Genomic DNA, 56,953 nt, shown 5'->3' with positions numbered 1-56,953 from the left:
ATCGCTGCGGTCAGCAAGCCGGCGATGGCTGCGAGCGGCGTGATCGCGACGCCGTCGATGAGGTCCGCGCCGACGGTCTCGGAGATGCTCCCGCCCTGCATGAGTGCGCCCGCAGCCGCGAGTAGGCCAATGACGAACGCCGCCCGCATCGTCGAGATCGCGTTAGCCCCGATCGCCGGCGCGAACGGCGGCGAGTTACTGTTCGCCCCCAGCACCCATGCCATAAATAGACAGGTGAGGATCGCGATCCCCACTAGTATGGCGAACATCACTGCGACCATTCTGTTCGCGACGGTTAGACGAGGCGACGCAAAAGGGTTCCTCCGGTTCGGAGAACGAGACTCGATCGACGCCGGCTACGCAGGGAGGCTGTCGTACGTCGTCTCGAGATAGTCGAACAGGCCGTCGACGAGGTTCGGATCGTACGTCCAGAAGCCGTAATACCGACCTCGGTTGCGCTCGCGCGCGACCAGCGCGCACTTCTGGTGGTCGCGACCCCCGCCGTCGAATGCGACGAACCAGAACCGTTGAATCTCACCGTCGTCAACAGCGGGTACATCGTCGTCGGCAACGACGGTCACGTCGTCGATCGCATCGATCCACTCGTCGTCGACGAACACCGCGACGGTCAACTCCCCGCGAGCGCCGAGAGCTTCGTAGACCTCGCGCTGTGCGGTCAGCGCCGCCGCTCGCTGGAAACCGGCGTATAGCCGGCCGTCGCCGACGCGCCAGGCCCGGTCTTCGATCTCTCTCGACGCTGCGAGCATCTGGCGGCGATCGTAGGAGGCGAACAACGTATTCTCGAGGAAGTCGAACAGCGTTCTCGGGTCGATGTCGCGGTCGTCGATCGTCCACGGCGGGTGGACGTCGGGCGAGAGAACAGCCTCGAACTGGTCGAGACCGAGGGCACCCTGGAAGGTGTCGTCGGCGTCGCGGATGGTGACAAATCCGCCTTCGAACGCTGCCGTTGGCCGGTGGGCGACGGTCACGTTCTTCGTGGTGAACTGTTCGTCGAGTTCGGCCACAACGTCCGTGTCGGACGTATATATCTCGAGGTGCTTTTCTCGCTCCCCGACGCGGTTCAGCGCGTCCTGAAAGCTGGCGACCGTCATCGTTCGATCCCGAGTGCGGCCCGGATGGTGTCTGGAACCTCGGCGTTCCGGACAGCCCGCTGGTCGGTATCGAACTCGAGGAGTCCGTGATCCTCGAATCGCGGCAGTACCGAGTGAAACAGCCGAATGTACGCGTCCTCGTAGTCGGCTTCGTCGCTGATTTTCTCCTCGTCGACGGCGGCCCGGCCGGCGAGTACCGTCGCGAGTTCGTCGACGGTCGCGTCCGGATGGTCGGAGAGATGTGCCAGCGTAACTCGTCTCTCCCGCGTTGCGAGCAACTGGAAGAGGTCGTCGGCCGATCGCTCTGCCAGGGTGTCCGACAGCGCGGAGAGCTGTTCGAGATCGTCTTCCATGATACCTGAAAGTACGATCGGGTCCCGTATAATCTGTCTGCGGGATTGTACCGACTGTTGTTATTGCCGGTAGCTCACGCTTCGTGACCGGTGGGTTCCGTGACGGGCACGGGTGGTCCACAACGGTCTCGAAGATCCCGGCGACCGCTACCGATTGCCCCAGCGACCGCTAACGATATAGGCCGATCGACCCAATCGACCCGCATGAAGATCGAATACGACGAAGAAACGTGTATCGGTATGTTCCAGTGCGTCGCCGAGTGGAGCGAGTTCGAGAAGGACAAATCGAAGGGAAAGGCGGTTCTCAACGACAGCGAGGAGGTCGAAGACGGCGTCTTCGTCCGCGAGATTCCCGAAGACGCCGAACTCGACGCGAAGTTCGCCGCCCGAACCTGCCCGGTCGACGCCATTACGGTCTACGACGACGACGGGGAACAAGTCATTCCCTGATCGCGATCGGGGTGGGGAGCGGTTCCTACGCGATCTTGTCGTACTGGTCCGAGAGCTTCTCGGCGGCCTCGCCAAGCTGGTTGCGCTCGAACTCGGTTACGTCCCACTCGACGATTTCCTCGACGCCGCTCGAGCCGAGCTTCACGGGTACGCCGAACGCGGTATCTTCCTGTCCGAACTCGCCATCGAGTTTGACGCTCGCGGGCAGCACTTCGCCGGTGTCCCGGAGAATTGCCTCGACCATGTGGCCGACTCCGGTCGCCGGGCCCCACTCCGTCGCGCCCTTCTTTTCGATGACGTTCATCGCGGAGGTCTGCAGTTCCTCGAGGAGTTCCTCCTTCTCGTCGTCGGAGAACGCGAGGTCTCGCCCGTTCACGCGAACCTTCGAGAAGACGGGGACCTGTGCGTCGCCGTGCTCGCCGAGGATCGTCGCCTCGACGTTCCGGACGGGGGCGTCAAAGCGCTGGGAAATCACGTATCGGAAGCGAGCGGAGTCGAGTCGCCCGCCGAAGCCGATTACCTTCTCCCGTGCCCGATCGCCGGTCTCGTAGAGGTGGCGGTTGAGCAGGTCGACCGGGTTCGACGTGGTGACGGTGATGAAGTCGTCGTTGTACTCCGCGAGCGAGGAGCCGATGTCCTCCATGATCGGGGCGTTGTCGCCCGCGAGGTCGATCCGGGTCTGGCCGGGCTGGCGCGGGATGCCCGCCGTGATGACGACGACGTCCGACCCCTCCGTGTCGGCGTAGTCGCCCTGCCGAACCGTCGTGTTCGAGTCGTAGGCTGCGCCGTGGTTGGCGTCGGCGGCTTGCCCGATCGTCGTCTCTTCCTGGTCCGGAATGTCGACGAAGACCAGTTCGTCCGCGATATCCCGAAGCGCGATGTTGTAGCCCGCAGCGGCTCCGACCGTTCCAGCCGCGCCGACTACGCTAACTTTCGTCATACCACGTGAATCTGTACCGTGCCGGGCGTTAAATCCGTCGGATTCGCCACGCTCGCCTGAATCTGACGACATATAATACGTCGATCGTCGAAACACTCCGCCCGATCGACGGGTCGGGCTGGCGGGTCGATCGATGATTCTGATTCGACTCTACACCCGTCGGAGCGACCGAATCGATAATACGGATTCGTACCTCTCACCGAGGTATGACCTACCGCGTTAGCGTCATCGGCAGCGGATCGAACGAACACGGCGCGATCGACGTCGCGACTGCTCTCGGCCGCGAACTCGGAACCCGCGGTTACACGGTCGTCTGTGGTGGCCGCGGCGGGACGATGCAGGCCGTCTGTCGCGGTGCCAAACGCGAAGGCGGGACGACGATCGGCATCCTCCCCGGCGAGGATCCCGACGCAGCCAACGAGTACGTCGACACTGCGATCGCGACCGGTCTCGGCCACGCGCGCAACGCGCTCGTTCCGATGAACGGCGACGCGGTCATTGCCCTGGCCGGTGGCCACGGAACGCTCACGGAGGTCGGGTTTGCGGGGATCTACGATCGACCGATCGTCGGCCTCGGTACGCACGACGTCCCCGGCGTGGAGGCGGTCGAAACGCCCGAATCCGCGGTCGACGCCGTCGAAAACGCCCTCGACCGTCGAGAGTGACGGAACGGACGGCGGCGTCGATCGGTAGCGATCGCCCCCTACGGTCGCGGCGTACTGTGCACTTCGCAGCTTTTTCGACGGTCCGGCGTCTCTAGGCTGATATGAGCGACTTCGACAAGGAAGCCGAGCGCGAGAAACTTCGCGAGAAGTACGAGCGCGACAAGGCCGAACGGAAGGCCACCCAGCGGATGAGCGACCTCCTGCTCAAGGGTGCAACCATGACCAACACCCACTGTGGCACCTGTGGCGACCCGCTGTTCCAGCAGGACGGGACGACGTTCTGTCCGAGCTGTCACGGCAACCCCGACGCCGTCGAGGGGACGGACCTGGCGGCTCAGCCGGCCGAGGAATCCGCGGATACCGGGGCCGAGACCGAGTCCGAAACCGGAACTGAGACTGAAACCGAGCCCGGGAACGAAATCGAGTCCGAAACACGAACTGGGGACGAAATCGAGACCGGAACTCCGACGGTCGACGACGGTGCGGTCGAGTCGGTGGCAAGTGAACCGGCGTCGGATCGAACTGAGCCCTCGGCTCGCCCCGCCGCCGATCGACGTGATCGATCGAACCGGGACGGTGAGACGGTCCCTTCGACTCGCCGATCCCGATCGACGAACGGTTCGGCATCGACGAACGCCTCGACTTCGACGACCAGATCGCCACAGGGAGACCTCGAGACGGCACACGACTCGCTCGTCGCCGCCCTCGAGAAGTTCGCAGCCGAAGCGGCCGAAACCGACGACCCGCGGTACGCCAAAGAATGCCTCGAAGCCGCTCGTGAGGCGAGCGAGACGCTCGACGTCCTTCGGTAGCGTTCTCCCCGAAGGGCTTCTCGCCACACCGTTACGTACGGGCTATCGTACGTCGGTACCGGGCGATTGCGAACTATCTTGTGGCTCCGCCAAACAGGTACAGCAATTCGTCTCATACGGATTCGTGTCCGTAGTTACCGACGATCGGCGAACCGTCTGGCCGATCGTCGGTAATTGATGACACGAATCCGTATCAGTGGTTCGTCAATCGTGGACTTGTGAATCTCAGGTCCTCAAATATAACTGTCTGCTGTCAACTAGCGTTCTTGGTGCGTGCGAGATACAACGCGCAAATCGTTCATGGAGAGACCTTCACCGGTTGGGAATACTAAATGGTCGGTGATGCTCTCTGCGAACAAGAGGGGCAGATGCATCCGTCTGTGGCTTTAGGCAGACGGGTGCTGAGTTGACTTCTGATCGATAAACGTGAGCTCGGTCGTTTCGGGGCGCCCCTTCACGCCTGCCTCTGCCAATCGCTCACGCATCTCCTCGGATGCGAAGAACGCACGGGGGTCTTTGTCGTCTGCCCATTCGAAAAGGACGACGACCTCATCTGGATTGTCCACATCTTGATAGACCTGATATCCCTGTTGTCCGTGGTCAGTCCGGAAGGACTCAAACCGGTCGAACGCCGATTTCCACGCGTCAAAGTCCTCCACAGAGGCTTTTCCAAGCAGGTACGTCATTTCCTACACCAACTATAATGAAGGATACGCGGACACATAAAGATAGCACGAACTACGGTAGAACAGGCTCGCCAGAATAGATTTATCCTCTAAGTCTTGCACACCGTTACTATCAGCACACCGTTACTATCAGCACACCGTTGATATCAGCACACTGCCATATATGCCATTGTACGGATGGGGATATTTACAAATCGAGAGTCGAAGCACCACTCAGTCCAAAAACCGCGTCTGTATGTCCTCGGTCGGCATCATACACTGATCCTTCTTGCCGAACAGGCGGTAGCGGTTGGCCGCGACCACGTCGTATCCCCAGTCTCGAAGCCGACGCGGGAGGTACTCGAACGGACGCGCGAGGGTGTAGATGCCGCCCAGAAGCGTCCCGATTCGGATCACCGCCGAGGACTTCACGTAGACGTCGTCGCCCTCGATCAGGACGATCGAGTCGAGGTCGTGATCGTCGAGGCCGTGGTCGGCCAGCAGCGCCTCGCCGACGTCGGACTGCAGCGACGCGAAGCGGAACCGGCCCTCCGGATCGCGGGGAACGAGAAACTGCACGAATCCGGTACAGAGGTTACAGACGCCGTCGAAGAGCACGATCGGGGCTTCGTCTGGAATATCCGCGGCCATCTAACGGGTGGTCGTTGGCGGCGACGATAATTCAGGGTTCCGGCCGTCCCGATCTTCCGGGGCGCTATCCGGTGTACTCGCTGCCGATGATCTCGCGGATGCGCTCCGCGGTCACCTGCCCGACGCCGTCGGCGTCCTGCAGTTCGTCTTCGGTCGCGATCATCACCGCTTCGACGGTGCCAAACTCCGCGAGCAGCGATCGCGCGGTGACGGGACCGATCTCGGCGATCGAGGAGACGACGTATTCCTGTTGTTCCGCGAGCGTTTTCGATTGCTTCTCGCCGTGGACCGACACCTCCCGGTCGGCGGTCTCCTGTTCGCGGCCCGCGATCACCGCGAGCAGTTCGGTGGTGTCCGCCTCGCTCTCGGTGCGGAGGACGCTCGCGCCGAAATCGACCGCGAGACTCGACAGCGCCCCTCTGACCGCGTTCGGGTGAATGTCTCGCTGTTCGTAGAGGCCGTCGCCTTCGACGACCACGATCGGTCGCGAGTAGTGGCGCGCCATCGCGCCGACTTGCTCGAACAGCGATCGATCGCCGCCGACCAGCGAGTCGACGAAGTCCGCGACCGACTTTCGCTCGACGACGACGCGATCCGAGCAGACGTAGTCGCCAACGTCGAGCGTCTCGAGGGTTACCTCGATCTCCTCCCGGCGCGAGAGGTCGCGGGCGATGTTCGCGTCCATCTCGCGCTGGTCGGCGACGATCGCGATCGCGTCGCCCTCGGCGTGGGGGGCGTGCGTCTCGATGCCCTCGTCCGTGGTATCGGACTCGTCTGCTGGCGGTTCACTGTCGACGCCTTCGCCCGTGGCGTCGGATTCGTCGCCGTCGTCTCTCGATTCCGAGTCACCGTCAGCGAATTCTTGCAGTCCCGGTCGATTCGAAACCCCCTTGTTTCCGCTGGAAGTCCCGCTTCCGTCGTGCGGTTTTGCGTCGTTCCCGTTCACTTTCGCTTCGGTATCGAAGGCGGCGAGAGATTGCTGGGCGGCGTCGAGTTCGTCCGCGATCTCGTCGGCGACGCCTTTCAACTCGCGGAGTTCGTTCTCCATCTCCTTTTCGCGTCGCCGGGAGATCCAGAAGTAGGCCTCGTCGCGGGTGTCCTCCGCCATCAACACGACGACGCGCCCCTCCGTCTGGCGGCCCGTCCGGCCCTTGCGCTGGATGGAGCGGATCGCGGTCGGGACGGGTTCGTAAAAGAGCACGAGATCGACCTCCGGCACGTCAAGGCCTTCCTCTGCGACCGAGGTCGAGACGAGCACCTCGAACTCGCCCGATCGGAACTCGTCTAAGACCTCCTGTTGTTGGGTCTGGGTCATCCCGTCGGAGCCGTCGCGATCGCCCTGGCCGACGAACCGCTTCGCCTCGAAGCTCTCGGAGAGGAAGTCCGTCAGCGCTTCGGCCGTGTCGCGCGATTCGGTGAAGATGATGACGCGCTCGCCGCCGTCGAGACCCAGCGTCTCGGCGAGCAGCATTCTGGTCTTTCGGTACTTCGGGTGGAGTTGATCGAAGCGCTCGGATTTGCGCATCGCGTCGCGAACGCGGGGGTCGGAAACCATCCGCTGGCTCGCTTTGGACGCGCCCGAGGAGCGGGCCTGGTTGCGCTGGCGATCGAAGTACCGGCGCAGGGCTTCAACGCTCTGGGTCTCGACCAACGTGACGGCCTGGCGGAGCTTCATCACCTCCGCGTGGACGGACATTCCTTTGAACCCCTCCGACTGGTCGTTGTTGATCAGTTGCTGGAGTTCCGCCCGCATCTTGTTCAGGTCCGTCTGTGACTGGTCGGGCTGGGTCGAGTTCGCCACGCCGAGTTCTTTGAGTTTCTCGAGGCGGCTTGTGATAACCTCGTTCAGCGCGTCCCGAATCTCGAGGACTTCCTCGGGCAGGTCGATCCGCTCCCACTCGACCTCGGTGTCGTGGGTGAACTCCGCCACGTCAGCGTCCTCTTCGGTCATCACTTCGACCTCCTGTAACCCGAGGTTCTCACAGACTTCGAGAATCGCCTCCTCGTCGCCGCCGGGAGAGGCCGACATCCCAGTCACAAGCGGGTCGCTGGCGTCGGCGTGGTAGCGCTCGGCGATGTAGTTGTAGGCGTAGTCGCCCGTCGCGCGGTGGCACTCGTCGAACGTGATGTGGGTGACGTCGGCAAGTGAGAGTCGGCTCCCGACGAGGTCGTTCTCGATCACCTGCGGGGTCGCCATCACGATCGTCGCCCCCTCCCACAGTTCGGCTCGATCGTCGGGGCTGACGTCGCCGGTAAAGACGACGATTTCCTCGTCCGGCACCCGGAGGGCCTCCCGGTAAAACTCCGCGTGTTGCTGGACGAGGGGTTTCGTCGGCGCGAGCATCAGCGATTTCCCGCCGACCTCGTCGAGTCGCCGGGCCGTCACGAGCAGGCTCACGGTCGTCTTCCCGAGTCCAGTGGGCAGACAGACGAGCGTGTGGTGGTTCGCGGCCGTTCCGGCCAACTGGAGCTGATAGAGCCGTCGCTCGAGGAAGTTGGGTTCCAACAGCGGATGCTCGATCGAGGGCTGGCTCCCGTCCTCGTCCGTCGTCGCCATTGGCACGGGGTTCGAGAGCGCGCCGAATAAGCGTTCTCGTACCGCGGTGAAAGTGAAACCGATCGTCGATCGAGCCGGTTCGCTCGCGTCGACTCCGATCGCTCGGCGCGGTTCCGTTCGTTCAGCGTAGCTACTACACGGCAGCATCGCCGCTATAGCCGCGGGGAAACGATCTTGTATACGCACCTGTATACGACTAGTTATGAGCAAGAGTATACGAGTGGATGAAGACACCCACGCGGCGCTCGCGGCGCTGAAAGGCGACGACGAGACGTTCGACGAACTGCTGTCGCGTCTCCTCAGGGAACGACGCGAGACGGTTCGAGAAGGTGCCGGAGTCTGGGAGGGGACCGACGCAGCAGCGAAAGCCCGAGCGAAGCGGGCGGAGATGAAACGGGGCGTCGGGGAACAGTGACCGTCTACGACAGTAGCGTTCTGATCGACTACCTCGATGGCGTGGACGCGTCGATCGCCTATGTCGACGATCACCTCGACGAACGCGCGGTTGCGCCGCCGCTGGTACTGTTCGAAATCTATCAGGGCGAAGTGTTCAAGTCCGGGCCCACGAATTTAGCCGCCGTCGACGAGGCACTCGAGTGGCTGACCATCGTCGACGAGACGGCGGGTGGTGCGCGCGCCGCAGCCGAACTGCAGGACGAACTCCGGAAACGCGGGTCGCCACTCGCTGCTCGCGACGCGTTCATCGCGGGCACCGCACTGGAACTCGGTGATCGACTCGTCGTCTCCGATTCGGATTTCGATGTCCCGGGCGTCACCGATGCTCTCAATATCGACTTTTGCGACTGACGGGAGAGCGAACGCACCGAGACACTCGCGGCGACCGTCTCGTGTCCACTCTCGGCCCAAATTCCGTAGTCCGCTGGCACCAATTCTTTTCCCGTCCGGGGCGTACGACAGCCTATGACTGGCGTTTTCGATCGCTCCACGTGGCACCTGCCCGACCTCGACGAACTCGCCCGAGCCGCCGCGTTCGTCCTCGGAATCAACCTGCTCGGGGCGCTCCCCGCGTTCGTCTCCTCGCCCGACACACCCTGGTTTCGCAGCCTCGAGAAGCCGTGGTTCTACCCGCCGGAGATCGCGTTCCCGATCGTCTGGACGCTGCTGTTTACGCTCCTCGGTCTCGCGCTGTGGCTCGTCTGGCGCAGCGACGCGACGGGTCGTCGCCTCGCGATCGGGTTGTTCGCCCTCCAGATGGCGTTCAACGTCGCGTGGACGCCCGCGTTCTTCGGGCTTGGCGAACTCGGCCTCGGTCTCGGCATCATCGTCGTCCTCTGGGGGCTGATCGTGGCGACGATCGGGGCGTTTCGCCGGGTCGATCGACGCGCCGCGGCGCTGCTCGTCCCGTATCTCCTCTGGGTGACGTTCGCGGCGCTGCTCAATTTCGAACTCTGGCGGCTGAACGCCTGACCGTCCGGTCGCGCCGCGCTACTGGCCGATTTCTCTGCGGCGAACAGGTCAAAAGAATAATGTGTTGTTGGCGAGACGCCGGCGTATGGCCGCAATTGCTCTCCGCGGCGTGACCAAGCGCTACGAGCGCGCCGGCCTCCTCCGCGGCCGGTCGGTCACCGCCCTCCACGACCTCGACCTCACCGTTCGCTCCGGCGAGATATTCGGCTTTCTGGGCCCGAACGGGGCCGGAAAGTCGACGACGATCGACATCCTCCTGAACTACGCCACCCCGACCGACGGCTCGGTTCGCGTCCTCGACCGCGACGTCGCGGCCGAAAGCACCGCCGTTCGCGAACGCGTCGGCATCCTTCCGGACGGCTACGGCCCGATCGGTGAGCGGACGGCCCGGGAACACGTCCAATTCGCAATCGACGCGAAAGACGCCGACGACGACCCGGACGCCCTCCTCGAGCGAGTCGGTCTCGGCGGCGTCGGAGACTATCCCGCCGCACAGTACTCGAAGGGAATGGCCCAGCGGCTCATGCTCGCGACGGCGCTCGTCGGTGATCCCGAGTTGCTCGTGCTCGACGAACCGTCGACCGGACTCGATCCCAATGGTGCCCGCGAGATGCGCCGGATCGTCCGCGAAGAGAACGATCGCGGCGCGACGGTCTTCTTCTCGAGTCACATCATGGAACAGGTCGAGGCGGTCTGCGATCGGGTCGGCATCCTCGACGGCGGGGAACTCGTCGCGGTCGACACGATCGACGCCCTGCGCGAGTCCACCGGCGGATCGGCGACCGTGACGATCGAACTCGCGGCTGCTCCCGGTGACGCGCTCGCGGACGTTCGATCGATCGACGGGGTCTCGGGCGTGAAGACGGACGGGACGACCGTCATCGTCACCTGTACCGACGCCGCGAAAGCGCCGACGATCGCGGCGTTTCACAGCTCCGGCGTCGGGGTGACGAACGTGACCACGAGCGAGACCTCGCTCGAGGAACTGTTCGAGACCTACACCCGAGGTGTCGCCCAGTGAGCCTCCCCGCCGGCCTCGCGCTGTTCGTCCGCGAGGACGTGCGCGATACCGTTCGCGAGCGCCAGTTCCACCTGCTGGTCGGCATCTACATCCTCCTCTCGGTGCTCGTCACCTACGCCGCCGGCCGATCGGCCGCGGCCTCTGGCAGCGAGGTCGCCCTCGTCTCGCCGCTCGTGGCGCTGTTCGGGATGCTGACGCCACTGCTCGCGCTCGGCTTTTTTGCCGCCGCGATCGTCGAAAAGCGAACGAGCGGCGCGCTCAAAGTCACCCTCGGATTGCCATTCGATCGCGACGCGATCGTTCTCGGGACGTTTCTGAGTCGAAGCGTCGTCATCTGTACCGCGGTGGTCGCGTCGTTGCTCGTCGCGATTCCGGTCGCGCTGGTCCTCGGCGTCTCGGTCGATCCCGTCAGAGTCGTCGGCGTCGCCGCGTTGCTCGCGCTTCTCGGCGTGACGTTTACCGCCCTCGCGACCGCACTCTCGGCGGTCGTCCGAACCTCAACGCGGGCGACGGCCGCCGCGTTCGGGGTGTTCATCGGGTTCTACTTCGATCTCTGGTCGTCGCTCCCCCGGACCGCCCTCTACGTCCGTCACGGCTTTTCGTTCCCCGAACGCTCCCCGGAATGGGTCGCAGTCGTCGCGGCGCTGAACCCGATCGCCGCCTACACGTACGTGCTCTCCGGACTGTTTCCCGACCTCAGCAGCGGGACGTTCATCAGTCCGCCGCCGGAGACGGCGTTCTATCAGGAACCGGCGTTCGCACTCCTCGTGCTCGCAGGCTGGATCGTCGCCGCGATCGGGTTCGGCAGCTGGCGGTTCCGGACGACGGACCTGTAGTCAGGGTGGCTGGCTCTGGGTAGCCCGGTCAGGAAATTCCATCCCGGAACGGCACGGTCCCTGCGGTCAGCCGATCCTCCGGACTTCGGACGGTCTCCGCCGGATCTGCGTTCGCCGGTTACCGTTTGAGCGCGCCGATCGCGACGCTTCCGACGCCGTATTTCTGGCACGCGCCCTGTGCCTGGTCGGACGTAAACTCGTAGGCGTCGTTCTCGCGAACGGTCTCGAGTTCGAAGCCGGCGGCTTCGATCGCCCCCGTGTAATCGTCGACCTGCTCTGCGCCGCCGATGCAGGCGGCCCAGAGGTCGGCGTCGGCCTTGATGCCCGCCGAAAGCTGGCGCTCGCTGACGATGTCCGAAATCGCCAGCCGGCCATCGGGTCGGAGCACCCGGCTCGCCTCCTCGAAGACGCGTTCTTTCTCCGGCGAGAGGTTGATAACGCCGTTCGAGATGACGACGTCGAACGAGTCGTCCCCGAACGGCACCTCCTCGATATACCCCCGTTCGAAGGAGACGGTCTCGAAACCCGCCTCGTCGCGGAGCGATCGGGCCTTTTCGAGTTGCTCGGTGGTCATATCGAGTCCGGTTACGCTCCCCGCCTCGCCCACGTGGAGGGCGGCGACGAAGGCGTCCATGCCGGACCCGCTCCCGAGATCGAGGACGTCCTCGCCTCCCTCGAATCCGGCGAGGTCGACGTGATAGCCGACGCCCGCAAAGGAGTCGACGGCCGCCGCCGGGACCCGATCGAGATCCGCCGGCGCGTAGCCGAGTCGTTCGGCCAGTTCGCGTCCCGTCTCGAAGTGGAATTCGTCGTGCGGTGCGGTCGCAACGTCTTCGTAAACCGATTTCACCTCTCGCTCCAGTTTGTCGGTGTCGAGTTGGCTTGACATGCGTGGTCACCTCGTTCGTGCCCGGTTCAGCTCCTGTGACTCCGACGGTGCTGCCGGACACAGCTGTGGCATTCCAGCGACCAACGCTACGAGAATGGGGTGTAGATACCTATCTGCTGATACCTCGTCAGCAGGTGCCGTCCGTGCAGGTGGTGGGAGGATGGTCAGGGGATGAAACGACGCCAGCGGGTGACTGTATCCGCTATACGGGCCCGAACTCGATCGCGAGCCACGCTAACGTCGCGGCGTAAATCGGGATTGTCAGGTTGTCGTCGACGATGAACTCGCCCACGCGGAGTGTCACGCCGTCAGCGATCGTCGCGCCGAGCGCAGCGGCGACCACGGCGAGGGGGTGGTCGGAGAGAAACGGCGCGGCGAGGATGGTGCTCACGACGAACATCGTGACCAGCACGGTCGGACCTTTGACGCGTTTTAGACCGTCGTCCGAGACGTACCCGCTGATCGGGTCACCGATCGAAAGCATCAACATCGCGGGGAGCGCGATCGTCGGTCCGAACAGGAGCACGACGATCGTCATGCTGACCATGTAGTAGCCGTAGCCGGCGAACTGGTCCTGCTCGTACTCTCGGGTCAGTTTGTCGTAGATCGACCACTCCAGGCCCACGCGCAACCGGAGGAACTCGAGACCGATCGTCCCGACCGCAAAGAGAAGCATGAGAACGCGAAACCGATCCCAGGTAAGGCCGAGACCGAGCGCACCGGCGAGAAGATAGAGTGCGACCAGACCGGAACCGCTCGCGTGGACCAGTCGTCGTTTTAGTTCGTCGGCCATCACCGAAAGGCTCGAAAGACGATGCCTTGAGTCCGTCGGTTACGTTCGACTGTCAACTCGACTGACCGATCGACCACCGGATCGCGCGCGTGTCGGATCGCCCTATTGTGCGTCGACTGTATTTCCCGGTTTCCGGATCGTTCACCCCTGTTCCGCGGTCGATCGTCACTCCTCGAGCGGTTCGACGATAATGCTCCCGTAGCTCGACACGGTGACCTGACAGCCTTCGTAGACGAAGCTCACCTCGATTGGAGTGGATCGATTCGACACCACGAGGGCGGCCAGGGACTCGGGATCGATGGTCTCGAAAAGCGGCGGCAGTGTGAGCGGATCGCCGTTCGTGGCGGTCGCGACGGTCTCGACGACCGCGACGGCGACCGTAGTCGGATCCGCGTCGAATCGTCCATGAAACGTCTTCGTGGTTGGGTCGTACCCGACGCTATCCTCACCGACGGACCGATTCAGAGTGGATTCCGAGTTGACGTTTTCGTTCATTGCTCTTTCGTACGAGTACGGGTGTCCTAAGGGGGGACGCTGACCAGTCAGCGTGCGTCCGCGGCGGACTTTTCGAAGAGGTAGTTGAAGATAGTTTGTTGTGCTTTCCGAAGGTGCTGGTTGAACGTCTGTCGGGTGACGCCGAACCGATCGGCCAGTTCGTCGCCGTTGCTGGTCCGGGGCGTATCGAAGTAGCCGCCGAAGTACGCGGTGTCGAGTGCGGCGAGCTGTCGCTCGGTGAGTGCGTTGGCGACGACGTCGTACAGCAGGTGTGGCGAGTAGACGAGGTCTTCTGCGACCAGTTCGACGCCGGGGTGGAACTCCCGGATTCCGTCGGCGGCCAGTCGCGGGTCGACATCGCCAGGTAACTCGCCAAGGAACCGAACTTCGTCGGACGTGATCCGGACCTCGCGCGGACGGCCGCCGAGGGCGGGGAACACGTACGAAACCGTCTCCGACTCTGCGTGGGCTTCGACCCGATTGTAGCCGTCGATCGAACTGAGCAACCGGACATCGAGAAAGTGGGGAACCTCCTCGACGGCAGTGACGAAATCGGCAGCGGCGAGGTCCGTGGTACCCATGTACTGGACGATCGTCTCGTCGGGCAACGGAACCACGGAATCGATTTCGATCAGTGTCTCGCCGCTGTCGACTCGAAGCGAAGGGGGGACCGCCGACTGGTTCGCGCGAAACTCGAGACGGCGGACGTGGTCGCTGGTCAGTCGTTCCTCGCGCCGTTTCAGCGGCGTCACGTCCTCGAAGGAGACGACGGCGTACTCGACGGCCCCGTCGTCGTCGACGATCGGTGCGGTGTTACTCGACAGCCACCGTTCGGACCCGTCGGGCAGTTCGATCCAGTGTTCGAAGCCGTACTCGGACTCGCCGGTCTCGAAGACGCGCGTGACCGGATGCTCTTCGGCAGGAACCGACGTTCCGTCGTCGTAATAGATGTTCCAATCGGACAAATTACAGCGCCCGTCGACGTCCTGATCCGTGATTTCGAGAGTATCTCTTGCCCGCCGATTTGCAAACGCGACATCCCCTGTCGCGTTCACCACGACGGTGTTGACCGGATTCACGTCGACGACGCGCTGGGCGAAACCCTCGGCTGGCGACCGGTACCCCCCGTCCGATCGATCGGGTGACCCGTCGCTGTCGTACTGTTCGTCTGTCGGTCTCGTCACGGGCCCACCGTCCGTTGTCGCCTGCAGCGGCTTTTTTGGTTCACACTGGGGCGATCCATTCGGTCGCCGTTTCGGCCGCGATCGAATCGACCGATCGAGCTGCCGATCGATCGGTTCGCGATGCGACGAACCGGCGCTCCAGAGACCCCTTCGCGTCCCATGCCCGCAGTACGACGCGAGCGAATAAGTGTGTTTTACCCTCCGCGACGCTCGGACTGTGACTCGCACGCACCTCTCTCGACCGAACGATCGACCTCCGTGGACCGATCGGCCGCCACGATCACGCTCGATCCCCGATTCCGCCGGTCACTCGCCGCCGCCGTCGCTCGTCGTCGATCGGCGCAACTCGGCCGGAAAGATGCGTTCCGGGAGGTAGGCGGAGACGACCCAGTTCGGCGCGTTGACGGCCTCGCTCACCTTCAGGTCGACGGCCGCCGAACAGAGGATGTACGCCTCGCTCCGGGACAATCCGCGCTCTCCGTGCAGGTGGTCGATCATCTGCCCGATCGCGGCTTTGGCCGCCATCCGCATATCGTCCGCGATACCGGTCGTCCCGTACATCGGCTCGTCCTCGCCGGTCGGAGTAAACGGTCCCGCGGTCTCGAACTGCGGGGACTCGATCGGTCGGTCCGTTCGAAAATCGAACCGGCATGTCACCGTCATGGGCGCTTCGATCCCGCTGCCACAGACCTCGCCGTCCCCCTGGGCGGCGTGACAGTCGCCGATACTGAACAGCGCGTCCTCGACCGCGACGGGCAGCGAGACCGTCGCGCCCGCAGTGAGGTGCTTGACGTCCATATTCCCGCCGACCGATCGCGGCGGAAACGTGCTGTATGCGCCACTCTCGGCCGGCGCGACGCCGATTACGCCCGGAAACGGATCGATGGGAACCTCGATTCCGCGCTCGAACCGACACGCGCCGTCCTCGATGTCCCAGACGTACAGGTCCGGGTCGGGGAACGCCTCCGGTAGGAGACCCGCCTCCATCTCGCCCGGAAGGACGAGCGTGTATCCCCACCCTTCGTGCTCGAACTCGAGCAGTTCGACCTCGAGCACGTCACCCGGCCGAGCGCCCGCGACCGCGATCGGTCCAGTCAGCGGGTGAACCGGGTCGACGTCCAGCGTGGCGACATCCCTAACCGTCGAGTCGGGACCGAGCTGGCCGTTCGTCGCGTCCCTGCACGCAAACTGGACGACGTCGCCGGGCTCGATCGTACACACCGGCTCGATCGCATTGTCCCACGCGCTGTGGACGGTCTCATCGCTGGCAGCAAGCCGGTAATCCACGGTATCGCTCTCGATCGGCATTTGCGGATGTCTGTACGGCGGCGAGAAATAAAACGGAGACCCCAGTTTCGCGTCCGGTGTCAGAGCGTCCTCGGGTGGTCGAACAGGTGATCTCCGTCCCGTCGAATCGCTTCACTCGCGGCGGATTGTGATGCGTGTGGGCACGCACCTTTTTGTCGGCGGAGAAACAATCGCAGTGACGTGTTCGATCGCGACTCGGAGCGCACCTCGTACGTCCCGACTGCGGAGACGATCACCGGACTCGCCGCGGACGCTCGATCGAATCCGATCGCGGCCGTCGTGGCGGCGGGTATCGCGGTCGCGATCGGCTATCAGGCCGCCGTCGTCGCCGCGACGCACTCGGTGTGGGTCGGCGTCGCCGTGCTCGTGACGGGCGTCGTCGCGTATCGCTTCGCTCGGGTCTACTCGACGGTCCAGAACGACGCGATCGCCGCCGAACTCGCGAGTCGCGAGCGAGATTCGATCGAGCCGTCCCGTTCGCAGGCCGGCAAACGCGAGTAGCGGTCTGGAACCCGGAGGCCGAAGCCGCCACAGACGTAGTCGCGTCCAGACGACCGGTCTAGAGGCCGACGTTCACCGCGTAGGGCCACGGTGCGCTCGCGAGGACGAGAAACGCGAGCGCCCCGGCGGCACCGTAGACGTTTTTCAGGAAGTGCGTCATCTCGTCCTGGGCGTCCGCCTCGTCGACCGCCCAGAAGTCGTGCATCGTCACGCCGGAGACGAGCAAGAAGACGGCCAGCGCACCGGCACCGATCGCCGGAAAGACCCCGAGCACGATCGATAGCCCGCCGAAGACGAGCAGACCGCCGCTCGCGAGCACCGAAGCACGCGGCGCGGGGAGCCCCTTGAATTCGGCGTAGCCGGCCATCGAGTCCGTGTTGGTAAAGTGATTCAGCCCGGTGAACGCGAGCACCCCGCCGAAGAGGACGCGAGCGAGCAAGAACGCGACGTCGGCACCTGCGGACTCGAACATCAGCGATCGCCCTCCGCGGCGCGATCGGTTCGCGAATCGATCCGTATCATTTTGATAGCTGGTTGCATTTCGTTAGTTCGTACGAACTCGGCGCTATATGTACGTTAGCGAACACTGGTGATACTGAGTAACACCGGTGTCACTGAAAATCCGTGACCGATAGCGAGATTTACCGCCGGTATTCGGTTCGAATTAATAGACAAAAAACGTATGTTTTCCGGAGTGATGACGTGAACGCGACCGGCGTTGGCCCAATTTCACTCAGGGGTGGCTGACGCCGTCTCCCAATCGGAGCGGGGACCACGACGCCGCACGAATCGCGTCGGGGGCTATAGCTCCTCGAACGCGATCTTGCCGGCGCGCAGTGCCGACAACGTCTCCGCCAACTCGTCGATCGCCAGCCGTTTCTGCTCCGTCGAGTCGCGCTCCCGGACGGTGACCGCCTCGTCGTCTACACTCTCGTAGTCGATCGTCACACAGAACGGCGTGCCCACCTCGTCTTGGCGGCGGTAGCGCCGTCCGATGTTGCCCGAATCGTCGTAGGTCACCGACAGGCCGGCGTCTCGCAGTTCCGCCGCGATCGCCTCCGACTCGGCTTCGAGTTCGTCGTCGCTCTGCAGCGGGAAGACGCCGACGAACGTCGGCGCGACCTCGGGGTCGAGTTGGAGGTAAGTGCGCTCCTCGCCGTCGACCTCGTCCTCGCGGTAGGCGTGGTGGAGGACGGTGTAGACGAGTCGATCGACGCCGAAGGAGGGTTCGACGACGTGCGGGACGACGTGCTCGCCGGCTTCGGTCTGCTCCTCGACGGCGAAGCCGGTCTTCTCGACGGGAATCTCGTGGGAGTCGCCGTCGAGGTCGATCTCGACGCTATCACCCTCGAACGCGGATCGATCTCGACCCGCGAGCGCTTCGAGTTCCGAGACGACCGCTTGCGCGTCGCCGCCGAATTCGGGACCGAGGTAGCTCATGTCGGGATCGACCGTCGCGCGTTCGACCGTCTTCGGTTCGTCGTACTGTCTGAAGACGGTGAACCGATCGCCGGAGTGTTCGGCGTGTTTCGAGAGGTCGTAGTCGCCTCTGTAGGCGAAGCCGGCCATCTCGATCCAGTTGCCGTCCACTTCGCTCTCGGCGTCCCAGCAGTCCGCGGCGTAGTGGGCGCGCTCGCCCGCGAGGTGCTGGCGAAAGCGGAACCGGTCCATGTCGACGCCGACGGCCTCGTACCACGGCTTCGCGACGCCGAGGAAGTAGGCGACCCACTCGTCCCCGATGATGCCCTCGGAAACGGCCGCGCCGATCGTCGTCTCGATTTCCTCGCCGTCGTCGGCGTTCTGCTCGCTGGCCGGGTAGAGCGACACCGTCACGTCTTCGACCGCTTCGAGGTCCGGTTCGTTCGCCTCGGGGTCGACGAAGTACTCGAGTTCGGCCTGCGTGAACTCGCGGGTCCGGATGATCGATCGTCGCGGGCTGATCTCGTTGCGGTAGGCGCGACCGATCTGAGTGACGCCGAACGGAAGCGTGTTGCGGGCGTACTCTTTGAGACGTGGGAACTCGACGAAGATGCCCTGGGCGGTCTCGGGACGGAGGTAGCCGGGCTGGGCGTCTCCGGGACCGATGTTCGTCGCGAACATGAGGTTGAAGTCCTCGACGGCGACGCCGGCCAGGCCGGCACCGCACTCCGGACAGACGAGTTCGTACTCCGCGATGACCTCCTCGACCTCGTGAATCGGAAGGCTCTCTGCGTCCTCGTATTCGGTGTTGTCCTCGACGAGGTGGTCCGCGCGGCTGCTCGTCCCGCAGTCGGGGCACTCGATCAGCATGTCGTCGAAGCCGTCGAGGTGGCCCGACGCCTCGAAGACGGGTTCGGGCATGATCGTCGGGGCGTCGATCTCCATGTTCCCCTCCGCGAGCGCGAACCGATCGCGCCAGGCGTCCTCGACGTTCTGCTTGAGAGCCGCCCCTTGCGGACCGAACGTGTAGAAGCCGCCGACGCCGCCGTACGCGCCCGATGACTGGAAGAAGTAGCCGCGGCGCTTTGCCAGTTCGACCAGCTTTTCGCTGGTGGCGTTCGTCGTCTTTTGGTCGCCCGTCGGATCCGCTCTGTTCGCGTCACTCATACAGCGCCTCCAGCAGGTCGACGTCCCGAACGATGCCGGCGAGCTGTTCGCCCGTGACCATCGGGAGCTGTTCGATGTCGTTGCTGATCATCCGCTGGGCAGCCTCCTGGACGGACGTCGTTCCCGAGACCGTCACCACGTCGTCGCTCATGAACTCGCTGACCGGTCCGGCCGGAATCTCGATGTCTCGGGTCGGCAGGTAGCGGCTCCCGACGCCTTTGATCCCCTCCCAGGACCACTCGGAGTCTTGATCCGGGAAGTTGTCCCCGGTTTCTTCCTCGCCCTCGACGATGCGGGCAACCTCGATGATATCTACTTCCGTGAGAACGCCGCTCATCTTCCCGTCGTCGTCCAGCGCGACGGTGTAGGGGACGTTCGCGTAGTACAGTTCGCGCTCGGCGACCGGCAGCGGCGCGCCCTCGTGGGTCGTGTTCACGTCCGCGCTGGCGTAGGCGTCGACGGTGCCGTCGGTCTCCTGGTCGCCTCTCGCGATCGCGTGGATCACGTCCGTGACCGTGACGATCCCCTCGAACGTGCCACCGACGACGGGGACGCGACGCGCGTTCTCCTCGACCATCGTCCGCGCGACGTCCTCGAGCGCGGTGTCGGCCGTCGTCGTCGGCACCTCCGCCATCAGCATGACGAGCTGGTCCTCGTCGGGCTGTTCGATCAGGACATCTCGGGAGATCAGTCCGCGGTACTCGAACCCGTCGTCGGTCGATTTGACAACCGGAACGGACGAGAACGACTGTTCTTGCAGGTAGTCGAGGACGTCCGATCGGGTGCCCGGCAGTTCGACGGTCACCACATCCTCCCGTGGGGTCATCGCGTCGGCTACGTTCATATCACCACCGTAGGGCGAAAATGAGTATAAACCCAGTGCTTCACTCGCCGGAGCGACAGTCGCCCGCCGATCGTCCGGACTGCCGGACAGTTCGATTCGACGAGTTTATATGCGAGTGACAGTCACTTACACACATGGTGTCAAACCCCCCCACCATGTCCGCTGACGACTCGATCGTCGGCTCGATCGATTCGACGGAATCGAGCGACGAATACGTCATTGCAGACATCTCCGCAGACGGTGCCTGGCTTTCGATGTCGGCAGACGCCGCGCCGACATTGCCGGGGATGCGGTGACGACGGGGGACAGTGGGTAACAGGGATTTTTGCGATCTCGTTCGCGGCCGTTCGAGCACGTACCGTTTTGTACCACCGCGTTGACCCGCCGACGATGGTCGGTCCTCGACCGGGCGACGATCGCGGGACGGACGCCGACGAGGAATTCGGCGTCGAGAGTGACGACTCTCGGATCACTGCGGCGACCGTTCTCGCCTCCTTCGTACCCGCGGCGCTCGCACGTCGGGCCGTCGGCGTCTCGGTCGAAACCGATCGCGATCGGTACGAGCGTGGCGACCCGGTCGCCCTCACGATCGAGTTCAGAAATCGCTTCCCGCTGCCGATCGAGATTCCGACGCCCAGACAGCGTCGCTGGGGGTGGGCGATCGACGGCGAACTCGAGGCGACGGACGAACGCCGGTACACCCGATCGCGACCCTCGGCGTTTCGCTTTCGCGGCGGCGAGCGAAAGCAGCTCTCGGTGACCTGGAACGGTCACTTCGAGCGCGACCGGGGCGGCGATCGTCGCGAGTCGGTCCCTCCCGTCCCCGGCGAGTACGAAATCGAGGTGTTCGTCGCGACCCACGAAAATCGGTACCGACCGAGCGACTCGACGACGATCACGATCGAGTGACATCGGGTGCTGTCGAACCGGGCCGCACGTGATCGCGCGCGGCGACGCGAGAAAGACGACCGATCGCCGTCGCTGTACGGGGGACGGTATCGATCGCGAAAAAATCGATTGCAGTTCTCGGCGTGTCGGTTCGGCGGATTAGCCGGTCAGAAACCCGCCGGGGGAGATCTGTCGATCCGGTCGGCCGGTCTCGCTTCGCTGGATGCCCGAGAACTCGGGCGAGTGTTCGATCGCTCGCTGTAGTTTCATGCCGGTGCTCGTGTGTGTTGCCATGATCTGGAGGACTTTACTCATACACGAGTTAATAATTGCCCGTCGCACTTAAGGATTTTTACGACGATTATTCACGTAATGTCATCGTCGATCGTCGATTAGTGAACCACCCTCACGCCCGTTCAAAACCTATATTCTTCCTGATGAGACCGTCTCGAGACTGACCGGCCAGGAGGAACTGGACGCACCGCAGATCTCGATCGAGGTGGCCGACCGAATCGATTCCCTGCCGTGGTTACCGGTGCAGGTGACACGCCGAGAAGTGGTCTCCGCCGCCGTGCTCCGGTTCGATCTCGTAGCCCGGTCGCGATTGCGCACAGATGCTCTCTTCGGCGAACGAGTCGAGTAGCAGGTCGGTCGCACGCTCCCAATCGCTCTCTCCATCCCGCTCGTCGCTTCCGTCGGCGTCCGCTGGCCGGTCCCGATCGGTCGCAACGAGATCGATCGCGTCGTCGACGATCTCGCCGGCCTCGCCCCGCGGGAGGGTGCCGTCGAAGAACTCGGCCTGAATGTCGGCGGCCGGCATCGGCTCGAACGTTCGGCGTTTGACCGCTCGCATGAACGCCCGCGTTCGGGACCACTCCTCGTCGGCCCAGTCGTACGTTTCAGGCGCGATGAGTCGTGGACAGCGCGTCCGGAACCGACAGCCAGAGGGCGGATCGATCGGGCTTGGCACCTCGCCTTCGAGTACCCCTCGAGCGCCGTTCGATCGCGGATCAGGAACCGGGATCGACTCGAGTAACGCCCGCGTGTAGGGGTGCTGTGGGTTCTCGAAGAGTTCCTCCTTTTCTGCGAGTTCGACCACGTGCCCGAGGTACATCACCGCGACGCGATCGGAAATGTGGCGGATCACGGAGAGGTCGTGAGCGATAAAGAGGTAGGTGAGGCCGAACTCCTCTTGCAACGCTTCCATCGTGTTCAGCACCTGGGCCTGAATCGAGACGTCGAGGGCGGAGACGGGTTCGTCGCAGACGACGAAGTCGGGATCGACCGACAGCGCCCGCGCGAGGTTGATTCGCTGGCGCTGCCCGCCGGAAAAGGCGTGGGGGTGGCGGTTGTAATGGCGCGGATCGAGACCGACCTTTTCGAGGAGATCCTTCGCGCGGGCTTCCCGCCCCTCGTCGTCGAGCATCCCGTGGGCGCACATCGGCTCCTCGATGATCTGGCCGACCTTCATCCGCGGGTCGAGCGAGGACTGGGGATCCTGAAAGATCATCTGAATCTCCGATCGCTTTCGGCGCAACTCCTCGCCACTCATTTCGGCCAGGTCGTCCCCTTTGAACCGAATCGTTCCGTCCGTGGGATCGAGCAGGCGCAGGATCGTTCGCCCGAGCGTGCTCTTACCACAGCCGGATTCACCGACGAGTCCCAGCGTCTCGCCCATCTCGATCTCGAATGAGACGTCGTCGACGGCTTCGACGTGATCGACGCCGAAACTGATCGGCGGGAACCGGTCCAGGTCGAGGTTCACGGACGCGAACAGGCCCGAATCCGACTGGAAGTGTTTGGTCACCCCCTCGATCTCGAGCAGCGTCTCGCCGTGCTCTACGTCCGCCCCGCCGGTGGCAATCGATTCCGCGCGTCTACTCACGGCGATCACCACCGTCCGTCGAGGCCTGCCCGTCTTCGGGTGCCGGCTCCGAATCGGGGCCCGCAGCGGTATCCGAGTCGGACCCTGCAGGCGTATCCGAGCGGGAACGGCCGGTTGCGTTCTCGCCCCGGCCCGGTTCGCCGCCGCTCCCCTCGAGCAGGGCGCTCTCCTCGTACCCCACGTCGAAGACGTCGTGTTTCACGCAGGCCGCCCTGTGGGGATCGCCGTCGGCGCGATCGACCTCCAGCGTCGCCGGGTGGACGCGCGTACAGATCTCCCTGGCGTCGGGACAGCGGGGGTGGAACCGACAGCCCGAGGGCGGGTTGATCGCCTCCGGCATCACGCCCTCGATCGGCTGCAGTTCGGTGGCCCGGTCGGGACGGGGCATCGAGTTCAGCAGGGCCGTCGTGTAGGGGTGTTTGGTGTCGTAAAACAGTTCGTCGACGGGGGCCTGCTCGACGATCTCGCCGAGATACATCACGTTGACGCGATCGCAAATCTCGGCGACGACGCCCATGTCGTGGGTGACCCAGATAACGCTCGTGTCGTAGCGCTCTTGCAGTTCGTCGACGAGGTCGATGATCTGGCCCTCGACGGTGACGTCGAGTGCGGTCGTGGGCTCGTCCGCGATGATGAGACTCGGCTCGCAGGCGAGCGCCATCGCGATCAGCACGCGCTGGCGCATCCCGCCGGAGAACTGGTGGGGGTACTCCTCGTAGCGCTCCTCCGGGTCGGGAATCCCGACTTCGCGGAGGATATCGATCGCCTCCGCTTTCGCTTCCGTACTTCCCAGGTCCCGGTTGAGTTCGATGAACTCCCGGAGCTGTCCGCCGACCGTAAAGACGGGGTTCAGCGACTCCATCGGGTCCTGAAAGATGACCGCGATCTCTCGACCCCTGATCTGCTCGCGCATTGCCGACTCCGAGAGCATGTCGGGGTGTTCGCGGAGTTCGCCGTTCGGGCCCTCTTCGAGGTCGAAGATGGTCTGGCCGCGGTACTCGATCGTGCCGCCGACGATCTCGCCGGGGCTCTCGACGAGGCGCAGCAGGCTCATCGAGGCGACCGACTTGCCGGCCCCGCTCTCACCGACGAGGCCGACGATCTCGCCTTCCTGTACCTCGAAGGAGATGCCGTCGACGGCGCGGACGGTGCCGGTCTCTGTAAAGAACTGGGTCTTGAGGTTTTCGACGCGGAGGAGTGGGTCAGTGCTCATGTCGTTCGGTGGTCGTTGTGTTTTGTGTCGGTGGTCGTGATGTTCGGTGACGGGTCTCTGGTCAGTCCTCGATCCGCGGATCCAGCGCGTCCTGGAGGCCGTCGCCGAACAGGTTGAAGCCCATAATCGTCACGAGGATCGCCAGGCCGGGCCAGATCGACAGCCAGATGTTCGAGTGCATGTACCGCCCGTGAGCGATTCGGAGCATCTCTCCCCAGTCCGGCGTCGGCGGCTGTGCGCCGTAGCCCAGAAAGGAGAGTCCGGCGACGATCAGGATCGTGACGCCGATCTGCAACGTCGCGTACACCATCACGGGTGCGAAGCTGTTCGGGATGACGTGGCGGCGAATGATGTTTCGGTCTTTCACGCCCGCGGCGCGCGCAGCCTCGATGTAGTCCATCTCTCGGACCGACAGCACGCGACTTCGAATGATCCGGGCGAACACCGGGATGAACGTGATCCCGACGCCGACCACGGCGTAGCGGATGTCCGGGCTGCCGCCGCTGAGGAAGACGATGAAGACGATGATCAGGACGAGCGGCGGGATCGCGTACAGCGTTTCGACGGCTCGCATCAACACGTCGTCGACCCGCCCGCCGTAGTAGCCGGAGACGGAGCCGACGATCGTTCCCCCGACCAGCCCGATCGCCGTCGAGAAGATACCGACGCTCACCGATACCTGCGAGCCGTAGACGATCCGGGTGAAGTAGTCCCGGCCCTGGGGGTCGGTGCCGAGCGGGTTCGAGAGCGTCCCGCCGTCGACGAAGGCGGGGGGTTGGTTCGCACTCCCCTCTCCGGGCGGCGGAATCTGCGTCGGATGATCGAAGATCGGCAGCGCCTCGGCCGCGGCGTAATCCGAGACCTGCCCGAGCGTGAGCGTCGAGAGGTTGCTATCGACGCCGGCGAACGCCGCGGTGAACAGAACGGCCGCGACGATGTAGAACCCGATTCGGGCAGTCGCATCCCGCTTGACTTTCGCAAGGGTGTAGCGCCAGCCGACGCGAGGTTCGACCCCCTCATCGACCGCTCCAGCTTCCGCGTGCGCGCCCGGTTCCTGGTCGTCGAGTTGGGATTCAGTCGTCGCCACGTGAGTAGCACCTCTCCGTTGTGGATCTCGCTCTCATGATTACTCTCGATCGCCGTAGGTGACCCGCGGATCGACGTACGCGTAGGAGATGTCCGTGATGACGACGCCGATCACGAAGATGAACCCGAGCACCATCGTGATCCCCATCACGAGCTGGTAGTCGAGTTGCTGGATCGACTCGATGAACAGCCGCCCCATCCCGTTGATCGCGAAGACGGTCTCGACCAGCACCGCGCCGCCGAGCGCCGTCGACAGGTTGAGTCCGACGATCGTGATGATGGGCAACTGGGCCGATCGGAACGCGTGCTTGCGGAGGATCGTCCGCTCTGGCACGCCGTAGGCGCGGGCGAGCGTGACGTACTCCTTCTGGAGCGAGTCGATCATCTGCGTTCGCTCGACGCGCATGAGCGTCGCCATCTGGAGCGTTCCGAGGGCGATCATCGGCAAGAGGAGGTGTCTGATCGACTCGATCCAAAGCTGGATGTGGCTGTTGTACCCGGCCGCCGACGGGGGTTGCCACGGGTAGACCAGCCCCGCCGAGGGCAAGACGCCGAGTTGCACTGCGAAGACGATGATCAGCATGATGCCGATCCAGAACGACGGCGTGCTGACGCCGATCAGGGCGACGATTCGCGAGACGTGATCGGCCGGTTTGTTCCGTCGCTTCGCCGCGATGACGCCCAGCGGAATCGCCGTCACGAGCGCGAAGACGTACGCCGACAGCACGAGCAACAGCGTCGGGCCGGCCCGTTCGAGCATGAGGTCCGCGACTGGGCGACGCCGGTGGATGCTGTAGCCGAGGTCGCCCTGAAGCAGACCGGTCATGTAGTTCCAGTAGCGGACGTGGACCGGCTGGTCGAGTCCGTACCGGGCTTCGATCGTCCTGATGAGTTCCTCGTTGACCTGCTGGCCCTGGAGCATGAGGCGAACCGGATCGCCCGGGGCCAGATTCGCCAGCGCGAACGTGATGATAGAGATGCCGATCAGGACGGGAATCGCCTGCAGCAGCCGGGAGATCGCGTATCGGAGCAGTCCCATTCGTGGTCACGTCGTGGCCCGTTCGTCGGTGAGTCGCGCGGTACTCGACCGCTGAACGATCCCGACCCGGCTACGGGTGCGATCGCGCCGCCGGTGTCGTTTCGCGGTCGTCTCGGGACGGGGTGTCATCCCTCGTCGATGCTGACGTTGGTCTGCTCGGAGACGAGTTGCGGGTTGTACGACACGCTCGGGTGCGGTTCGAGATCCTGCACGTAGCTCTGGGTCGCGATCGTGTTGTGCTCGGAGTAGGCGGCCAGCACCGGCACTTCGTCGATAATTTCGTCGACTACCTCGGTGTACAGGTCCCGGCGCTCCTCTCGATCGACACTTTCGCGGGCCGCCAAGATGTTGTCGTGGAAATCGTCGCTCCCCTCGTAGAAGTGGCCCTGTGCGATCCCTTCGTTATCCTCGTGGAACAGGTTGTACAGGTAGACGTCGGGGTCCGGGCCGCCGGTCCAGCCGAGGATGTACATCTCGTAATCGTCGGCGTTGCCGGTAATGTAGGTCTCCCCGAGGGTCGCGAAGTCCAGACTCTGGACCTCGGCGTCGTAGCCGAGTTCGTCCAGTCGGGAGGCGATCAACTCGCCAAGCGCGATGCGGACGTCGTCCGGTGGCACGATGATCGTCGGATTCCAGTCGTTGGGTGCGGCCCCGTCGAGTAACTCCTGGGCCTGATCCGGGTCGTAGTCGGGAGCGGCGTCGGCCCACTCGTCCATCGGAAACTCCCAGCCGAGTTCGTCGACGATCGGCGGGATCGGTGCGTCCATCGCGCTGGCGCTGTCGCCCAGGTTGCTCTCGACGAACTCGGTGAGCGAGAACGCGTGTGCGACCCCGCGGCGAACGTCCGGATCGGTCGTCCCGCCGTCGTTGCAGTTGAACGCGACGTACATGTAGGAGGGACTCTCGGCCCGGTGAACCTCGATTCCGTCCTCGCCGTCGAGTTGGTCCCAGTCTGCCGGTGGGACGGTCGCGATCGCGTCGGTATCGCCCGCGAGGATCTGGGAGACGCGGCCGGCGTCGTCTTCGGCCGCCTCGAACCGAACGGATTCGAGTTCGGGAACCGGCTCGTCCCAGTAGTCGTCCCAGCGCGCGAGTTCGACGTACTCGTCTGACGTCCAGTCTTCGAACGTGAACGGTCCGGACCCCACCGGCTCCGTGTTGTACGCTTCGGTGTCCTCCTGTCTGACTTCCGCGTTGACGACCGTCGAAACCAGTTGAATCTCCGTGAACGCCCCGTATGGGAACTCCAGATCGATCTGCACCGTCTGCTCGTCGACGGGTTCGGTGTTCTCGACGTCGATCATCTGGTAGGTCGGCATGTTCTGGGTCTCCTCTTCGACCGGCGCGGTCAGCGAGTGGACGACGTCCTCCGCCGTGACGGGGTCACCGTTGTGAAACTCCGCATTTCCGACGAGTTCGACGATGTACCGCTGGCCGTCTCGCTCCGCTTCGGGTTCGCCGGCCGCGAGCTTTGGCTGGGGTTCCAGGCTGAAGTCGTACTCGTACAGCCCGTCGTAGACGAGGTTGTTGATCTGTTGACTGTAGGCGTCGAACGTGATCACCGGGTCGAAGTCGCCGTCCGGACTCACTTCCTGCGTATACAGGAGCTGCTGGCCGCCATCGCCGGGGCCTTCTTCCCCACCGATACAGCCGGCAACCACGGCTGTACTGACCGCTGCACCTGCCGTCAGTAACTGCCGCCGCGTGGCGGCGAACTGGTCTGGCACCATTGTGTGTTTCGGTCACTAGCGACACATTTTGGTATCAAGGGGATACAACTGGCAAATCACCTCTTACTGTCGGATAATACGCCACATACCGTAACGAACGAACACCGATACCGAAACGAACGATCACCGTACCTGTACATCGATCGCAGAAATCGGTCACGATCGGTGGTATTTTTCTACCGGGAGACACAGGTGGTGTGTATGAACTACCGGGCGGTCGAGACCGATGCGGAGTACGTCGCCCGCCTCGAGACCGGGGCCGACTGGCGCGCGGAGATCGAATCACTCGCGACCGAGGTCGACGCGGACGCGGCCTGGTTTACTGCCCTCGGGGCGGTACAGGACGCCGAACTGTGGTTTTACGATCAGAAGGATTGTGAGTACTTCCCGATCGAGTTCGACGAACCGCTCGAGGTCGCCAGTTGCGTCGGGAACGTCTCGCTGTTAGACGGCGATCGCTTTGCCCACACGCACGTCGTTCTCTCGGGACCGGACGGTGACGCCGTCGCGGGCCACCTGAACGAGGCGACGGTCTGGGCCGGCGAGGTACACATGCGGGTCTTCGAGGACGGACTGGAACGCGCATACGACGAGACCACCGAACTGGACCTCTGGCTCTGACATGCGCGAGGCAGACACGCGGTACTTCCAGCGCCTCGAATCCCAACTCGACGCGGCGTTCGACGTCGCTGAACGAGCCAAACGGGGGAGCAGGGATCCCGCCCCCGAAGTCGAGATTCCGGTCGCCAAAGATATGGCAGACCGTGTCGAGAACATCCTCGGGATCGACGGCGTCGCCGAGCGCGTCCGCGAACTCGAGGGGGAGATGAGCCGCGAGGAGTCCGCCCTCGAACTCGCGAAGGACTTCGCGGAGGGCCGCGTTGGCGACTACGAGACGAAAGCGGGCAAGGTCGAGGGGGCGGTACGGACCGCCGTTGCCCTCCTCACCGAAGGGGTCGTCGCGGCCCCGATCGAGGGGATCGACAGGGTCGAAATCCTCACGAACGACGACGGGACCGAGTTCGTCAACGTCTATTACGCCGGCCCGATCCGCTCTGCGGGTGGGACCGCACAGGCGCTGTCCGTACTGGTCGCAGACTACACGCGCGCCCTCGTTGGAATCGAACAGTACAATGCCCGCAGCGAGGAGATCGAACGCTACGCCGAGGAGATCGCCCTCTACGACAAGGAGACCGGTCTCCAGTACACCCCGAAGGCGAAGGAAGCGAAGTTCATCGCGAAACACCTCCCGATCATGCTGGACGGCGAAGCGACCGGCGACGAGGAGGTCTCGGGTTTTCGCGATCTGGAGCGGGTCGATACCAACAGCGCCCGCGGCGGAATGTGTCTCGTCCTCGGGGAGGGAATCGCGCTGAAGGCTCCCAAAATCCAGCGCTACACCCGGAATCTCGACGAGATCGACTGGCCGTGGTTACAGGACCTGATCGACGGCAACTACGCCGCCGACGATGCGGACGCCGAGGGCGGCAGCGATGACGGGGCCGACGGTGGCGAGACCGCAGACGACGGGGACGGCGACGGCGGAGACGGTGATGGTGAGGCGGACGCAACGGACGCCGACGGGACCGACGCCGCCGACGAGCCGTCGGGTCCACCCCGCGTCGACGAATCGAAAAAATACCTTCGCGATCTGATCGCCGGCCGCCCCGTCTTCTCCCACCCCTGCGCACGGGGGGGCTTCCGGCTTCGCTACGGTCGCGCGCGCAATCACGGCTTCGCGACCGCCGGCGTCCACCCCGCGGCGATGCACCTCGTCGACGACTTCCTCGCGACGGGGACCCAGATCAAAACCGAACGGCCGGGCAAGGCCGCGGGCGTTGTTCCCGTCGACTCGATCGAGGGACCGACGGTCAAACTGGCAAACGGCGACGTCCGGCGGATCGACGACCCCGAGGAGGCACTCGAGATCCGAAACGGCGTCGAGAAGATTCTGGATCTCGGCGAGTACCTCGTCAACTACGGCGAGTTCATCGAAAACAATCACCCGCTGGCCCCCGCCACCTATACGCCCGAGTGGTGGATTCAGGACCTCGAGGCTGCGGGTGCGAACGTTCAGGCCCTCGAGGACGACCCCCGAATCGACCTCGAGTTCCCCACCGTCGATCGCGCCCTCGAGTGGGCCACCGAGTACGATGCACCGCTTCACCCCGCGTACACCCCACTCTGGCACGACCTCTCGGTCGAGGCGTTTTGCGAACTGGCCGAGACCGTCACGGACGGACGCGTTATCGACGACAGCGAGACGCTCGTCCTCGATCACACCGACGCCGCCCGCGAGGCCCTCGAGACGATCGTTATCGAGCACCGCCAGCGCGACGATCGCCTGGAGATCGACGACTGGCGACCGTTCGTACGAACACTCGGCTGTGAGATTCGCCACACCGCGACCGACGGCGCGACGGTTCAGGGAGGTGATCCCGAAACTCGGACGATCGAACTCGAGCGAACCTGGATCGACGACGATCTCTCGGAGCGCGCCCGGACCTGGGGACACGACTCCGCCGGCGACAACGCGATCGAAGCGGTCAACGAGGTCGCCCCCTTCGCCGTCCGCGAGCGAGCGCCGACCCGGATCGGCAACCGAATGGGCCGGCCCGAAAAATCCGAAAGTCGCGACCTGAGCCCGCCGGTTCATACGCTGTTTCCGATCGGCGACGCCGGCGGGCCACAGCGCGACGTCTCGAAGGCCGCCAAACACGCCGAGACGATGTCGGATACGCCTGGCGTCGTCGAGGTGCAGGTCGGCCGCACGCGCTGTGAAAGCTGTGGAACGGAGACCTTTACGAATCGCTGTCCCGACTGCGACGAGCGGACGGTTCCCGACTACCGCTGTCCCGACTGCGAGACGCAGATCGATCCCGACGAAGCGGGTCGCGTCGAGTGTGGCCACTGCGAGGTCGAGGCGACCTGCGTCGAAATCCGCGAGATCGACGTCAACGAGCAGTTCCGATCGGCCCTCGAGAGCGTCGGTGAGCGCGAGAACGCCTTCGATATCTGCAAAGGCGTCAAGGGACTCACCTCGACGACCAAGATTCCGGAACCGATCGAGAAAGGCATTCTGCGGGCCAAACACGACGTGTCGTCGTTCAAGGACGGGACCGTCCGATACGATATGACCGACCTCCCCGTCACGTCGGTTCGGGCGAGCGAACTCGACGTCGACGTGGGCCAACTCCAGGCGCTCGGCTACGAGGAAGATATCCACGGCGAACCCCTGACCCACGAGGACCAACTGGTCGAACTCAACGTTCAGGATGTCGTTCTCTCGGACGGCGCGGCCGAGCACATGCTCCAGACCGCCGACTTCATCGACGACCTCCTCGAGCAATACTACGGTCTGGAGCCGTTTTACGAACTGGACGATCGGGACGATCTCGTCGGTGAACTCGTCTTCGGGATGGCCCCCCACACGAGCGCGGCAACTGTCGGAAGAGTGATCGGTTTCACGAGCGCCGCGGTCGGATACGCGCATCCGTACTTTCACGCCGCGAAACGTCGCAATTGTGACGGTGACGAAGATTGTGTGATGTTGCTGATGGACGGCCTCCTGAACTTCAGTCGAAGTTTCCTCCCGGACAAGCGTGGTGGGCGGATGGACGCACCGTTAGTCATGTCCTCCCGGATCGATCCCGCCGAGATCGACGACGAGGCCCACAATATGGACATCGTCAGGCAGTACCCCCGCGAATTCTACCTCGCGACGCTCGAACAGGCCGACCCCGAGACGATCGACATTCAGATCGGAGAGGACACGCTCGGGACCGACGGGGAGTACACCGGGTTCGACCACACCCACGACGTCACCGACATCGCGATGGGTCCCGACCTCTCTGCGTACAAGACGCTCGGTTCGATGATGGACAAGATGGACGCCCAGCTCGAACTCTCGCGGAAACTCGCAGCAGTCGACGAGACGGACGTGGCCGAACGGGTGATCGAAGGCCACTTCCTGCCGGACCTGATCGGGAACTTACGCGCCTTTTCACGGCAGGAAACCCGCTGTCTCGACTGCGGCGAGAAGTTCCGCCGCATGCCCCTCACCGGGGACTGCCGGGAGTGTGGCGGCCGCGTCAACCTCACCGTCCACCAGGGCTCGGTGAACAAGTACATGCAAACCGCGATCGAGGTTGCCGACGAATACGACTGCCGACCCTACACCAAACAGCGGTTAGAGGTGCTTGAGCGATCGCTCGAGAGCGTTTTCGAAAACGACAAGAACAAACAGTCGGGGATCGAGGACTTCATGTAGTCGATCGGCGTTTGCACGCCGATCTTATTCGTGAATATCGGCCGCAAACACCTTCCGCTGTGCGGCCCGCAGGTGCTGAGTGAACGTTGCCCGCGAGATGTCGAGTGCGTCGGCGAGTTCGCCCGTATTGTTGTGTCGCGGCCGCTCGAAGTAGCCCGCCTCGATGGCGAGTTCGAGCACCTGTCGCTGTCTCGCAGTGAGGTCGTCGATCGCATCGGCTCTCGACCCGACGGGCCGGTCTGTGGCGGTCCAGAGCGTCGTCACTGAACCGTCGCCACACAGTTCCGAGAGACCGTCGACACACGCTCGGACGGTGGTTTCTGCCCCGACATCCGCCGAAATGCGTGCCTGTCCCCCCTCGACGACGGTCTGGGACACCGAGACACCGGCGTCGGCGAGGCGCACTTCGGGAGCCGGCGACTCGGCGACGAGTCCACACCGACGCTCGTCGTCGGTTCGGTACCGTTCGACCGAAACGATCGACTCGGTTGCGCTGGCGGCCGCCGCGAGGTCGGATTCGGTACCGCCGTCGACGGTCGTTACGTAGAGTACCTCTCGGTCGTTTCGTGGGATGACGGTCGTCGCGCGGAGCGTCGTTTCGTCGGGGAGTGTTTCCGCAACCGCGACCAGCGGGTGGCAGTGGCCGTCGAGCGTGAATTCGACGGTCGCGGTGGCGGACGACAGGAGCGTTCGCTTCCACGTTGTCGTCTGGAACGCGTAGCCGATCGTCCCGGCGTACTCGGTGAGCGAGGCTCGCTCACGGTCGTCGATCCGAGGAGCGTGGCCGTAGACGGTGAGGACGCCAAAATAGATGTCGTTGTGGACGATCGGGATCGCCGCCACGGATCGAAAGCCGCGACCGACGGCGATCGCCTCCCATTCGTCCGTCTCGGTACTCCCTTCGGTGCCGGCGAGCGAGCGGACGACTGGCTCGGACGTCTCGAGGGCGAGAAAGGCGGGTTCGGTCCCGTCGGCCGGCCGCGTTCCGGGGGTGATTGTTGCTTCGAGATAGTCGGTCTCGCCGGCGGTCGCCAGCGGAACGGTCCCGCCGTCGTCGTCGAGAACGGCGATCCACGCACAGGCGTAGCCGTCGTCGACCAGGTGCTCACAGATGTTTCGGCCGAGTTCCGATCGCGTGGCCGAGTCGGTCACCATCTCGAGGAGCGCCTCCTTGCGCTGGCGCTCGCGGGCCAACGCTCGGCGGGTCCGGTCGGCCGCCACCACCGACTCGATCCGTCGGGCTAGCCGCGTTGGCTGCTGGCTGAGGTGCATCTTCCTGATGTAGTCGGTGACCCGCTCGCTGATGGCGTCGCTCGCCACGGCCTCGTCGCCCTCGCCGGTTACCAGAATAAACGGGAGTTCCGGATGGGTGGTGCGGACTCGGGCCAACAGGTCGAGACCAGTCCCGTCACCGAGTTGGTAGTCACAGACGATACAGTCCGGCGTCTCCCCGCGGAGGGTCTCCGTGGCCGCCTCGAAACTGGTCGCCGTCGACACGCGTAGCCGATCGGTGGCGCGTTCGAGCAGCCGGCGCTGTGTCCGGACCCACGTTTCCTCGTCGTCGATCAGGAGGACCGATATCGGCCGGTTCAACGGTGCTGATCCCGATTCGTCCGTAGCCGTCATGCTCACGCTTCGCCCACGTGCCGCCTGCGACCGAAGCAGACTGGACTCCTTCGATACTGATTCATTATACAGAAGTGATGTCGCACACCCTACTAAAATACACACCACCGTATGGTGGTGCGCCCGCACGATCGGCGTCGATCCCACTCAGGTCGCGGCTAGGTGGGTCTCGATCTCGAAGCGTGCGCCACCGTCTGCGCCGTCGGTGATCGACAGCGACCAGCCGTGGGCGTCGACGATCGTTCGGACGATCGCCAGCCCGTAGCCTGCCCCGTTGCCGGTCGAGACGCCGAAAGCCAGCAGATCCTCCCGCCTGTTGGCCGGAATCCCCCGCCCGTCGTCTTCGAGATAGAATCCCGACCCAGTCTGTAGCTGGCCGATCCGGACGATCGTCGCCCCGTTCGGACCGTCGACCGCGTGCTCGACGACGTTCTGAAAGAGATTCTCGAACGCCTGCTGGAGGCGGCTGGCATCCGCCTGTAGCGTGCAGGTCGATTCGGCGGTGAGTCGGAGTTCGACGGTGTCGACGACGTCCCATGCAGCCCGTGCAGTCGCTTCGAGGTCGCAGTCGGTCGGGGTTTCGACATCCGTGCTTTCGCGAGCGAGCGCCGGGAGGCCGTCGGCGAACGCTCGGAGCCGACGGTGGACGGTTTCGAGATCCGACAGCGATCGTTGGACCTCAGCGGGCGGCGCGTCGAGGTCCGCCTGAATGAGGTGTAACAGACTTTCGCCGGTCGCCAACGGCGTCGCCAGATCGTGCGAGACGACGCTTGCGAGCCGTTCGAGCTGTTCGTTTTTCGCTTCGAGGCTCTCCTGTTGTGCCTTCTGCAGCGTAATGTCGGTCAGCGAGAGGATACGGCCGCGCGGGCCGTCTCGGGTGGCCGGCTCGGTACCTCTGAGACGGCCGACGTACTGTCGAGGCGTGCCGTCGACCTCGATCGCACACTCCACGGCGTCTTCGAGCGCCGGATCGAGAGTACCGTCTTCGAGCAGCGTTTCGGGGAGGATCGCGGTGAGATCGCGGCCTTCGAGCGGGCCCGTGGCGTCGACCAACTGCCGTGCGGCACGGTTGACGTCCAGCACCCGGTTCGAGGCGGAGACGACGAATACCGGATCGTCGAGGGTGTGAAACACTCGTTCGTGGGCGATCGGAACGAAGCCGGTTAGCTCGGCGCGCTGGACGATCGCCGCGAGCGGAATCCCGACGATGACGAAGACGACGGGCGTGAGGTCTGCCGTCGGAATCGGACGGAAGCCGAGATGAAACAGCCCGTTGGCGAGCCACGGCGTGCTAAGACAGGCAAACAGGACCAGCGACTGGCGTCTGTACAGCCGATTGGTCGTGACGGTCTCGCCAACGATGAGGCCCGTCCCGACCAGGAGCAGACCGTAGGAGTAGCCGATATTGATCCGGTGACCGATCGCTGGCGGCGTTTCGAGCAAGGAGACGCCGCCGACGACCGTGACCGCGGTGTCGGCGTAGAACAGCGAGTGAAACGGCGCGGTCCAGACGAGCGCGAGGACGCCAGCGGGGACGACCGACAGCAGGGCGATCCGCCGTCGCGAGAGCCACGCCTCGCGATCGGTGTACTGGAGGGCGAAGACGACCCAGACGACGGGGGCAGTGACGACGGAGAGATACGACAGCTGGATGAAAAACAGGAGCCACGCCTCGGTTGTGGCGACGAGATAACCGACATACGTGGCCGCCCAAAAGCCGATGACGAGCAGAAACAGGCCGAACGTGAACGCGGGCTGTCGACGATCGTATTTGGCCAATAGCGAGACGGCGAGCAGCCCGCCGATGAGCGCCGACGCCGCATACGCGATCAGCCCAGAAACGTACATGGACTTGTGAGTGTCTTGGGAGCCGACCAGTACCACTCTATCGGTTCTGCATACAGAGGCAGTATTCGAGATTCCAACGGAGACCACTGCAGCACGCCACTCACAGCCATACCACTATTCGCTGGTATCTCACTTATGATAGTTCTATCAGTACCGACTGTCACGCAATGCGATCTACTTCAGCGGTGGAATTCGGGGGGCACCACCAGTTACAGCCGGTTTGGGACTCGTGGTGGGCTGTTCGTCGGCCGGACAGACTGTGGGCGTCGGACGGTCAGTTGTCCTGGACGACTGTGGTATCGATCCTGGAAGCGCAATGAGAGGCCGTCGGTTTGCCGTGGGTCTCGTGGTGGCTGTGGCGGTGCTGGCGCTCGCGGTGGGTGTCGCGGCCGCCGATCCGGTTCCGCTCGATCCCGAAGATCTCGCTGGTGAGGGAACCGTCGACGATCCCTACGAGATCAGCAACGCCTCCGAACTACAGGCGATGAGGGGTGATCTGAGCGCGAGCTATGTGCTTACGAAGGACATCGACGCCAGTGAGACGAAAGATTGGTATGGCGGTGCGGGCTTCGAGCCAGTTGGCGAGAATGGTCCAGACGACAGGTTCACGGGGACGTTCGACGGCGATAACCACACGATTTCGGACCTACACATCGACCGAGGAGAGGATTACGTCGGTCTGTTTGGATTCGCTTATCGTGGAAAGATCGAACAAGTTGGACTCGAAAACGCTGATGTCACTGGAAATGATCATGTTGGCGGGCTCGTCGGCTTCAACTCGGTCGAGATAATCGATTCCTCTGTCAACGGTACAGTCAAGGGCACAACCGATGTCGGTGGGCTCGTCGGCCAAAGCGGGGATGACATAATCGATTCCTCTTTCAACGGTACAGTCAAGGGCACAGACGGTGTCGGTGGGCTCGTCGGCGCACAGAATGGTGACATAACCAACTCGTACGCCACCGGTACAGTCGACGGCGGGACAGAGTACGTCGGTGGGCTCGTCGGCTTCGGTTATGGGGGAGATGTCATCGACTCGTACGCCACTGCCACAGTCAACGGCGGGGAGGCCGTCGGTGGACTCGTCGGCGTAGCGAGTGGTGACATAACCGACTCGTACGCCACCGGTACAGTCGACGGTGGGAATTCCGTCGGTGGACTCGTCGGCGGAACGAGTGGTGACATAACCGACTCGTACGCCACCGGTACAGTCGACGGCGGGCAGAACGTCGGTGGGCTCGCCGGCGGAACCTACGCTTCGAGTCATGTGACACAGTCATACGCTACGGGCGAAGTCAACGGCAGTGACTACATCGGCGGACTTGTCGGCAAGGTCACCGACGACAGCGTAGTGAACGAGTCGTACGCCACCGGCGAAGTCACTGGCACAAACAATGTCGGCGGGCTCGTTGGAGTTTTTGATGGCGGCGAGGTCAACAACGCCTACTGGGACACCGAGTCGACAAACCAGTTAGCGTCCGATGGCGGTGAGGGGCTCACCACCGCTCAGATGACCGGCGCGAACGCCTCGGCCGACGGCAACATGGACGGCTTCGATTTCGAGGGGTCGTGGTATCTTACCGCGGAGTATCCATCGCTTAGCCCTCCCTTCGAGGGCAAGGGTACGGAGGCCGATCCGTACGAACTCGACGATGTGTTCGATCTTCAGGAGATACGAAAGGACCTCTCGGCGAACTACAGACTCACGAACGACATAGACGCCAGTGAGACGAAAAACTGGAACAGCGGAGCGGGATTCGAGCCGATTGGGCCTGACACCAGCGAAGGATTCACCGGCCACTTCGACGGCGACGGCCATACGATTTTAGAGCTATCTATTAACCGTGGCAGCGAGACTAGTGTCGGCCTCTTTGGAGCCGTCAACGATGGGACGATCGAGAGGGTCAATCTCGAAAACGTCAGCGTCGTCGGCTCTGAGTGGGTCGGTGGGCTCGTCGGCTACAACTTGGACGGCGAGGTGCACGAGTCGTCTGCGACCGGTACTGTCGATGGCGCCGAACACATCGGCGGGCTCGTTGGCACAAACAACAATGGAAAGGTGAGCGCGTCGTCTGCAGCTGCTACTGTCGATGGCTCCAAATACATCGGCGGGCTCGTCGGCGAGCATAGGTCCGGAATAATAAATGAGTCGTCTGCGACCGGCAGTGTCGTCGGCTCTGAAGATGTCGGTGGGCTTGTCGGTTCCCATAGCGGATCGGTGAGTACGTCGTCTGCAACCGGCAGTGTCGACGGTGGTAATCGTGTCGGCGGGCTTGTCGGCGCAAGCGTCGGCGAGGTGACTGAGTCGTACGCCACCGGAACTGTCGACGGTGGTAATCGTGTCGGCGGGCTTATCGGCGCAAGCGTCGGCGAAGTGACTGAGTCGTACGCCACAGGAACTGTCGATGGCTCTGATCAGTATGTCGGCGGACTCGTCGGCGCAAACGCCGGCGAGGTGACCGAGTCGTACGCCACCGGAACTGTCGATGGCTCTGTTGATGTTGGCGGACTCGTCGGTGTGAACTCCAACGACGGAGGAAATTCTCTCGGGGTGGTGAATGAATCGTACGCCACCGGCAGTGTCGAGGGCTCGGAAAACGTCGGCGGTTTTATCGGCAACAACGATGGCACACTTTCGAATAGCTCTGCCAGCGGAACCGTCAACGGCTCCGCAAACGTCGGCGGATTTGTCGGTTACAACGTAGACGAGATCAGGACCTCGTTCGCCACCGGCCACGTCAACTCCACCGGGACGGATACCGGCGGTCTCGTTGGCAATAGTAGCGGGACCGTCTTTGACGCCTACTGGGACGTGAATACAACCGGACAGACCGACTCCGCCGGCGGTGCGACGGGACTCACCACCGCCCAGATGACCGGCGCGAACGCCTCGGCTGACGGCAACATGGACGGCCTCGACTTCGAGAGCACGTGGTACCTCACCGCGGAGTATCCGTCGCTCACTTCTCCCTTTGCGGGCGACGGAACCGAGGCCGAACCGTACGAACTCGAAACTGTGCTTGACCTCCAGGGGATGCGCAATGACCTCTCGGCGAGCTACAGACTCACGAACGACATCGACGCCAATGAGACGAAAAACTGGAACAACGGAGCGGGATTCGATCCAGTCGGGTATACTGATTTTGGGTCCGATAACGAGTTCACAGGGACGTTCGACGGCGACGACCACAGAATTTCGGACCTGTACATCGATCGAGATGAGGACTACGTCGGACTGTTTGGGTCTACTAATGATGCAGAGATACAGCGAGTTGGGCTCGAAAACGTCGAGATATCCGCCGATGACTATGTCGGTGGACTCGCCGGCAGTAACAACGACGGCGACGTGACCGAAACGTATGTTAATGGTACGATCAACGGCAGAAACGCTATCGGTGGGCTTATCGGCAGGAATCTTGGGGCCAACGTAACCGATTCGTACGCCACCGGTACCGTCGACGGCGAAGACGATGTCGGCGGGCTCGTGGGTAGGTTCAGTATCGACGCAAATATAATTGCTTCACACGCGACAGTTGCTGTCAACGGTGAACGTAGAGTCGGTGGACTCGTCGGTTACTTCTCCGGCTCGAGCACCGTCATCGACTCGCACGCTACGGGCGACGTCAACGGCACAGAAAATGTCGGCGGACTCGTTGGAAACAACGACGGTAGCGATGTCACCGAGTCACACGCCACCGGTGGGGTCAACGGCACAAACTATATCGGCGGGCTTGTCGGCGACAACGAATATGGGGGCAAGGTGGCTGACTCATACGCCACTGGAACGGTCGATGGTACAGACTATGTCGGCGGACTCGTTGGGAACAACGACGGTAGCGATGTGACCACGTCGTACGCCACTGGTGAGGTCGACGGCACAAATACTGTCGGCGGACTTGTCGGCGACAACTCGGGTACTGTCGAAGACGCCTACTGGGACATCAATACGACTACTCAGTCGACCTCGGCTGGCGGCAACGTCACCGGGCTGACCACCGACGAAATGACCGGCCTGAACGCCACCGAGAACATGGAGGGCTTGGACTTCACGTCGACGTGGACCGAACTCGACGGCTACCCGATCCACCAGTACGCCGTGAGTGATCTCTCGGTGACTCTCGCGGACGACGAACTCGACGTGGGTGAGACCACCGAGGCAACGGTGGCAGTGACCGCCTACGGTCAGCGCGGCTACTGGGCGAACACCACCGCCGACTACGACAGCAGCGACACCCGCGTGGCGACCGTCGACCGCGGAACCGTCACCGCCGAGCGCGGCGGGTCGACCGTGATCGAAGCCGCCCGAGCCGGAGTCGATGACGAGGTCTCACTCTCGGTTCGGCGTGTCTCTACTGGGGGCAGCAGTGGCGGCGGAGGCAGCGGGGGTGGAAGCGGCGGGAGCAGTACGGCCCCTGCGGCTGACGACGACGATTCAGAGACAGGAGAGATCGAGACGAACGACGATGGGAGCGTCTCGACGACTACCTCCGCTTTGGCCAACGAACCAGTCCGCATCGAGCTCGGTGATTCCGTCCGCGATGACGAAAGCGGCACGCGCTTCAGTCGCGTCGACCTCACCTTCGGCGAAGACACCGAGGTCATCTTCACCGCGCGGTCGACGAACCGCGCCGATCTCCCCGACGGAACGCCCGCACTCGGTGGCGATGGTGGTAGTGACGCCAGCGACTCGGATCGGGCGATCTCCTACGTCGAGTTCACCGTCTCTTCCGATGGCGTCGACGCCAGCGATCGGATCGACTCGGCGATCGTCGAGTTCGACGTGAGTACTGACACGCTCGACGATCGAACTCTCGCTGCCGAGGACATCGCGCTCAATCGCTACGACGAGGATGCGGGCGAGTGGACCGAACTCGACACCACGATCGTCTCGGAGGGTGCCAAAGAGGTCACCTACGAGTCGACGACGCCGGGCTTCTCGACGTTCGCGATCGGCGAGCGTGCTGCCAGCGGAATGCCGGAGACGGACGACGACTCAACAGAGACAGACGACAACCCAACGGAGACGGACGACGACCCAACGGAGACGGACGACGACCCAACGGAGACGGACGACGATATCCCCGGCTTCGGACTGCTCGTGGGGGCAATCACCCTGTTCGGCGTGGTGCTCCTGATCGATCGACGTCGATCGGGTCAGTAACCCGAGTTGCGCGGTAAATCAGCGGGCGGTGCAGCGTCGAGACACTGTTCGCTGGCCTCTTCGAGCCGGACCCACTCCGTGTTGGGTCGTTCGGTTCGCGACGTGGGTGGTTGGCAGTGGGTGTTTCAGCGCATAATTCATGGCTACACCACCACTCGCTGGTATTCCACTTATGCCGGTCGTATCAGTACCCATGAACGAGCAATGGGACCGATTCTACTGGGGGGACTTGTCGATCGTCATCTGTTACAACCCACGTGGGACCTGTGGCAGACTGGATTTCGACTGGGGGACCCGTGGCCGTCGATCGATCGATCGAGCACGCCGAACCGACGCGGTACCGATCCCGGAGGGGCGATGAGGGGTCTCTGGCCGGCGGCGTTACTCGTTGTGATTGCGGCGGGTGTCTTTGGTGGGGGTTTCGTCGGGATGGCGGCGGCTCAGGAGCAGATCTCCGACTGGAATGACCTCCAAGGCATGGAAGACGATCTCGATGGGGATTATGTCCTCGCGAACGACCTCGACGAGGATTCACCGGGCTACGAAACCGTCGTCGAGGACGGCGGATTCGAGCCGATCGGGGACAAATTAAATCGGTTCAATGGACGCTTCAACGGCGGAGGAAACACGATTTCGGGGCTCAAAATCACGGCAACCTCGGAAAACCATACCGGACTCATCAGTGATACGAGCGGGAATGCAGTCATCGAGAATGTGGTCCTCGAAGACGTAAACGTCACCGGGGAGGCCAGTTCCATTTATTCGACCGGTGGCCTCGTCGGGTACAACCGTGGAACGGTACGGAAGGTCGACGTTAGTGGATCGATCGAAGGGAACCAGCACACGGGTGGGGTAGTCGGAGAGAACGCCGGAACCGTCAAGGAGTCGTACACATCGGCCACCGTGACAAGTACAGCTACGAGTGGTTATGTCGCCGGCGGACTGGTCGGACAAAACACCGGAACCGTCGAAGATTCGTACGCCGCCGGCGACGTTTCGGGAGGAACTAACGCCGGTGGGCTGATTGGCAAGAACACGAACGGTGGCACCGACAGTAACTCCTACTGGGACACATCGAGCGCGTCGGGTACGTCCGGCGGAACCGGGCTCTCGACAGAGGAGATGACCGGCGCGAACGCGCCCGAAAACATGGGTGGCTTCGCGTTCACTGACACATGGCACGCTACCGACTCCTACCCCGTTTTCGCGTGGGAAAACACGGAACCGTACTTCGGCGTGACCATCGAGAACACGAACTCCCCCGTCGAGATCGGTGACACGCTCACCGCCACGGCGTCGGTCACCAACTGGGGAGCGGACGGTTCGGGGACGGTAACGCTTACCGACACAGATTTTGAAGGCCAACAGCGTGACTCTGCCTCCATTTCCCCCGCTTCCGGAGCCTCAGAGGACGTCAATCTCTTTTGGACAACCGGTTCCCAAAACAACGGTAAGGGAGACATCACGGTGTCATCGGGCGACGACGAGGCCACCGAAACCGTCCGCGTCATCGATCCCGTCCTGAGCCTCGATTTCGACGAGACAATGCCGGTCGATCCCGTCGACGGGGGGTCGGCCAACGAGATCACCGTGACGGCAACGTACGAAGACGCCGGGACCGGAGACCCAATCGAGGGCGAACCGGTCTCGTTCTCGGCCGGGACGGCTTCGGGATCGCTTGAGAACCCCGACGGGTCGACCAATGGGGACGGCGAGGCGACCGCTACCTACGTCGTCGGCGACGGCGACTGGTATCAACCCGTGGAACTGTCGGTGGTACTCGACGACGACAACTCCGTCTCTAGAGCGGTCGCCTTCGATGTCGGCGAGCCCGGATTCGCGATCAGCGTGGTGGCCGACCAAAGCGAGATACAACCGTCCGGCGAGGCCACCGTGACCGCGACGGTCACCTACGAAGAACCGTTCGCCGACGGAAACGAGCAGGAAGGCGAAACCGTCGACTTCTCGGCCGGAACCGCCGAGGGCAGTCTCGGACTGACCGACGACACGAACGCCGACGGTAATGCGACGACGACCTACACCCCCAGCGAGGGGGATTTCGGCGACACAGTGACGATTACGGGCGATGTCGGCGGTGTCACCGACACGGCGACGGTCGACGTGTTGGACACAGTCGAGATCGAGGCGATAAATACGACGGCGACTGCTGGCGAATCCGGAGAACTCGAAATCAGGGCGACCGACGGCGACGACGTTCCCTTGGAGGACGTCTCGATCGAAGTGATTGATAACGACGACGGTCTCTCCGAGATTTCGACCGGACAAATAAACGAGACGAACGCCTCAGGCGTCACGACGTTCTCGTTCAACGAGGAACAATCCGGGGAAGCCACGCTCAGATTCGCGTGGGTGGGTAACACCGACGCCGACGACACCGCAACTGTTCGGATCAACCCTGCTGAGGCCGACACACTGACATTTACCGAACACCCCGCCGATTCGACCGCTGGTGAGTCGATCACCAGCGAGGGCGGTGACCCGATCACCGTCGACATCCGCGACGAGTACGACAATGTGGTCGACGATGTGAGCGACGAGGTGGTCCTCACTGTCGAAACGGGCGACGGGACGCTCACTGGCGAAACAGCCGTCGACGCCGTCGATGGAGTCGCAACGTTCTCAGACACATCCATTGAAACGGCCGACGACTACACGCTGAACGCCTTTAGCACGGGACTGACTGAAACGACTAGTTCGACGTTCTCGGTTTCGGCAGCAAACGCCAACACCGTCGACGTCGACTCCGAACCGGGGTCCTCACAGACCGCTGGCGAACCGATCACTGGCCCGCCAGCAGCCGCGGTCACTGACGAGTTCGGTAATCCCGTCGCGGATGTCGATGTTACTGTCGAAGCCGTCGATGGGGTGGGCGACATCACCGTCGGAGCGACGACGAATCAGACGAACACGAGTGGCGTCGCGGTCTTCGACGACCTCGAAATCGAGAGTCCGGACACGTACCGACTTCAGTTCGGAATTAACGGCAGTGATTCGGGCGTCGACACCAGCAACACGACGACGACCGACGAGTTCGACGTCGACCCCGCCGCCGTCGACAGCCTCAACGCGACGAACGTGACCGAAACCGCCGGGATGACGGGACGGATCGCGGTCAACGCCTCCGACGCGTTCGACAATCGAATTCCAGACGAGGAGATCACCGTCACCGACACCGGCGACCTCGGCGGCCTCATCCCCGGCGAGACGAACCCGACGAACGAAACCGGCATCGCTGGATTCGAGTTCGTCGAAAACAGTAGCGGTACCTACACCGTCGACTTCGCGACCGTCGACGACCCGACGGTTCACGCCACCGCGATCGTCACCATCGAGCAGGCCGCCGTCGACTCCCTTTCGGTCTCGCTCGACGCTGACTCCCTGACGAGAGGTGAGTCAACAACCCTCACTGCCCACGCGACCTACGTCAACGGAACGACGCTCGACGTCACCGGAACGGCCACCCTCACCTCGAACGACTCGTCGGTTGCGACCGTCGACGCGGACGGAACGGTGCGTGCCGAAAGTGCGGGAAGCACGGACCTCGAAGCCGAACTGGCGGGCGCGACCGACACGACAGTGGTGTCGGTCTCGAACCCACCCAGGCGATCGGATCGTCGTACGTCATCGCGGGACGACGACGATGGCGACGATGTCGACGTCGAGATCACCGACGGGAGCGTGGTGGCTGCGATCTCGGCATCGGCCGACGAACCCGCCACCATCGACTTCGGCGACTCCGTTCGCGACGAGGAACGCGGCACGCGCTACGGTCGCGTCGATCTCACGTTCGGTGACGACACCGACGTGACCTTCGAGGCCCGATCGACGAGCCGCGATGATCTTCCCGAAGGCACGCCACCGCTCGGTGACGACGTGGCGGACGGGAGCACCGACGGCGAGTCGGATCGGGCGATCTCCTACGTCGAGTTCACCGTCTCTTCCGATGGCGTCGACGCCAGCGATCGGGTCGACTCGGCGATCGTCGAGTTCGACGTGAGTGCTGACACGCTCGACGATCGAAACCTCGCTGCCGAGGACATCGCGCTCAATCGCTACGACGAGGATGCGGGCGAATGGATCGAACTCGACACTGTGATCGTTTCGGAGGGTGCCGAAGAGGTCATCTACGAGTCGACGACGCCGGGCTTCTCGACGTTCGCGATCGGCGAGCGAGCCACAGAACCGGGTTCGATCGACGAGTCCACCGGGTCGGCTGATGAGTCCGAAGAGTCGACCGACGAGTCTGACGACTCCGGCGAGTCGACGGAAACGGACGACGACATTCCCGGCTTCGGACTGCCCACGACCGTAGTCGCTCTGTTCGCGCTGGTGCTCCTGGTTCGTCGCCGCGAGTGACGAATACGAACGGACGGCTCGATCGATTGCGATCGCGTTCGTACCGAAAATGGGTCAGTTCTGCCCGCGCCGCCGAAACTGTGGAGGTCGCGCCGACCGAATTTTGTATCGCGGAATATGATTTATTCTCTCCGCCTGTAGACGATCGAGATTCTCGCTCGATCCACACAGTCAGGCGATACGCGGCTCCTGCGACCTTTATGCAGCCACGCGACGTTCGGATCACACATGCCGACTGAACAGCACCAACCCCAACTTGGATTCGGAACGGAGGTTTACACCGAAAACGGCGATCGGATCGGCCGGATTCGCGGCTTCGACGAGGAGGGGTTTTACGTCACGCTTCGAGAGGGCCTCGAAGGGATGAGCGTCGAGCACGTTCGATCGGGCCACGAGTTCGGCGAGGCGGAACTGATGTGGCGCTGTCTCGAATGCGGCGAAATGGGGACGCTCGATCGCGGCTTACCGGATCGCTGTCCGTCCTGTGACGCCGATCGAGAGGACCTCTACTACTGGACCGAAGACTGAGACGAATCGGTGTCCCGCGCCACCGGCGATCGCCGCCCGCCTCTTGGCAACCGATGGCGTCGGAGCCAAACCGCCTTTGACCGGGCGGACCGACGGGGATAGTATGGACATCGTCGTCTTCGGTGCGGGCAGCCTCGGGAGCCTCGTCGGCGGGGTCCTCGCCCGTGAACACGCGGTGACGCTCGTCGCCCGACCGTCTCACGCGCGTGCCGTCCGCGACTCCGGACTTCGAATCGAGGGCCGGATCGAAGACCACGTCACCCCGTCAGCGACGACCGACGGACGAACGCTCGAGGCCGACCTCGGGATCGTCACCGTCAAATCCTTCGACACCGAGACGGTCGCTCAGACGATCGCGTCGGGCTCGTTCGACGCCGTCCTCTCGCTCCAGAACGGGATGGGAAACGAAGTCGTCCTCGCAGACAGGGTTTCCTGTCCGGTGCTCGCCGGAACCGCCTCTTACGGGGCGATTCTTCAGGAACCGGGCGTCGTCGAGTGTACGGGAATCGGTGAGATCGTCCTCGGACCGCGATCGGGCGGTCGGACGCTTGGAGCCGATCGGGTCGGGGAGGCGGTCGCCGCGGCGGGCTTCGAGACGACGGTCGCCGACGATATGCCCCTGCGGCTGTGGGAGAAACTGGCGGTGAATGCCGGTATTAACGCGATCACGGCGTTGACGCGAAGCGAAAATGGGGTGATCCTCGAGCCCGAGGCGAACGATCTCGCCCGCGCCGCGACACGAGAGACCGCGCGAGTCGCCCGTGCGAATGACGTTGGTCTCTCTAACCGCGAGGCGCTAGAAGCGATGACGGACGTCGCCGCGGCGACGGCGGCGAACACCTCCTCGATGGCTCAGGACGTTCGTCGCGATCGTCGGACCGAAATCGACGCGATCAACGGTTACGTCGTCGATCGAGCCGCTGAACGGCGTCTCGACGTACCGACGAACCGGACGCTCTCGACACTGGTACGGACCTGGGAACGCGATCACGGACTCCGGGACGTGCCCAACGATTCGGATTCAAAAAACGAGTGACCCATCTCTCGACGACTGCCGGCCAGAAGGGTCTAGAACGGGGCCTGTGGTCCTTCGTCGGCCTCGCCACCGTCGTCGTCGACGGTTTCGCCTGGGAACGACGGACTCATGCCACCGCCCATGTCGCCACCATCGTCCATGCCAGTGTGGGCGTTGACTTTCTCGATTTCGGGAATCTCTTTGACCATCCGGCTTTTGATCGCCTGAATCGTCATCGGCGAGATGCCACAGCCGCTGCAGGCACCGCCGAGTGCGATCGAGACTTCGCCGGTCTCGCGATCGAGGTCCTGAATCGCCGCGCTGCCGCCGTGCATCTGAATCTGTGGGAAGTTTCGTCGCAGGAAGTTCGCGACGCGGTCTTCGAGGTCGTCCCCGTCCTGGGTCTCAGTGCTCATATCCCACGCTTGGGTGTCCGAGCCCCTAAACCTTCCGTCATCCATGTTCGGTTTCCGACACCACGGGCGGTTGCGAACGACTCGTACGGACTGCTGTCAGTCATTTCCGGTGCGACCGCGACCCGTCTGCGGTTGCACCGGTAACTCGTTACAGGAGACCGTCTCAGGCGAACCCGAAGATACGCTCGAGTTCGTCCTCGATCTCACCGACGTGAATTTCGAGAATCTCCTCGAAGCGGTCCTCGTCAACGACGACGCCCGAGAGGCGGCCGTACGGATCGTCGGGCAGTTCGACGCGGAACTCGCCATCGTGTTCGTAGAACGGCTCACTCTCGTTCAACACCTGCTGGTCGATCGCGTGGACGAGTTCCGAGTCGTATCGGTCGTTCATCCGGTTGAACGCGTTCTTGTACGCCTGCTGGAGCTCCGGAAAGTAGTTCGCGTACTTGTCCTCGAACTTCTCGGGATCGAAGTCGGCCATACTGGATAGTAACGGGGGCGACGACAAAAATGGGATGATAACGGGCTTCGAGGGACTGTAACGGGGAAATCACCGGCTCGGGTGAACCGTAACCGGTCGGATAGTGTCCTCGCTCGGTGCGGTAGGGGTGTCCTACATACGGACGATGCGCACGCAAGCGGAACCGACACCCACATCCATCGTGGATATCTGGCACTATGACCCCCGATCAGCACCCCATCCCACGAGAGGCGCTTCCGCCGGGATGGGGTCCCGCGGAGGTCTGTGAGGACTGCCTCGCCTACCGTCACAGGTCGCTTCCGCTCGAACTGATCGCAGACCGTATCGATCCGGACCGTTCGCACCCGGGGCTCGGCCTGAGCTACTGCTGGGAACTTCGCCACCGGTACTCGTTCGTCGATCGATCGACCGCCGAGACGATCGGCTGTGTCTCGACGCGTCGGGCCGCAATCAACGGTCTCCTGAACTGTATGATGCGCATCCACGAGGCGATCGAGGAGCCGACCGACCCGATCGAGATACAGGATGTTCTCGATCGGGTCTCGCTCATGGATGTCGTTCCCGACGGTATCTCCTCGCAGTAGGAGAGACTCGCGCGCGTCGCTTTCTCGGACACTCCAGGCGGACGCCTATAGTAGCTCTTGAAAGTCAATGCACACCCGGTCGCAGGACAGCGTTTCGATCGGTGTGTACATCGTTTCGAGAGCTACGATACCAGTCATCTCGACCAGCCCCGTTCACGGGTCGACAGCTTCTGCCTGTCGTTTTCGTGTAGTGTTCGTTCACACTCCTTCCGTGCCGATCGAGTGCTCTCCGGGTCAATTGCGGATTACGATCGCTGTTTCCGACCGATCCCGTTGCCACCACCCGCCCTCGATAAATCGTATATTGCGATATTAAACACGCCTGCTTCCGGACCGATCGGGTACGGAGCGTCGCCCACCGCGGTCGAGCGGTTTCACCGATCGAGCGGTGTGTGCGATCGTCGACTCCTCTGGGCCCCGGAGTGTTTATGCTCGCGTCGACAGTACCGTCTCAGCACGGATCGCCAATGACAGCGCCGCGTTCGTTTACGATCGATTTTCACGTTCACTCGGAGCAGTCTTACGACGGCCACGAACCGATCGAACTCGTTCTCGAACACGCGGCCGACATCGGACTCGACGGCGTCGTGATCACCGACCACGACGAGATCGACGAGTCCCTTCGCGCAGCAGCCCTCGCACCAGAATACGGGCTGGTCGGTATCCCTGGCGTCGAGGTGTCGACCCGTCAGGGTCACCTCCTTGCGGTCGGCGTCGAGGAGCGCCCCGACCCGGGACGGCCGTTCGCGGCGACCGTCGAAACCGTCCGCGACCTCGGCGGCATCGCGATCGTCCCCCATCCCTTCCAGCGCAGCCGTCACGGCGTTCGCAAGCGCCACATCCGGGACGCCGACGCGATCGAGACCTACAACTCGATGCTCCTGACGGGGTACCGAAATCGCCGTGCGCGGACGTTCGCTCGCCGACGCAGCTACCCGGAAATCGGTGCGAGCGACGCCCACTACCTGCCCAACGTCGGGAGAGCGTACACCGAAATTCGCGTCGATCCGGACTTATCGACCCCGACGGCGACCATCGACGGCGACGCACTCGTCGAGGCGATTCTCGAGGGACGGACCCGAATCCGGGGCAAGCGGACGCCGATCCACAGGAGTACCGTCCAGTACGGCAAGGGAGCCGTTCGAAAGGCGACGTATCTCGCAACCTCGCGGACGCCGCTGATACCGACGATGCCGGCGGCGATGGATCGGTCCTGATCGCATCAGGTCCGTCCGCTACGCAGATCCGCAAATCCAACCGGCTTCCGAATCGAGGCGTCCGAGTGTTCAGGAACGCTGTGTGCCGACGAGTTCGTTTGCGCGATCGACGAACTCGTCCTCTCGTCCCCTGGGGACCGTCGCACCCGCGGCAACGTCGTGGCCGCCGCCGTCGCCGCCGACGGCCCGTGCGGCCTCGCCCACGACGACCGAGAGGTCGAGTCCCTGCCTGACGAGCGCGTGCGTACCACGTGCGGAGACTTTGACCTCGTCGTCGTTCTTGTCAGCGAAGGCGACGATCGGCTTCGATCGACTGATCCCTGCGTTCCCCAGTGCCATTCCCGCTACGATTCCGACGATCGTCTCGCGGATGCGATCGCCGGCGTGGAACCACTGGAGGTGTTCTTCCTCGGTAACGCCTTCCCGTGTTACGAGGTCGATCCCGTTCGAGAGATTCCGGCGGTGGGTCCGCAACAGTGTGCGTGCACGATCGAGGGCTTCGTCGCGATCGCCCAGACAGACGCCGAGACCGACGTCGGCTCGATCGTAGCGGGCAGTCGCGTTGAGCAGCGTCGAGAACTCGCTCGCATCTCGGAGTTCGGTGCCGACGGGTTCGTCTGCGAGGACGTAGGCGGTTCCGACCAGCCGATCGATTTTCGACGCGGGGACGCCCTTCGAGACGGCCCGTTTGACGAGCGCGCTGGCGACGATCTGTTTCTCCTCGTTCGTCAGTCCCGACCAGCGCCGCCACTCGCCGTCGCGTTTCAACTCGAGGTCGAGACCGTCGAGGAACCGAAGGGCACCCTGCTGGTCGTTCGAGATGCCGGGAATTCGAACGTCGGTCGCGTACTCGAGGAGTTTCGGCAGTGGGCGGGTCTGTTTCCCGTAAAGTGCGAGGTCCGTCCCGGTCTCAAGGACGCCCGCTTCGACGCCCTCCGCGACGATATTCGCGTTCGCGCCATGAAGTTCCCCGCTCGAGGCCTGCATGTCGCCAACGGCACCGACGACGGCCAGCGCGGCGAGATCGCGGTTGTCCGTGCGGGCAGCCGTTCCCGAGTCGATCGTGGCCGCTCCGCCGTCGGCGACGGCCTCCCCTGTCGCGTCGTCGGCCGCCGATCGCTCCGCGAGCGCCCGCGCGAGCACGTAACTCGTGCCGGCTCCCGACAGCTCCGAGGCTCCGTTGATCCCGAACAGTAACGGATTCAGGTGATACTGTGTTTCTACGCGCGCGGGCGCTCCATCGTCGTCACCGTCCCCCTCGATCGTCGCCGGCTGGTGGTGGTCCGCGATGACGGGGGTGAACGCGCCCTGGGCCTCGTGCTCGCTGATAATATCCAACTGACCGCTCCCGAAGTCCGTAAACAGAACGGTGTCGTAGTCGGTCGCCGCGATCGCGGCGATCGCCGCCTCGTCGAGTTGTTTCTCGAAGACGGTCTCGAAGGGAATCGCTGCCCGTTCGAGCGCCTGGGCGGCGATCGCAGCGCTCGTCAATCCGTCGGCGTCGATGTGGGAGGCGAGCAGGACGCGATCGGTCTCGGAGAGACACTCGGCACAGGCGGCAGCTCGATCAGCGAGTTCGGGTACCGGCCCGGTCATCGGTGCATCGATCGATGGTGGGTCGGCATCGAAAATAAACCCACGGTCCTCGTGCCTCGTCGTTCGATCGCGGGCACCTCACAGCCCGAGGAGTTGCGGGAGCGAATCGCGAAAGACCAACAGAAGGATGTTGTTCGCCGCGAGCGCGAGGTACAGGAGCACCACGCCGGTGAGAAACCGGCTGTCGATCGGGTCCGAGAGCACCTGACCGATCGCGACCACGATCGCGGCGTAACACGCCGCGGCGAGGACGACGCCCGGAAGTCCGAACACCTCATAGAAGAAGACGGTAACGGGGTTGAGTTCGCTCGCGTACGGTACGAGAAAGAACAGCGTGGCGGCGATTACGTCGATCCCCCAGAGAACGAAAAAGACGACGCGGAGACCGACCGGTTCGGGCGGATCGAGCCGCGGCTCGATGGATTGTGCTGTCGTCACGGTAGTGCCCAGTAGACGCCCGGCGTTGGTAGCGATTGAGCTTGCTGATTCCGGGGTTGTCACGGTCGCACACGGTGGTTCAGTTCCGACCGACTTCGAGCCGACATTCGAATCTGTCGGACACTGTCGACGGGAACACGAGCGCGCTCGTCAGGCTCGATCGCCGTCGACGGCGGCGATCGTTTCGCGGGCCAGCGCCTCGAACGTCGCCTCCGCTGGCACCACGTCGATGTCGACACCCCGTGACTCGGCGGTCCCTCTTGTCGGCTCGCCGATCGCGCCAACTGTCGCATCCCGGAGGCCCGCGAGTGCGTCCTGGCGAACGCCGCGCGCGTCGGCTGCTTCGAGGAAGTGTTCGACCGTCAGCGACGAGGTGAAGCAGGCGGCGTCGAGTCTTCCCTCGGCGGCGAGTTCGGTGGACTCGCCGCTGTCTTCGGGGCGGACCAGCCGGTAGAGAATCGTCTCGTGGATGTACGCGCCGGCCGCGTCGAGTCCGTCGAGTAGCACGTCGCTGCCGTGGTCGCTCCGGGCGACTTCGACCCGCGCGCCGTCGACCTCGCCGTCGAGGGTGTCGACGAGTCCGCTCGAGGTAAACTCCTCGGGGACGAGATCGACCGCGTAGCCCGCTTCCCGGAGCGCGTCGGCCGTCGCCGGCCCGATCGCACAGACGGTTTCGTCGCCGGGTTCCCAGCCCGCTTCGGAGACCAGTTCCGCACCGGTCTTGCTCGTGAAGATCACGTAGTCGGCGTCGGTCCGGGGGACGGTACCGGTCGGCTCGACGGCGAGCATGGGGTCGGGAACGGGGTCGGCTTCGAGGGAGTCGAGCAGCTCGACGGCAGCCGCGAGGCGATCGTCGTCGGGACGGAAGACGGCCACTGTCGGCCGCGGCGGTGCGTCGCTCATGGCTCGTTACCCGTCCTCGATCGCGTCGCCGTAATCGTTTTGCAGGAACTCGACGACGGCCTCGCGACTGCCGGCGACGCCGCCGATCACGGTCACCGCGGGCGGGGAGATACCGTCATCGTCGCGAACCTCGACGATCGTCTCGAGCGTTCCGGTCGCGACCTGCTGGCCCGGCCAGGTTCCCCGTTCGACGAGCGCGACGGGCGTCTCGGGAGCCATGCCGGCCTCGAGTAGCGCGTTCGTGTAGTCGGGGAGGCGACCGACGCCCATCAGAACGACGATCGTCCCGCCCGTCGCGGCCAGCGCCGCCCAGTCGACGGCCGACTCGTCTTTGGTCGGGTCCTCGTGGCCCGTGACGAACGAGACCGAGGAGGCGTGATCGCGGTGGGTGACCGGAACGCCCGCGACGGCGGGGGCGGCGATCGCTGAGGTCACGCCGGGGACGACCTCGAAGGGAACCCCGTGTGCGGCCAGATGCTCGGCTTCCTCGCCGCCGCGGCCGAAGACGAACGAGTCGCCGCCTTTCAGGCGAACGACGGCGTTCCCCTCGCGGGCGAGTTCGACCAGCCGATCGTTGATTGCCGACTGGGGCGTTCGCTCACCGCCAGCGCGCTTGCCGACGTCCTCGCGGCGGTCCTCGGGAAGCAGGTCGATGATCTTCGGTCCGGGGAGCTTGTCGTGGAGAATCACGTCGGCTTCCTCGAGGAGCCGTTTCGCTCTGACCGTCAGCAGCTCTGGATCGCCAGGGCCGCTGCCGACGAGGTAGACGGTTCCCGGCTGTGACGCGGCGTCTTCTCCGCTCGACTCCGCGGCCATCTACTTCCCCTCCGGCTGATCGTCCTGTGCCGGTTCGTCCTCGCTCTCGGCTTCTTCGCGGGCGGCCTCGATCAGTTCCCTGGCACCGCGATCGGCGAGGTCGCGTGCGAACTCGCTGGCGGCTTCGGCGTGAGAATCGACCGGCAAGTCTCGGCTCGCAGTCACCGTTTCCTCGCCGTTGCGATCGAACACCTGCACCGAAGCGTGGACGTACTCGCCCTGGACGACCGCGTAGATGCCGATCGGGGCGATACAGCCGCCGCCGAGTTCCGCGAGCAAGGTTCGCTCGACCGTCGTCTCGACTCGGCTTCGGGGGTGGTCGATCGCGGACTGGATCTCGCGAGCGGTATCGCCGTCCACCGCGGTCACGGCCAGTGCGCCCTGGCCGGGCGCAGGAACGCACGTCGTCGTCGGAAGCCGCCGGTAGTCGACGTGGTGGGCGAGACCGCTGCGCTCGAGGCCGGCTTCGGCCAGTACGATCGCGTCGTATGCGGTCTCGACCTCCCGGCCGAGCGCTTGCCGTTCGAGTTCCGAGAGATCGTCGAACCAGTCGTCGACGGTTCGATCGTACTCGGGTTCGAAGTCGTCGTTACCGGTCTGTCCTTTTCGCTCCTTATCCGCTTCCGTCCGGCTCTCGTGTTCGGCCTGCAACGCGGGCGCGAGCAGTTTCTCGAGGCGAGTGTCGACGTTCCCGCGGAGCGGTTCGATCTTCAGGTCGGGCCGTTCGGAGAGCAACTGCGCGCGCCGACGCAGACTGGAGGTGCCGACGATCGCGCCGCCCGGCAGTTCATCGAGCGTGGTCCCGTCGGGCGTGACGAGCGCGTCGCCGGGAAGCCCTCGCTCGGGCACTGCGGCCGTGACGAGATCCGCCGGCTGTTCGGTCGGCATATCCTTCATCGAGTGAATCGCCCCGTCGAGGTCGCCGTCGAGGACGCGATCGTCGAGTTCTCGGACGAACGCTCCCGTTTTCCCGAGTCTGTGAATCAATTCGTCCCTGATCTGGTCCCCCGTCGTCTCGACGGGTACGAGTTCGACCTCGTAGCGCCGGTCTTCGAGGGCCTCCGCGACGATCGAGGCTTGCCGACGGGCGAGCGTCGATCCCCGCGTCGCCAGTCGCAGCGTCCCGCGTGTTCTCATAGGCACTCATGATCGCCTCGGGTATGAAAAGCGCACGCTTGTGTCCCGGCCGGGTCCCGCCCGTGACACTGTCGTTGTAGATTCAGTGGCTCCGACAGATCATCTGATATCGTCTCGCACTAGATCGGATCGTCCGTTTCGAGTGCCGCCTCGAGTGCCTCTTTTTCCGTCCCGAGTGATTCGAGTTCGTCCTCGATTCGGCCGTCAGCTAGCCGTTCGCGCTCTTCGGGGGTCACCTGCGCGACGGCCTGGGCAGCCGTCTGGAGTCGATCGTACTCCTCGCTGCGTGCGAGCAGCCGAACCCGTCGCAACGCCGCGACGGTCTCCTCGGTGGCGACGCGTGCGACGAACGGCTGGTACTCCCGCGTCCGTCGCCGAAGGGCACCTGCCGGGCCGGGGGGCCAATCGATCGTCAACGGCTCGGCGTCGATCCCTTCGAGATACGTCTGCTGGGTCGCGACCCGTCGTTTGAGTCGGTCGGCGTCGTCGACGTAGTGTGAGAGCTTCGATCGGGAGTAGTCGGCGTACTCGAGCAACTCGGGAATCGTGTACTCGCCGGCCGGGGCGTCTTCGACGAACTCGCGGACGTCCTCGGGTGGCTGCTCGTATTCGACGAAGGGGTACCACCGGCTGCGATCGAGCAGCGAGAATACCTCGCGGGCGGAGGCCGATTGTCGGTACTCGACGAACGCTTCACGGATCGCGTCGTTGTAGGCGTCGATCGGCTCGCGGAGTTCCTCGACGGGCGCGTCGAGGTCCGCATCCGCGAGTTCGAGCAGTCGCTCGCGGTCGCTGATCTCGTCGTCGATCTCTCGAATTCGCTTGCCGGCCGCCTTGCGGGCATCTGCGAGCGCTTCGCGGGCGGACCGGCGTTGCTCGAGCAGGTCGTCGTACCGCTTTGCCGGTTCGAGAGCGGCGTGGGCGTTCTCGAAGTCGGATTCGCTCAGCCGCCGTTTGTCGATCGCTTCCAGCGCGTCCTCGAAGGCGGTCCGGTTCGCGAGATCCTCGGGCAGATTCTCGACCAGCGAGGCGAACTGCCCCTCGAGTTCGATGTACGCCTTGAAGTTCTCCCGGCCGGTTCCGGTTGCCCGATCGACGTACCGATCGAGCAGGTCCGTCGCGTCGCGGTAGGCCGCTGCGGCGTCCGAAACGGCCTCGCCGCCGTGCGCTTCGATCGCCGCCTCCGCGTCGGCCAGTCGCGTTCGGGCCGACTCGAGGCGGTCGATCGTCGGTGGCGTCTCGTCTGCGTCCGTGCCGTGGCGGAGGCGTTCGGTCATGGTGTTATTCGTAGACGGCGTCGGGGTCGAACACCTGCTCGCCGACGCTCTCGCCGTCGATCGTGCGGTAGAAACACGATCGGTGGCCCGTGTGGCAGGCACCGCCCGCCTGGTCGACGAGGTACAACAGCGTGTCCGCGTCGCAGTCGACCCGGATCGATTCGACCTGCTGAGTGTGGCCGCTCGTCTTTCCCTTCTCCCACAACTCGTCCCGACTCCGGGAGTAGTAGTGTGCCCGTCCCGTCTCGCGGGTGCGTTCGAGCGCCTCGGGAGAGACGTAGGCGAGCATCAGCACTTCGCCCGTCTCGGCGTCCTGTGCGACGGCGGGAACCAGTCCGTCCTCGCCGAAGTCGACGGCGATGTCGTCCATGTCCGAACGCATGACCGTCCGGGCGATAGGTCTTTTGCCGCACCCCGTCGATGACTGCAGGCCAACGTGCCGGTGTCGATCCCTCGCTATCCGCGGGCCAACGTTTATTCACACGCGTGTGGGCAGGAACCCGTGATGGCCGACTACACCAAGACGAACTACCGCGACGTCGACGACCAGCACGGGATGCACTTTCTCCGCGACGAACTGAACTGCGAACACATGGGCGTCACCGTCGTCGAGTGCGACCCCGGCTGGGAGGGCAAAGAACACGACCACGCCGAGGAGGACCACGAGGAGGTGTACTTCCTGATCGAGGGCGAGGCGACGGTCACCGTGGAGGACGAGTCGGTCGAGATGACTCCAGGCGACGCGATCCGGATTCCGCCCGACGCGACCCACCAGATCCACAACGGCGACGCCGAGAGTCGGTTCGTGCTGATGGGCGCGCCGTAGCGTCTTCTCCCGTCGGATTCGATCGTCGCCGCCCTCGTTTCGGTTCGCGATCAGTCTCGTCTCTCACCACTCCCGTTCGTACTCGACGCCCTCGTCCGTCACGATCGCGAGGGTCGCGCTCCGGGCCACCCGTCCACCCGTCTTGACGTGGCGTTCGGGCAGCAGCGGCAGCGAAACCGGTCGGTAGGCGTTGGCGCGAATCGCGGCGATACCCGCGTAGCGACCGACCTCGCCGCGGCGATCGTAGACGTGAATGCGCTTGTCCGCGCCACGACCGTATCGGTACGGAAAGACGTCCGGGTCGGGACCGGGACAGGTCAGTTCGGCGGCCGACTCGAGGACGGCCTGGATCGCGCCGTCGGCCTCGAGCAACAGCCGCGGGTCGTCGGTATCCGTCGGCTCGCGATCGGTCGCGGTCACTTCCTCCTCTCTACTCCCTTCCATCACGGGCGAGTCCGTCTCCGCCCGTGGCTCCTCTCGCCACTGGGGCTCCTCGTCCGATCGAA

The 56,953-nt window shown here is 63.9% G+C and carries 53 protein-coding genes (2 of these 53 cut by a window edge); 20 read left to right on the top strand and 33 right to left on the bottom strand.

Annotated elements, in window-relative coordinates; translation table 11 throughout:
- The 3 genes from AC6I6L_RS07135 to AC6I6L_RS07125 form a co-directional block, all read right to left on the bottom strand.
- A protein-coding gene (locus AC6I6L_RS07135; RefSeq protein WP_497917047.1) for an inorganic phosphate transporter crosses the window boundary here: on the bottom strand, positions 1-281 show its start. 931 nt of this gene lie to the left of the window's left edge; only the first 281 of its 1,212 coding nucleotides appear in the window; its start codon is at positions 279-281; its stop codon lies off the left edge, out of view.
- Positions 282-356: 75 nt separating this feature from the next.
- Entirely contained in the window at positions 357-1,112 is a 756-nt protein-coding gene (locus tag AC6I6L_RS07130) for a DICT sensory domain-containing protein (protein ID WP_497917046.1), read from the bottom strand.
- Positions 1,109-1,465: a DUF7344 domain-containing protein gene (locus AC6I6L_RS07125; protein ID WP_497917045.1), complete on the bottom strand. Its 357-nt coding sequence runs from the start codon at positions 1,463-1,465 to the stop codon at positions 1,109-1,111. Before AC6I6L_RS07125 ends, AC6I6L_RS07130 begins: the two co-directional genes overlap by 4 nt.
- A 204-nt stretch (positions 1,466-1,669) precedes the next feature.
- On the opposite strand from AC6I6L_RS07125, the gene AC6I6L_RS07120 reads away from it, so the two are divergent.
- A complete protein-coding gene (locus AC6I6L_RS07120) occupies positions 1,670-1,915 on the top strand; it encodes a ferredoxin (RefSeq protein WP_497917044.1) in 246 nt (81 codons plus the stop codon).
- Positions 1,916-1,940: 25 nt separating this feature from the next.
- Here AC6I6L_RS07120 and mdh read toward each other — a convergent pair whose 3' ends face one another.
- Entirely contained in the window at positions 1,941-2,855 is a 915-nt protein-coding gene (gene mdh / locus AC6I6L_RS07115) for a malate dehydrogenase (RefSeq protein ID WP_497917043.1), read from the bottom strand.
- A gap of 206 nt (positions 2,856-3,061) precedes the next feature.
- Here mdh and AC6I6L_RS07110 point away from each other — a divergent pair, with 206 nt between their 5' ends.
- Together AC6I6L_RS07110 and AC6I6L_RS07105 are read left to right on the top strand one after the other, a co-directional pair.
- Positions 3,062-3,520 (top strand): TIGR00725 family protein, encoded by a 459-nt coding sequence (locus AC6I6L_RS07110; RefSeq protein ID WP_497917042.1) that lies wholly within the window; start codon positions 3,062-3,064, stop codon positions 3,518-3,520.
- A 101-nt stretch (positions 3,521-3,621) separates the two neighbouring features.
- Positions 3,622-4,332: an Sjogren's syndrome/scleroderma autoantigen 1 family protein gene (locus AC6I6L_RS07105; protein WP_497917041.1), complete on the top strand. Its 711-nt coding sequence runs from the start codon at positions 3,622-3,624 to the stop codon at positions 4,330-4,332.
- 386 nt (positions 4,333-4,718) lie between these two features.
- On the opposite strand, the gene AC6I6L_RS07100 is transcribed toward AC6I6L_RS07105, so the two are convergent.
- The 3 genes from AC6I6L_RS07100 to AC6I6L_RS07090 form a co-directional block, all read right to left on the bottom strand.
- Positions 4,719-5,018 (bottom strand): putative quinol monooxygenase, encoded by a 300-nt coding sequence (locus AC6I6L_RS07100; protein WP_497917040.1) that lies wholly within the window; start codon positions 5,016-5,018, stop codon positions 4,719-4,721.
- Between the two features lie 213 nt (positions 5,019-5,231).
- On the bottom strand, positions 5,232-5,648 hold the full coding sequence (locus AC6I6L_RS07095; RefSeq protein ID WP_497917039.1) for a thiol-disulfide oxidoreductase DCC family protein: 417 nt from the start codon (positions 5,646-5,648) through the stop codon (positions 5,232-5,234).
- Positions 5,649-5,712: 64 nt separating this feature from the next.
- Entirely contained in the window at positions 5,713-8,205 is a 2,493-nt protein-coding gene (locus AC6I6L_RS07090) for a DEAD/DEAH box helicase (protein WP_497917038.1), read from the bottom strand.
- A gap of 202 nt (positions 8,206-8,407) precedes the next feature.
- Here AC6I6L_RS07090 and AC6I6L_RS07085 point away from each other — a divergent pair, with 202 nt between their 5' ends.
- The 5 genes from AC6I6L_RS07085 (at position 8,408) to AC6I6L_RS07065 (ending at position 11,490) form a co-directional block, all read left to right on the top strand.
- Positions 8,408-8,620: a DUF7557 family protein gene (locus AC6I6L_RS07085; RefSeq protein ID WP_497917037.1), complete on the top strand. Its 213-nt coding sequence runs from the start codon at positions 8,408-8,410 to the stop codon at positions 8,618-8,620.
- A complete protein-coding gene (locus AC6I6L_RS07080) occupies positions 8,617-9,012 on the top strand; it encodes a PIN domain-containing protein (protein ID WP_497917036.1) in 396 nt (131 codons plus the stop codon). The genes AC6I6L_RS07085 and AC6I6L_RS07080 overlap by 4 nt, the downstream gene beginning before the upstream one ends.
- A gap of 114 nt (positions 9,013-9,126) precedes the next feature.
- Positions 9,127-9,633: a TspO/MBR family protein gene (locus tag AC6I6L_RS07075; protein ID WP_497917035.1), complete on the top strand. Its 507-nt coding sequence runs from the start codon at positions 9,127-9,129 to the stop codon at positions 9,631-9,633.
- Between the two features lie 85 nt (positions 9,634-9,718).
- Positions 9,719-10,654 (top strand): ABC transporter ATP-binding protein, encoded by a 936-nt coding sequence (locus AC6I6L_RS07070; protein WP_497917034.1) that lies wholly within the window; start codon positions 9,719-9,721, stop codon positions 10,652-10,654.
- Positions 10,651-11,490 carry an ABC transporter permease gene (locus AC6I6L_RS07065; RefSeq protein ID WP_497917033.1) on the top strand — a complete coding sequence of 280 codons (840 nt, stop codon included), beginning with the start codon at positions 10,651-10,653 and terminating at the stop codon, positions 11,488-11,490. The genes AC6I6L_RS07070 and AC6I6L_RS07065 overlap by 4 nt, the downstream gene beginning before the upstream one ends.
- A 118-nt stretch (positions 11,491-11,608) precedes the next feature.
- Here AC6I6L_RS07065 and AC6I6L_RS07060 read toward each other — a convergent pair whose 3' ends face one another.
- The 5 genes from AC6I6L_RS07060 to AC6I6L_RS07040 form a co-directional block, all read right to left on the bottom strand.
- Entirely contained in the window at positions 11,609-12,379 is a 771-nt protein-coding gene (locus AC6I6L_RS07060; protein ID WP_497917032.1) for a methyltransferase domain-containing protein, read from the bottom strand.
- A 202-nt stretch (positions 12,380-12,581) separates the two neighbouring features.
- Positions 12,582-13,172, bottom strand: a complete 591-nt coding sequence (locus AC6I6L_RS07055; RefSeq protein ID WP_497917031.1) for a dolichol kinase — start codon at positions 13,170-13,172, stop codon at positions 12,582-12,584.
- Positions 13,173-13,337: 165 nt separating this feature from the next.
- Positions 13,338-13,667, bottom strand: coding sequence for a HalOD1 output domain-containing protein (locus AC6I6L_RS07050; RefSeq protein WP_497917030.1), 330 nt, complete (start codon positions 13,665-13,667; stop codon positions 13,338-13,340).
- Positions 13,668-13,714: 47 nt separating this feature from the next.
- A complete protein-coding gene (locus AC6I6L_RS07045; RefSeq protein WP_497917029.1) occupies positions 13,715-14,851 on the bottom strand; it encodes a bacterio-opsin activator domain-containing protein in 1,137 nt (378 codons plus the stop codon).
- 306 nt (positions 14,852-15,157) lie between these two features.
- Entirely contained in the window at positions 15,158-16,159 is a 1,002-nt protein-coding gene (locus AC6I6L_RS07040; RefSeq protein ID WP_497917028.1) for an acetamidase/formamidase family protein, read from the bottom strand.
- 180 nt (positions 16,160-16,339) lie between these two features.
- On the opposite strand from AC6I6L_RS07040, the gene AC6I6L_RS07035 reads away from it, so the two are divergent.
- A complete protein-coding gene (locus AC6I6L_RS07035; protein ID WP_497917027.1) occupies positions 16,340-16,660 on the top strand; it encodes a hypothetical protein in 321 nt (106 codons plus the stop codon).
- Positions 16,661-16,718: 58 nt separating this feature from the next.
- On the opposite strand, the gene AC6I6L_RS07030 is transcribed toward AC6I6L_RS07035, so the two are convergent.
- From AC6I6L_RS07030 to AC6I6L_RS07020, 3 genes are all read right to left on the bottom strand, one after another.
- Positions 16,719-17,132, bottom strand: a complete 414-nt coding sequence (locus AC6I6L_RS07030) for a DoxX family protein (RefSeq protein ID WP_497917026.1) — start codon at positions 17,130-17,132, stop codon at positions 16,719-16,721.
- A gap of 329 nt (positions 17,133-17,461) precedes the next feature.
- Complete coding sequence (gene glyS, locus AC6I6L_RS07025) at positions 17,462-19,246, bottom strand: glycine--tRNA ligase (RefSeq protein WP_497917025.1); 1,785 nt, start codon at positions 19,244-19,246, stop codon at positions 17,462-17,464.
- Positions 19,239-20,090: a CBS domain-containing protein gene (locus AC6I6L_RS07020; RefSeq protein WP_497917024.1), complete on the bottom strand. Its 852-nt coding sequence runs from the start codon at positions 20,088-20,090 to the stop codon at positions 19,239-19,241. Before AC6I6L_RS07020 ends, glyS begins: the two co-directional genes overlap by 8 nt.
- Positions 20,091-20,224: 134 nt before the next feature.
- Between AC6I6L_RS07020 and AC6I6L_RS07015 the strand changes: the two genes are divergently transcribed.
- Both AC6I6L_RS07015 and AC6I6L_RS07010 read left to right on the top strand, forming a co-directional pair.
- Positions 20,225-20,386, top strand: coding sequence for a DUF7556 family protein (locus AC6I6L_RS07015; protein WP_497917023.1), 162 nt, complete (start codon positions 20,225-20,227; stop codon positions 20,384-20,386).
- 94 nt (positions 20,387-20,480) lie between these two features.
- Entirely contained in the window at positions 20,481-20,999 is a 519-nt protein-coding gene (locus tag AC6I6L_RS07010) for a DUF7974 family protein (protein ID WP_497917022.1), read from the top strand.
- A gap of 138 nt (positions 21,000-21,137) precedes the next feature.
- Here the strand turns inward: AC6I6L_RS07010 and AC6I6L_RS07005 are convergent, their stop codons facing one another.
- The 6 genes from AC6I6L_RS07005 to AC6I6L_RS06980 all read right to left on the bottom strand — a co-directional run bounded on the left by AC6I6L_RS07005 (position 21,138) and on the right by AC6I6L_RS06980 (position 27,931).
- Positions 21,138-21,293: a hypothetical protein gene (locus AC6I6L_RS07005; RefSeq protein ID WP_497917021.1), complete on the bottom strand. Its 156-nt coding sequence runs from the start codon at positions 21,291-21,293 to the stop codon at positions 21,138-21,140.
- Positions 21,294-21,507: 214 nt separating this feature from the next.
- Positions 21,508-22,863, bottom strand: a complete 1,356-nt coding sequence (locus tag AC6I6L_RS07000) for an ABC transporter ATP-binding protein (protein ID WP_497917020.1) — start codon at positions 22,861-22,863, stop codon at positions 21,508-21,510.
- Positions 22,856-24,076: an ABC transporter ATP-binding protein gene (locus AC6I6L_RS06995; RefSeq protein ID WP_497917019.1), complete on the bottom strand. Its 1,221-nt coding sequence runs from the start codon at positions 24,074-24,076 to the stop codon at positions 22,856-22,858. The genes AC6I6L_RS07000 and AC6I6L_RS06995 overlap by 8 nt, the downstream gene beginning before the upstream one ends.
- Positions 24,077-24,137: 61 nt before the next feature.
- Entirely contained in the window at positions 24,138-25,163 is a 1,026-nt protein-coding gene (locus AC6I6L_RS06990) for an ABC transporter permease (protein ID WP_497917018.1), read from the bottom strand.
- Between the two features lie 39 nt (positions 25,164-25,202).
- On the bottom strand, positions 25,203-26,201 hold the full coding sequence (locus AC6I6L_RS06985) for an ABC transporter permease (protein WP_497917017.1): 999 nt from the start codon (positions 26,199-26,201) through the stop codon (positions 25,203-25,205).
- A 125-nt stretch (positions 26,202-26,326) separates the two neighbouring features.
- A complete protein-coding gene (locus tag AC6I6L_RS06980; RefSeq protein WP_497917016.1) occupies positions 26,327-27,931 on the bottom strand; it encodes an ABC transporter substrate-binding protein in 1,605 nt (534 codons plus the stop codon).
- Between the two features lie 201 nt (positions 27,932-28,132).
- Here AC6I6L_RS06980 and AC6I6L_RS06975 point away from each other — a divergent pair, with 201 nt between their 5' ends.
- Positions 28,133-28,552 (top strand): PPC domain-containing DNA-binding protein, encoded by a 420-nt coding sequence (locus AC6I6L_RS06975; protein WP_497917015.1) that lies wholly within the window; start codon positions 28,133-28,135, stop codon positions 28,550-28,552.
- 1 nt (position 28,553) lies between these two features.
- Positions 28,554-32,201, top strand: a complete 3,648-nt coding sequence (locus AC6I6L_RS06970) for a DNA polymerase II large subunit (RefSeq protein WP_497917014.1) — start codon at positions 28,554-28,556, stop codon at positions 32,199-32,201.
- Between the two features lie 24 nt (positions 32,202-32,225).
- Here the strand turns inward: AC6I6L_RS06970 and AC6I6L_RS06965 are convergent, their stop codons facing one another.
- A complete protein-coding gene (locus AC6I6L_RS06965) occupies positions 32,226-33,827 on the bottom strand; it encodes a helix-turn-helix domain-containing protein (RefSeq protein WP_497917104.1) in 1,602 nt (533 codons plus the stop codon).
- Positions 33,828-33,974: 147 nt separating this feature from the next.
- Positions 33,975-35,675: a histidine kinase N-terminal 7TM domain-containing protein gene (locus AC6I6L_RS06960; RefSeq protein WP_497917013.1), complete on the bottom strand. Its 1,701-nt coding sequence runs from the start codon at positions 35,673-35,675 to the stop codon at positions 33,975-33,977.
- A gap of 316 nt (positions 35,676-35,991) precedes the next feature.
- Here AC6I6L_RS06960 and AC6I6L_RS06955 point away from each other — a divergent pair, with 316 nt between their 5' ends.
- From AC6I6L_RS06955 to AC6I6L_RS06940, 4 genes are all read left to right on the top strand, one after another.
- Positions 35,992-40,836, top strand: a complete 4,845-nt coding sequence (locus tag AC6I6L_RS06955) for a GLUG motif-containing protein (RefSeq protein ID WP_497917012.1) — start codon at positions 35,992-35,994, stop codon at positions 40,834-40,836.
- Positions 40,837-41,193: 357 nt separating this feature from the next.
- A complete protein-coding gene (locus tag AC6I6L_RS06950; protein ID WP_497917011.1) occupies positions 41,194-45,213 on the top strand; it encodes a PGF-pre-PGF domain-containing protein in 4,020 nt (1,339 codons plus the stop codon).
- 228 nt (positions 45,214-45,441) lie between these two features.
- Positions 45,442-45,741, top strand: a complete 300-nt coding sequence (locus AC6I6L_RS06945) for a DUF7130 family rubredoxin-like protein (RefSeq protein ID WP_497917010.1) — start codon at positions 45,442-45,444, stop codon at positions 45,739-45,741.
- Positions 45,742-45,844: 103 nt separating this feature from the next.
- Positions 45,845-46,777: a ketopantoate reductase family protein gene (locus AC6I6L_RS06940; RefSeq protein WP_497917009.1), complete on the top strand. Its 933-nt coding sequence runs from the start codon at positions 45,845-45,847 to the stop codon at positions 46,775-46,777.
- A 32-nt stretch (positions 46,778-46,809) separates the two neighbouring features.
- Here the strand turns inward: AC6I6L_RS06940 and AC6I6L_RS06935 are convergent, their stop codons facing one another.
- On the bottom strand, positions 46,810-47,172 hold the full coding sequence (locus AC6I6L_RS06935) for a NifU family protein (RefSeq protein ID WP_497917008.1): 363 nt from the start codon (positions 47,170-47,172) through the stop codon (positions 46,810-46,812).
- A gap of 163 nt (positions 47,173-47,335) precedes the next feature.
- Entirely contained in the window at positions 47,336-47,653 is a 318-nt protein-coding gene (locus tag AC6I6L_RS06930; RefSeq protein ID WP_497917007.1) for a DUF5783 family protein, read from the bottom strand.
- Positions 47,654-47,850: 197 nt separating this feature from the next.
- Between AC6I6L_RS06930 and AC6I6L_RS06925 the strand changes: the two genes are divergently transcribed.
- Together AC6I6L_RS06925 and AC6I6L_RS06920 are read left to right on the top strand one after the other, a co-directional pair.
- Positions 47,851-48,237, top strand: coding sequence for a hypothetical protein (locus AC6I6L_RS06925; RefSeq protein WP_497917006.1), 387 nt, complete (start codon positions 47,851-47,853; stop codon positions 48,235-48,237).
- Between the two features lie 467 nt (positions 48,238-48,704).
- Entirely contained in the window at positions 48,705-49,454 is a 750-nt protein-coding gene (locus AC6I6L_RS06920) for a PHP-associated domain-containing protein (protein ID WP_497917005.1), read from the top strand.
- A 69-nt stretch (positions 49,455-49,523) separates the two neighbouring features.
- Here AC6I6L_RS06920 and recJ read toward each other — a convergent pair whose 3' ends face one another.
- From recJ to hisI, 7 genes are all read right to left on the bottom strand, one after another.
- Positions 49,524-51,050, bottom strand: coding sequence for a RecJ family nuclease (gene recJ, locus AC6I6L_RS06915; RefSeq protein WP_497917004.1), 1,527 nt, complete (start codon positions 51,048-51,050; stop codon positions 49,524-49,526).
- A gap of 78 nt (positions 51,051-51,128) precedes the next feature.
- Positions 51,129-51,488, bottom strand: a complete 360-nt coding sequence (locus AC6I6L_RS06910; RefSeq protein ID WP_497917003.1) for a hypothetical protein — start codon at positions 51,486-51,488, stop codon at positions 51,129-51,131.
- 150 nt (positions 51,489-51,638) lie between these two features.
- On the bottom strand, positions 51,639-52,391 hold the full coding sequence (locus AC6I6L_RS06905; protein WP_497917002.1) for a uroporphyrinogen-III synthase: 753 nt from the start codon (positions 52,389-52,391) through the stop codon (positions 51,639-51,641).
- A gap of 6 nt (positions 52,392-52,397) precedes the next feature.
- Positions 52,398-53,207, bottom strand: a complete 810-nt coding sequence (cobA, locus tag AC6I6L_RS06900) for a uroporphyrinogen-III C-methyltransferase (RefSeq protein WP_497917001.1) — start codon at positions 53,205-53,207, stop codon at positions 52,398-52,400.
- Positions 53,208-54,344 (bottom strand): hydroxymethylbilane synthase, encoded by a 1,137-nt coding sequence (hemC, locus tag AC6I6L_RS06895; RefSeq protein ID WP_497917000.1) that lies wholly within the window; start codon positions 54,342-54,344, stop codon positions 53,208-53,210.
- Positions 54,345-54,463: 119 nt separating this feature from the next.
- The gene (locus tag AC6I6L_RS06890) at positions 54,464-55,621 is read right to left on the bottom strand and encodes a DUF7118 family protein (RefSeq protein WP_497916999.1); all 1,158 of its coding nucleotides are present in this window, start codon (positions 55,619-55,621) and stop codon (positions 54,464-54,466) included.
- A gap of 4 nt (positions 55,622-55,625) precedes the next feature.
- On the bottom strand, positions 55,626-55,991 hold the full coding sequence (gene hisI / locus AC6I6L_RS06885) for a phosphoribosyl-AMP cyclohydrolase (RefSeq protein ID WP_497916998.1): 366 nt from the start codon (positions 55,989-55,991) through the stop codon (positions 55,626-55,628).
- Positions 55,992-56,126: 135 nt separating this feature from the next.
- Between hisI and AC6I6L_RS06880 the strand changes: the two genes are divergently transcribed.
- Positions 56,127-56,447 (top strand): cupin domain-containing protein, encoded by a 321-nt coding sequence (locus tag AC6I6L_RS06880; protein ID WP_497916997.1) that lies wholly within the window; start codon positions 56,127-56,129, stop codon positions 56,445-56,447.
- Positions 56,448-56,510: 63 nt separating this feature from the next.
- Here AC6I6L_RS06880 and AC6I6L_RS06875 read toward each other — a convergent pair whose 3' ends face one another.
- Positions 56,511-56,953, bottom strand: partial view of a hypothetical protein gene (locus AC6I6L_RS06875; RefSeq protein ID WP_497916996.1) — the 3' portion only. It continues 373 nt past the right edge of the window; 443 of the gene's 816 nt are visible here — the last part of the coding sequence; the start codon falls outside the window, past its right edge; it ends in the stop codon at positions 56,511-56,513.

The organism is Halosolutus sp. DAT137 (genome assembly GCF_059736405.1).
Note: the sequence above shows the minus strand (reverse complement) of the source record. Positions and strands in the feature narration are given on the sequence as shown.

Bases quoted from the DNA above. Each gene is read 5' to 3' on its own strand.
- AC6I6L_RS07130 (WP_497917046.1), bottom strand. From the start codon at position 1,112: ATGACGGTCGCCAGCTTTCAGGACGCGCTGAACCGCGTCGGGGAGCGA.
- AC6I6L_RS07125 (WP_497917045.1), bottom strand. From the start codon at position 1,465: ATGGAAGACGATCTCGAACAGCTCTCCGCGCTGTCGGACACCCTGGCA.
- AC6I6L_RS07120 (WP_497917044.1), top strand. From the start codon at position 1,670: ATGAAGATCGAATACGACGAAGAAACGTGTATCGGTATGTTCCAGTGC.
- mdh (WP_497917043.1), bottom strand. From the start codon at position 2,855: ATGACGAAAGTTAGCGTAGTCGGCGCGGCTGGAACGGTCGGAGCCGCT.
- AC6I6L_RS07110 (WP_497917042.1), top strand. From the start codon at position 3,062: ATGACCTACCGCGTTAGCGTCATCGGCAGCGGATCGAACGAACACGGC.
- AC6I6L_RS07105 (WP_497917041.1), top strand. From the start codon at position 3,622: ATGAGCGACTTCGACAAGGAAGCCGAGCGCGAGAAACTTCGCGAGAAG.
- AC6I6L_RS07100 (WP_497917040.1), bottom strand. From the start codon at position 5,018: ATGACGTACCTGCTTGGAAAAGCCTCTGTGGAGGACTTTGACGCGTGG.
- AC6I6L_RS07095 (WP_497917039.1), bottom strand. From the start codon at position 5,648: ATGGCCGCGGATATTCCAGACGAAGCCCCGATCGTGCTCTTCGACGGC.
- AC6I6L_RS07090 (WP_497917038.1), bottom strand. From the start codon at position 8,205: ATGGCGACGACGGACGAGGACGGGAGCCAGCCCTCGATCGAGCATCCG.
- AC6I6L_RS07085 (WP_497917037.1), top strand. From the start codon at position 8,408: ATGAGCAAGAGTATACGAGTGGATGAAGACACCCACGCGGCGCTCGCG.
- AC6I6L_RS07075 (WP_497917035.1), top strand. From the start codon at position 9,127: ATGACTGGCGTTTTCGATCGCTCCACGTGGCACCTGCCCGACCTCGAC.
- AC6I6L_RS07070 (WP_497917034.1), top strand. From the start codon at position 9,719: ATGGCCGCAATTGCTCTCCGCGGCGTGACCAAGCGCTACGAGCGCGCC.
- AC6I6L_RS07060 (WP_497917032.1), bottom strand. From the start codon at position 12,379: ATGTCAAGCCAACTCGACACCGACAAACTGGAGCGAGAGGTGAAATCG.
- AC6I6L_RS07055 (WP_497917031.1), bottom strand. From the start codon at position 13,172: ATGGCCGACGAACTAAAACGACGACTGGTCCACGCGAGCGGTTCCGGT.
- AC6I6L_RS07050 (WP_497917030.1), bottom strand. From the start codon at position 13,667: ATGAACGAAAACGTCAACTCGGAATCCACTCTGAATCGGTCCGTCGGT.
- AC6I6L_RS07040 (WP_497917028.1), bottom strand. From the start codon at position 16,159: ATGCCGATCGAGAGCGATACCGTGGATTACCGGCTTGCTGCCAGCGAT.
- AC6I6L_RS07030 (WP_497917026.1), bottom strand. From the start codon at position 17,132: ATGTTCGAGTCCGCAGGTGCCGACGTCGCGTTCTTGCTCGCTCGCGTC.
- glyS (WP_497917025.1), bottom strand. From the start codon at position 19,246: ATGAGTGACGCGAACAGAGCGGATCCGACGGGCGACCAAAAGACGACG.
- AC6I6L_RS07020 (WP_497917024.1), bottom strand. From the start codon at position 20,090: ATGAACGTAGCCGACGCGATGACCCCACGGGAGGATGTGGTGACCGTC.
- AC6I6L_RS07015 (WP_497917023.1), top strand. From the start codon at position 20,225: ATGGTGTCAAACCCCCCCACCATGTCCGCTGACGACTCGATCGTCGGC.
- AC6I6L_RS07010 (WP_497917022.1), top strand. From the start codon at position 20,481: ATGGTCGGTCCTCGACCGGGCGACGATCGCGGGACGGACGCCGACGAG.
- AC6I6L_RS07005 (WP_497917021.1), bottom strand. From the start codon at position 21,293: ATGAGTAAAGTCCTCCAGATCATGGCAACACACACGAGCACCGGCATG.
- AC6I6L_RS06995 (WP_497917019.1), bottom strand. From the start codon at position 24,076: ATGAGCACTGACCCACTCCTCCGCGTCGAAAACCTCAAGACCCAGTTC.
- AC6I6L_RS06985 (WP_497917017.1), bottom strand. From the start codon at position 26,201: ATGGGACTGCTCCGATACGCGATCTCCCGGCTGCTGCAGGCGATTCCC.
- AC6I6L_RS06980 (WP_497917016.1), bottom strand. From the start codon at position 27,931: ATGGTGCCAGACCAGTTCGCCGCCACGCGGCGGCAGTTACTGACGGCA.
- AC6I6L_RS06975 (WP_497917015.1), top strand. From the start codon at position 28,133: ATGAACTACCGGGCGGTCGAGACCGATGCGGAGTACGTCGCCCGCCTC.
- AC6I6L_RS06970 (WP_497917014.1), top strand. From the start codon at position 28,554: ATGCGCGAGGCAGACACGCGGTACTTCCAGCGCCTCGAATCCCAACTC.
- AC6I6L_RS06965 (WP_497917104.1), bottom strand. From the start codon at position 33,827: ATGACGGCTACGGACGAATCGGGATCAGCACCGTTGAACCGGCCGATA.
- AC6I6L_RS06960 (WP_497917013.1), bottom strand. From the start codon at position 35,675: ATGTACGTTTCTGGGCTGATCGCGTATGCGGCGTCGGCGCTCATCGGC.
- AC6I6L_RS06955 (WP_497917012.1), top strand. From the start codon at position 35,992: ATGAGAGGCCGTCGGTTTGCCGTGGGTCTCGTGGTGGCTGTGGCGGTG.
- AC6I6L_RS06950 (WP_497917011.1), top strand. From the start codon at position 41,194: ATGAGGGGTCTCTGGCCGGCGGCGTTACTCGTTGTGATTGCGGCGGGT.
- AC6I6L_RS06945 (WP_497917010.1), top strand. From the start codon at position 45,442: ATGCCGACTGAACAGCACCAACCCCAACTTGGATTCGGAACGGAGGTT.
- AC6I6L_RS06940 (WP_497917009.1), top strand. From the start codon at position 45,845: ATGGACATCGTCGTCTTCGGTGCGGGCAGCCTCGGGAGCCTCGTCGGC.
- AC6I6L_RS06935 (WP_497917008.1), bottom strand. From the start codon at position 47,172: ATGAGCACTGAGACCCAGGACGGGGACGACCTCGAAGACCGCGTCGCG.
- AC6I6L_RS06930 (WP_497917007.1), bottom strand. From the start codon at position 47,653: ATGGCCGACTTCGATCCCGAGAAGTTCGAGGACAAGTACGCGAACTAC.
- AC6I6L_RS06925 (WP_497917006.1), top strand. From the start codon at position 47,851: ATGACCCCCGATCAGCACCCCATCCCACGAGAGGCGCTTCCGCCGGGA.
- AC6I6L_RS06920 (WP_497917005.1), top strand. From the start codon at position 48,705: ATGACAGCGCCGCGTTCGTTTACGATCGATTTTCACGTTCACTCGGAG.
- recJ (WP_497917004.1), bottom strand. From the start codon at position 51,050: ATGACCGGGCCGGTACCCGAACTCGCTGATCGAGCTGCCGCCTGTGCC.
- AC6I6L_RS06905 (WP_497917002.1), bottom strand. From the start codon at position 52,391: ATGAGCGACGCACCGCCGCGGCCGACAGTGGCCGTCTTCCGTCCCGAC.
- cobA (WP_497917001.1), bottom strand. From the start codon at position 53,207: ATGGCCGCGGAGTCGAGCGGAGAAGACGCCGCGTCACAGCCGGGAACC.
- hemC (WP_497917000.1), bottom strand. From the start codon at position 54,344: ATGAGAACACGCGGGACGCTGCGACTGGCGACGCGGGGATCGACGCTC.
- AC6I6L_RS06890 (WP_497916999.1), bottom strand. From the start codon at position 55,621: ATGACCGAACGCCTCCGCCACGGCACGGACGCAGACGAGACGCCACCG.
- hisI (WP_497916998.1), bottom strand. From the start codon at position 55,991: ATGGACGACATCGCCGTCGACTTCGGCGAGGACGGACTGGTTCCCGCC.
- AC6I6L_RS06880 (WP_497916997.1), top strand. From the start codon at position 56,127: ATGGCCGACTACACCAAGACGAACTACCGCGACGTCGACGACCAGCAC.